At 60.8% G+C, this 40,417-nt stretch carries 41 protein-coding genes; 21 read left to right on the top strand and 20 right to left on the bottom strand.

Annotation, left to right across the window (positions count from 1 at the left end; genetic code table 11):
• Nucleotides 1–103: 103 nt before the first annotated feature.
• From dapC to GIW02_RS19210, 4 genes are all read right to left on the bottom strand, one after another.
• Nucleotides 104–1,303: a succinyldiaminopimelate transaminase gene (dapC, locus tag GIW02_RS19225; protein WP_236421984.1), complete on the bottom strand. Its 1,200-nt coding sequence runs from the start codon at nucleotides 1,301–1,303 to the stop codon at nucleotides 104–106.
• Nucleotides 1,304–1,481: 178 nt separating this feature from the next.
• Complete coding sequence (locus GIW02_RS19220; RefSeq protein ID WP_236419335.1) at nucleotides 1,482–4,178, bottom strand: [protein-PII] uridylyltransferase; 2,697 nt, start codon at nucleotides 4,176–4,178, stop codon at nucleotides 1,482–1,484.
• Nucleotides 4,179–4,246: 68 nt separating this feature from the next.
• On the bottom strand, nucleotides 4,247–5,029 hold the full coding sequence (gene map / locus GIW02_RS19215) for a type I methionyl aminopeptidase (RefSeq protein WP_122773984.1): 783 nt from the start codon (nucleotides 5,027–5,029) through the stop codon (nucleotides 4,247–4,249).
• 1,085 nt (nucleotides 5,030–6,114) lie between these two features.
• Nucleotides 6,115–6,930 (bottom strand): SDR family oxidoreductase, encoded by an 816-nt coding sequence (locus GIW02_RS19210; protein WP_236419377.1) that lies wholly within the window; start codon nucleotides 6,928–6,930, stop codon nucleotides 6,115–6,117.
• A gap of 330 nt (nucleotides 6,931–7,260) precedes the next feature.
• On the opposite strand from GIW02_RS19210, the gene GIW02_RS19205 reads away from it, so the two are divergent.
• Nucleotides 7,261–7,413, top strand: a complete 153-nt coding sequence (locus GIW02_RS19205) for a DUF3309 family protein (RefSeq protein WP_015885095.1) — start codon at nucleotides 7,261–7,263, stop codon at nucleotides 7,411–7,413.
• 54 nt (nucleotides 7,414–7,467) lie between these two features.
• Here GIW02_RS19205 and GIW02_RS19200 read toward each other — a convergent pair whose 3' ends face one another.
• From GIW02_RS19200 to GIW02_RS19180, 5 genes are all read right to left on the bottom strand, one after another.
• Nucleotides 7,468–9,555 carry an LTA synthase family protein gene (locus tag GIW02_RS19200; protein ID WP_236419376.1) on the bottom strand — a complete coding sequence of 696 codons (2,088 nt, stop codon included), beginning with the start codon at nucleotides 9,553–9,555 and terminating at the stop codon, nucleotides 7,468–7,470.
• 400 nt (nucleotides 9,556–9,955) lie between these two features.
• The gene (locus GIW02_RS19195) at nucleotides 9,956–10,147 is read right to left on the bottom strand and encodes a PLDc N-terminal domain-containing protein (RefSeq protein ID WP_003172956.1); all 192 of its coding nucleotides are present in this window, start codon (nucleotides 10,145–10,147) and stop codon (nucleotides 9,956–9,958) included.
• Between the two features lie 67 nt (nucleotides 10,148–10,214).
• Complete coding sequence (locus GIW02_RS19190) at nucleotides 10,215–10,745, bottom strand: hypothetical protein (RefSeq protein WP_236419375.1); 531 nt, start codon at nucleotides 10,743–10,745, stop codon at nucleotides 10,215–10,217.
• Nucleotides 10,746–10,786: 41 nt separating this feature from the next.
• On the bottom strand, nucleotides 10,787–11,302 hold the full coding sequence (locus tag GIW02_RS19185) for an ankyrin repeat domain-containing protein (protein WP_236419374.1): 516 nt from the start codon (nucleotides 11,300–11,302) through the stop codon (nucleotides 10,787–10,789).
• Between the two features lie 95 nt (nucleotides 11,303–11,397).
• A complete protein-coding gene (locus tag GIW02_RS19180) occupies nucleotides 11,398–13,224 on the bottom strand; it encodes a long-chain-acyl-CoA synthetase (protein WP_236421982.1) in 1,827 nt (608 codons plus the stop codon).
• A 395-nt stretch (nucleotides 13,225–13,619) separates the two neighbouring features.
• Here GIW02_RS19180 and GIW02_RS19175 point away from each other — a divergent pair, with 395 nt between their 5' ends.
• Nucleotides 13,620–13,898, top strand: a complete 279-nt coding sequence (locus GIW02_RS19175; protein WP_010208870.1) for a DUF3509 domain-containing protein — start codon at nucleotides 13,620–13,622, stop codon at nucleotides 13,896–13,898.
• A gap of 57 nt (nucleotides 13,899–13,955) precedes the next feature.
• Here the strand turns inward: GIW02_RS19175 and GIW02_RS19170 are convergent, their stop codons facing one another.
• The 4 genes from GIW02_RS19170 to aroC form a co-directional block, all read right to left on the bottom strand.
• On the bottom strand, nucleotides 13,956–14,225 hold the full coding sequence (locus GIW02_RS19170) for a helix-turn-helix domain-containing protein (protein WP_236418276.1): 270 nt from the start codon (nucleotides 14,223–14,225) through the stop codon (nucleotides 13,956–13,958).
• 210 nt (nucleotides 14,226–14,435) lie between these two features.
• Complete coding sequence (locus GIW02_RS19165) at nucleotides 14,436–14,966, bottom strand: acireductone dioxygenase (RefSeq protein ID WP_236418275.1); 531 nt, start codon at nucleotides 14,964–14,966, stop codon at nucleotides 14,436–14,438.
• A complete protein-coding gene (locus GIW02_RS19160; RefSeq protein WP_236418274.1) occupies nucleotides 14,963–16,126 on the bottom strand; it encodes an MFS transporter in 1,164 nt (387 codons plus the stop codon). Before GIW02_RS19160 ends, GIW02_RS19165 begins: the two co-directional genes overlap by 4 nt.
• Before the next feature lie 73 nt (nucleotides 16,127–16,199).
• Nucleotides 16,200–17,291, bottom strand: a complete 1,092-nt coding sequence (gene aroC, locus GIW02_RS19155; RefSeq protein ID WP_236418273.1) for a chorismate synthase — start codon at nucleotides 17,289–17,291, stop codon at nucleotides 16,200–16,202.
• A gap of 143 nt (nucleotides 17,292–17,434) precedes the next feature.
• On the opposite strand from aroC, the gene GIW02_RS19150 reads away from it, so the two are divergent.
• A complete protein-coding gene (locus GIW02_RS19150; RefSeq protein WP_236418271.1) occupies nucleotides 17,435–18,397 on the top strand; it encodes an alpha/beta fold hydrolase in 963 nt (320 codons plus the stop codon).
• Nucleotides 18,398–18,496: 99 nt separating this feature from the next.
• Nucleotides 18,497–19,303: a hypothetical protein gene (locus GIW02_RS19145; protein ID WP_236418270.1), complete on the top strand. Its 807-nt coding sequence runs from the start codon at nucleotides 18,497–18,499 to the stop codon at nucleotides 19,301–19,303.
• A gap of 123 nt (nucleotides 19,304–19,426) precedes the next feature.
• Here the strand turns inward: GIW02_RS19145 and prmB are convergent, their stop codons facing one another.
• Nucleotides 19,427–20,335 carry a 50S ribosomal protein L3 N(5)-glutamine methyltransferase gene (gene prmB / locus GIW02_RS19140; protein WP_236418269.1) on the bottom strand — a complete coding sequence of 303 codons (909 nt, stop codon included), beginning with the start codon at nucleotides 20,333–20,335 and terminating at the stop codon, nucleotides 19,427–19,429.
• A 239-nt stretch (nucleotides 20,336–20,574) separates the two neighbouring features.
• Here prmB and GIW02_RS19135 point away from each other — a divergent pair, with 239 nt between their 5' ends.
• The 5 genes from GIW02_RS19135 (at nucleotide 20,575) to GIW02_RS19115 (ending at nucleotide 23,361) form a co-directional block, all read left to right on the top strand.
• Nucleotides 20,575–21,165: a cysteine hydrolase family protein gene (locus tag GIW02_RS19135; protein WP_236418266.1), complete on the top strand. Its 591-nt coding sequence runs from the start codon at nucleotides 20,575–20,577 to the stop codon at nucleotides 21,163–21,165.
• A gap of 145 nt (nucleotides 21,166–21,310) precedes the next feature.
• Nucleotides 21,311–21,631, top strand: coding sequence for a hypothetical protein (locus tag GIW02_RS19130; RefSeq protein ID WP_236418265.1), 321 nt, complete (start codon nucleotides 21,311–21,313; stop codon nucleotides 21,629–21,631).
• A 75-nt stretch (nucleotides 21,632–21,706) separates the two neighbouring features.
• The gene (locus GIW02_RS19125) at nucleotides 21,707–22,264 is read left to right on the top strand and encodes a Smr/MutS family protein (protein ID WP_236418264.1); all 558 of its coding nucleotides are present in this window, start codon (nucleotides 21,707–21,709) and stop codon (nucleotides 22,262–22,264) included.
• 78 nt (nucleotides 22,265–22,342) lie between these two features.
• Nucleotides 22,343–22,888, top strand: coding sequence for a GTP cyclohydrolase I FolE (gene folE, locus GIW02_RS19120; protein WP_003442011.1), 546 nt, complete (start codon nucleotides 22,343–22,345; stop codon nucleotides 22,886–22,888).
• A 101-nt stretch (nucleotides 22,889–22,989) separates the two neighbouring features.
• Nucleotides 22,990–23,361, top strand: coding sequence for a glutathione S-transferase N-terminal domain-containing protein (locus tag GIW02_RS19115; protein ID WP_027603930.1), 372 nt, complete (start codon nucleotides 22,990–22,992; stop codon nucleotides 23,359–23,361).
• Between the two features lie 115 nt (nucleotides 23,362–23,476).
• Here the strand turns inward: GIW02_RS19115 and GIW02_RS19110 are convergent, their stop codons facing one another.
• The 3 genes from GIW02_RS19110 to GIW02_RS19100 are packed head-to-tail and all read right to left on the bottom strand — an operon-like array spanning nucleotide 23,477 to nucleotide 26,407.
• Nucleotides 23,477–23,791, bottom strand: a complete 315-nt coding sequence (locus GIW02_RS19110) for an AtuA-related protein (RefSeq protein WP_236419235.1) — start codon at nucleotides 23,789–23,791, stop codon at nucleotides 23,477–23,479.
• The gene (locus tag GIW02_RS19105) at nucleotides 23,788–25,113 is read right to left on the bottom strand and encodes an acyclic terpene utilization AtuA family protein (protein WP_236419233.1); all 1,326 of its coding nucleotides are present in this window, start codon (nucleotides 25,111–25,113) and stop codon (nucleotides 23,788–23,790) included. Before GIW02_RS19105 ends, GIW02_RS19110 begins: the two co-directional genes overlap by 4 nt.
• A gap of 1 nt (nucleotide 25,114) precedes the next feature.
• On the bottom strand, nucleotides 25,115–26,407 hold the full coding sequence (locus GIW02_RS19100; protein WP_236419230.1) for a citrate:proton symporter: 1,293 nt from the start codon (nucleotides 26,405–26,407) through the stop codon (nucleotides 25,115–25,117).
• Between the two features lie 130 nt (nucleotides 26,408–26,537).
• Between GIW02_RS19100 and GIW02_RS19095 the strand changes: the two genes are divergently transcribed.
• Nucleotides 26,538–27,434: a LysR family transcriptional regulator gene (locus tag GIW02_RS19095; protein WP_236419229.1), complete on the top strand. Its 897-nt coding sequence runs from the start codon at nucleotides 26,538–26,540 to the stop codon at nucleotides 27,432–27,434.
• Between the two features lie 103 nt (nucleotides 27,435–27,537).
• Here GIW02_RS19095 and GIW02_RS19090 read toward each other — a convergent pair whose 3' ends face one another.
• Both GIW02_RS19090 and GIW02_RS19085 read right to left on the bottom strand, forming a co-directional pair.
• Nucleotides 27,538–28,140 carry a glutathione S-transferase family protein gene (locus GIW02_RS19090; RefSeq protein WP_236419228.1) on the bottom strand — a complete coding sequence of 201 codons (603 nt, stop codon included), beginning with the start codon at nucleotides 28,138–28,140 and terminating at the stop codon, nucleotides 27,538–27,540.
• A gap of 10 nt (nucleotides 28,141–28,150) precedes the next feature.
• Nucleotides 28,151–29,317: an aminotransferase-like domain-containing protein gene (locus tag GIW02_RS19085; protein ID WP_236419226.1), complete on the bottom strand. Its 1,167-nt coding sequence runs from the start codon at nucleotides 29,315–29,317 to the stop codon at nucleotides 28,151–28,153.
• An 81-nt stretch (nucleotides 29,318–29,398) separates the two neighbouring features.
• Between GIW02_RS19085 and GIW02_RS19080 the strand changes: the two genes are divergently transcribed.
• The 3 genes from GIW02_RS19080 (at nucleotide 29,399) to GIW02_RS19070 (ending at nucleotide 32,218) form a co-directional block, all read left to right on the top strand.
• A complete protein-coding gene (locus GIW02_RS19080; RefSeq protein ID WP_236419224.1) occupies nucleotides 29,399–29,833 on the top strand; it encodes a MarR family transcriptional regulator in 435 nt (144 codons plus the stop codon).
• Nucleotides 29,834–30,229: 396 nt separating this feature from the next.
• Entirely contained in the window at nucleotides 30,230–31,576 is a 1,347-nt protein-coding gene (locus tag GIW02_RS19075; protein ID WP_236418464.1) for an NCS2 family permease, read from the top strand.
• A 15-nt stretch (nucleotides 31,577–31,591) separates the two neighbouring features.
• Nucleotides 31,592–32,218: a LysE family translocator gene (locus GIW02_RS19070; protein ID WP_236418463.1), complete on the top strand. Its 627-nt coding sequence runs from the start codon at nucleotides 31,592–31,594 to the stop codon at nucleotides 32,216–32,218.
• A 146-nt stretch (nucleotides 32,219–32,364) separates the two neighbouring features.
• Here GIW02_RS19070 and uraH read toward each other — a convergent pair whose 3' ends face one another.
• Complete coding sequence (gene uraH, locus GIW02_RS19065; protein WP_236418462.1) at nucleotides 32,365–32,718, bottom strand: hydroxyisourate hydrolase; 354 nt, start codon at nucleotides 32,716–32,718, stop codon at nucleotides 32,365–32,367.
• Nucleotides 32,719–33,108: 390 nt separating this feature from the next.
• On the opposite strand from uraH, the gene puuE reads away from it, so the two are divergent.
• The 8 genes from puuE (at nucleotide 33,109) to GIW02_RS19025 (ending at nucleotide 40,394) form a co-directional block, all read left to right on the top strand.
• Nucleotides 33,109–34,035 (top strand): allantoinase PuuE, encoded by a 927-nt coding sequence (gene puuE / locus GIW02_RS19060; RefSeq protein WP_236418460.1) that lies wholly within the window; start codon nucleotides 33,109–33,111, stop codon nucleotides 34,033–34,035.
• Entirely contained in the window at nucleotides 34,032–34,547 is a 516-nt protein-coding gene (gene uraD / locus GIW02_RS19055) for a 2-oxo-4-hydroxy-4-carboxy-5-ureidoimidazoline decarboxylase (RefSeq protein WP_236418459.1), read from the top strand. Before puuE ends, uraD begins: the two co-directional genes overlap by 4 nt.
• Before the next feature lie 81 nt (nucleotides 34,548–34,628).
• Nucleotides 34,629–35,624 (top strand): allantoicase, encoded by a 996-nt coding sequence (gene alc / locus GIW02_RS19050; RefSeq protein WP_236418457.1) that lies wholly within the window; start codon nucleotides 34,629–34,631, stop codon nucleotides 35,622–35,624.
• Nucleotides 35,625–35,772: 148 nt separating this feature from the next.
• Nucleotides 35,773–36,276: an ureidoglycolate lyase gene (locus GIW02_RS19045; RefSeq protein ID WP_236418455.1), complete on the top strand. Its 504-nt coding sequence runs from the start codon at nucleotides 35,773–35,775 to the stop codon at nucleotides 36,274–36,276.
• Between the two features lie 51 nt (nucleotides 36,277–36,327).
• Nucleotides 36,328–37,632 carry a urate hydroxylase PuuD gene (locus tag GIW02_RS19040; protein WP_236418453.1) on the top strand — a complete coding sequence of 435 codons (1,305 nt, stop codon included), beginning with the start codon at nucleotides 36,328–36,330 and terminating at the stop codon, nucleotides 37,630–37,632.
• Nucleotides 37,633–37,827: 195 nt separating this feature from the next.
• Nucleotides 37,828–39,174 (top strand): nucleobase:cation symporter-2 family protein, encoded by a 1,347-nt coding sequence (locus tag GIW02_RS19035; protein ID WP_236418452.1) that lies wholly within the window; start codon nucleotides 37,828–37,830, stop codon nucleotides 39,172–39,174.
• A gap of 42 nt (nucleotides 39,175–39,216) precedes the next feature.
• A complete protein-coding gene (locus GIW02_RS19030) occupies nucleotides 39,217–39,585 on the top strand; it encodes a hypothetical protein (RefSeq protein WP_236418451.1) in 369 nt (122 codons plus the stop codon).
• Between the two features lie 23 nt (nucleotides 39,586–39,608).
• A complete protein-coding gene (locus GIW02_RS19025; protein WP_236418450.1) occupies nucleotides 39,609–40,394 on the top strand; it encodes an outer membrane protein OmpK in 786 nt (261 codons plus the stop codon).
• The last annotated feature ends 23 nt before the right edge of the window (nucleotides 40,395–40,417 follow it).

Below are 40,417 nucleotides of genomic sequence, written 5' to 3'. Positions count from 1 at the left end.
ACTCTGGATAACTGCCAGGTAGTGGCGAGCGCGATAGTGTTGGTTCCGTGTTCAAACCGGCAGGGCGCCCGCACTGCGTTGCGCAGTGCGGGTTTGGAAGGGCTTACTGCCTGCGTTGGATAAAGTCGCGAATCCGCTCGGCCGCTTCCACGCATTCGGCCAACGGCGCAACCAGCGCCAGGCGCACGCGGCCAGCGCCAGGGTTGACCCCGTCGACGTCGCGCGACAGGTATGAACCCGGCACCACGGTTACGTGCTCTTGCACAAACAGGTCGCGGCAGAAGGCGGCGTCGTCGCCATTCACATTTGGCCACAGATAGAAGCCGCCGTCCGGGGCTTGAACATCCAGCACCGGCTTGAGAATGGCCAGTACCGCGTCGAATTTTTCGCGATACAGGTCACGGTTGGCCAGTACGTGCGCCTCGTCCTGCCAGGCAGCAATGCTGGCCAGTTGGGTTTGTACCGGCATGGCGCAACCGTGGTAAGTGCGGTACAGCAGGAAGCCCTTGAGGATGTCGGCATCGCCGGCGACGAAACCGGAACGCAGGCCCGGCAGGTTGGAGCGCTTGGACAGGCTGTGGAACACCACGCAGCGTTTGAAGTCCTGGCGACCCAGTTCGACGCAGGCGCTGAGCAAGCCCGGGGGTGGGGTTTGTTCGTCGAAGTAGAGTTCGCTGTAGCACTCGTCGGCGGCGATCACGAAGTCGTATTCGTCGGCCAGGGCGATCAGTTTTTTCAGGGTGTCGACCGGGATCAGCGCGCCGGTCGGGTTGCCTGGGGAGCACAGGAACAGGATCTGGCAGCGTTTCCAGATATCTGGCGACACGGCGTCGAAATCCGGGTTAAAGCCGTTTTCATCCAGGCACGGCAGGTAATGCGGCGTGGCCCCGGCCAGGAACGCGGCGCCTTCGTAGATCTGGTAGAACGGGTTCGGGCTGACCACCAGTGCGTCGTCACCGCGGTTGACCACGGTCTGGGTGAAGGCGAACAGGGCCTCACGTGTGCCGTTGACCGGCAGGATATTGCGCGCCGGGTCCAGCCAGCCCTTGGGCACGTTGAAGCGGCGTTCGCACCAGGCGCCAATGGCCTCGCGCAGGGCCGGGATGCCCAGCGTGGTCGGGTACACCGCCATCTGGTCGAGGTTATTGCTCAGCGCTTCGGCAACGAACGTCGGTGAGGTGTGCTTGGGCTCGCCGATGGACAGCGCGATCGGGCGTTTGTCCGGGTTGGGCGTAACGCTGCCGAGCAGGGCGCGCAATTTCTCGAACGGGTAGGGCTGCAGCTGGTTCAGGGCGTTGTTCATCTCAAATCTCGTCAAATTCGGTTGAAAGCATGCGGTCTGCCGGGCGAATCCATTCAAATGTGGGAGCGGGCTTGCTCGCGAATGCGGTGTGTCAGTCGGCGAATGTATCGCTGCCAAACCGTATTCGCGAGCAAGCCCGCTCCCACATAAGCCCGTCCCCATGGGAGAGGACGGGTGTTTACAGGGTCAGGCGCGTCAATTCGGGTTCCTGGTTCACGCTCAATTGCTGCACGATGGCTTCCTGCAAGCGGCGGCACAGTTCCGGGTCGGACAGCGGCTGGTTGTCCGCATCGGTAATAAAGAACACGTCTTCCACGCGCTCGCCGAGGGTCGCAATCTTGGCGTTCTGTAGCGACAGGTCGAATTCCAGGAAGATCCCGCCGATGCGTGCCAGCAGGCCTGGCCGGTCCGGCGCGCTGAGTTCCAGCAAGGTGACCGGGCGCTGGGCGTCGTTGGAGATGGTCACCTGCGGCGCAAACGCAAAGTGCTTGAGCTGGCGCGGCACCCGGCGCTGGATGATGGTCGGGTAATCGTCTGGGTTGCGCAGCGCTTCGGTCAGGCCTTCGCGGATTTTTTTCACCCGCACCGGGTTATCGCCGATGGATTCGCCTTCGGTGTCGAGCACGATATAGGTGTCGAGGGTGAACTGGCTGCTGGAGGTGATGACGCGGGCGTCATGGATGTTCAGGTTGAGCTGGTCCATGGCCGCCACGGTCACGGCGAAGAAGTCGTGCTGGTCCGGCGCGTAGATGAAGATCTGCGTGCCGCCCTCGAATTCGCGCTGGGTGGTTTCCTTGATCAGCACCAGCGGCCCGCCATCGGCCGGCTGCTGCAGGATCGCGTCACTGTGCCAGGCCACGTCGCCGGCGGTGTGGCGCAGGAAGTAATCGTCACCCAGTTGCGACCACAATTGCTCGACGTCGTCGGGGTCGTTGCCGCCGCGCACCAGAATATCCAGGGCCGCGCTTTGGGTGCGGCGGATCTGCTCTTCGCGGTCCACCGGGTTTTCCAGGCCGCGGCGCAAGGCGCGCTTGGTTTCGGTGTAGAGCTGGCGCAACAGGCTTGCGCGCCATGAGTTCCAGAGTGTCGGGTTGGTGGCGTTGATGTCCGAGACAGTCAGCACATACAGGTAATCGAGGCGAGTTTCGTCGCCGACGATGCCGGCGAAGTCGTGGATCACCTGCGGGTCGGACAAGTCCTTGCGCTGGGCGGTGGTCGACATCACCAGGTGGTTCTGTACCAGCCAGACGATCAGGCGGCTGTCCCACAACGGCAACTGGTGGCGCTGGCAGAAGGCCTCGGCGTCCACGGCACCGACTTCCGAGTGGTCGCCATGCCGGCCCTTGCCGATGTCGTGGTACAGGCCGGCGAGGTAGATCAGTTCCGGCTTGGGCAGCTTGGCCATCAGCTTACTGGCCAGCGGGAATTTCTCTGACACCTGTGTGTACTGCAACTTACGCAGATGCTTGATCAGATTGAGGGTGTGGGCGTCCACGGTATAGATGTGGAACAGGTCGTGTTGCATCTGCCCGACGATAAAGCCGAACTCCGGCAGGTAGCGCCCGAGAATGCCGTAACGGTTCATGCGCCGCAGGTTGCGGTGGATACCGATCTTGCACTTGAACAGCTCGATAAACAGGCTGGTGTTGCGGATATCGTTGCGAAAATCGTCGTCGATCAGGTGACGGTTTTCCCGCAGCAGGCGAATGGTGTCGGCGCGTACGCCTTTGATTTCTGGCTGCTGGGCCATCAGCACGAAGATTTCCAGCATCGCGAACGGGGTGCGACGGAACACGTTGTCGTTGCGCGCTTCGATATAGCCGTCGTGCAGCTGGAAGCGCGCATTGATCGGCTGCGGCGGTGCTTCGTCTTCGGGGGCCAGGATCACTTCTTCGAAGTGCTGGATGATCAGGTCGCTGAGCTGGGCAATGCTCATGACCACCCGGTAGTACTGCTGCATGAAGCTTTCGATGCTGGTTTTTGCGTCTTCGCCTTCAAACCCCAGCAGGGTGGCGATGGAGCGCTGGTGATCGAACAGCAAGCGGTCTTCGGAACGCCCGGCAAGCATGTGCAGGGCGTAGCGTACCTTCCACAGAAACTCCTGGGACGAGGCCAGCAGGGCGTTTTCGCTCTCCACCAAAAAGCCTTCGCCCGCCAGGGCGCGCAGGTTCAGGGTGCCGTACTGGCGACGCGCTACCCACAAAATCGTCTGGATATCCCGCAGCCCGCCCGGCGAGCCTTTGACGTTGGGTTCCAGGTTGTATTCGGTGTCGTTGTACTTGTGGTGCCGGGCCTTCTGCTCGGCGCGCTTGGCCAGGAAGAAGTCCTTACTCGGCCACATGTGCGCAGTGCTGGTGACCTCGAGCATGCGCTGGCGCAGGCGCTCGGGGCCGGCGATGGTGCGGCTTTCCATCAGGTTGGTGATCACGGTGAGGTCGGCGCGCGCTTCTTGGGCGCACTCGTCCACCGAGCGCACGCTCTGGCCGACTTCCAGGCCGATGTCCCACAACAGCGTCAGAAAACGCTCGATGGAATCGCGAAAAATCTCATGATCGGCGCTGTCCAGCAGGATCAGCAGATCGATGTCGGAGTAGGGGTGCAATTCGCCACGACCGTAGCCGCCGACCGCCACCAGGGCGATATCGGCGTCTTCGCTCCAACTGAACTGTTCCCAGGCCTTTTGCAGAATGTTATCGACGAACCAGGCACGGTCCTCGATCAGCCTGCGGATGTCCCGCCCGCTGCGAAAGCGCGCATCGAGCACCTCGCGGGCCTGGCGGATGGCTTTCTTGAACGCGGCGATGGGGCTCGCCTTCAGGGCCAGTTCGGCCTGGAACTGGCCACGGTCGAAGAGTTCGGGATCCACCTGGGGCATCGATCGGCTTTCCTTTCTATCTATCAGTCAGTCACAACACAGTTTGGGAAAACCAGGGCAACCCTTTATTAGGCCGAAATGCGTGGAATCGTGTCGTCGGCGCGCAGGGTGAAAATCTCGTAGCCGGTGTCGGTGACCAGCAGGGTGTGTTCCCACTGGGCCGAGAGCTTGCGGTCTTTGGTGATTGCGGTCCAGCCGTCGCCCAGCACCTTGGTGTCGGCCTTGCCCTGGTTGATCATCGGCTCGATGGTGAAGGTCATGCCAGCCTTGAGTTCCATGCCGGTGCCGGCGCGGCCATAGTGCAGGATCTGCGGTTCTTCGTGGAAGACCGTGCCGATGCCGTGGCCGCAGAATTCGCGGACCACCGAGAAGCCATTCTTTTCAGCATGCTTCTGGATCACTTCACCGATGTCGCCCAGGCGGCAGCCGGGTTTGACGATCTCGATGGCCTTGTACATGCATTCCTGGGTGACCTGGGAGAGGCGCTCGGCCCAGACCGGCACGGTGCCGACGTGGAACATGCGGCTGGTGTCGCCGAAATAGCGGTCCTTGATCACGGTTACGTCGATGTTCAGCGTATCGCCATCCTTCAACGGCTTGTCGCCTGGGATACCGTGGCAGACCACGTGGTTGACCGAGGTGCAGATCGACTTGGGGAAGCCCTTGTAGTTCAGCGGCGCGGGGATGGCGCCTTGGACGTTGACGATATAGTCGTGGCAGATCTGGTTCAGGGTTTCGGTGGTAACGCCGGGCTTGACGTGTTCGGCGATCATTTCCAGGACGTCGGCAGCCAGTTTGCCGGCGATGCGCATGCCGGCGATGTCTTCGGCGGTTTTCAAACTAACGGTCATACAGGCTCTCTCTAGCGCGACGCGCTGAAATCAATACGGGTTACGGGGCGTGCGATAAAGGTTGCGGGGTCGCACAAGCCACAGAAAAACGCGATTCTAACAGACGATGGGGGCAAGTCATGAGGGTCTGGTGATGGCTTCTATCTATGGGGGGGGTGGTTAGGTGATTGAGTACATATCCGTTGTTGTGGTTGTGGCGGGTATGGGTTCCGCTCTTACAGCGGGTCACTTTTGGAAAAGAGCCCGGAATGCCGGCCCAGCCAAAAGTAACCAAAAGGGCTCTTGCCCCAACACTCGGCACCTCGCTCATGCTCGGTGTGCCCTCACTCCGGCTTGAATCCGTGGGCCGCCGCGATGGGCCATCCATGGCCCAGCGCGGCTAACCCGGCGTCCTGCCGGGTCGCCCACGGATTCAAGCCTGCGTTCGGCCAGCGTGTTTAATGGGGCGCCCTAGATCAAGATCACGATCAAAAGCTTCAGATCAAAAGATCGCTGACTTCGTCAGCGCAAAGGATGTAAGGGCCGGATCAAAAACACAGCCAAGCGAGGCGGCCTGACAGCCGGCCTGATCCTTGAAGCCGTACTCGGTTCAAGTGTGGGAGGGGGCTTGCTCCCGATAGCGGTGGAGCAGTCACAGATGCATTGGCTGACACACCGCTATCGGGAGCAAGCCCCCTCCCACATTTGAATCGCAATCAACAGACGTAACTCCGGTTGGGTCCAAGCCCGCCCACAATCCGCGCTTTTGCTCTACATCACTCAGGCCGGCTGTCAGGCCGCCGTGCTTTTGATCTTGATCTGAGGCGCCCCATTAACCACGCTGGCCGCACGCGGGCTTGAATCCGTGGGTAACCCGGCAGGACGCCGGGTTAGCCGCGCTGGGCCAAGGATGGCCCATCGCGGCGGCCCACGGATTCAAGGCTGCGGGCGGGCACACCGAGCCGGAGGCGAGGTGCCGAGTGGTGGGGCAAGAGCCTTTTGGTTACTTTTGGGCTCTTTCCAAAAGTGACCCGCTGTAAGAGCGGAACCAATAGCCGCCATCACCCCAATAACGGATATTCACCCCCCCACTCCCGGGAAAAAGCTCAGCCCTTCACCGCCTGCGCCTTAGCGCGCATCTTGTCCGACATACTCGTCATCTCGTCATACAGCAACTGCGGATTCTTCTGCTTCAACGCCCAAGCCATCCGCCCCTGTTCATGGGGCAAAATCATGAACTCCCCCGCCTCCACCCGCTGATATATGTAATCAGCAATATCCGCCGCCGAAATCGGCGAACTCTCGAGCAACTTACCCACCTGCGCCTTCATCGCCGGGGTAGGCCCCCGAAAGGAGTCCAACAGGTTGGTCTGGAAGAACGAAGGACACACCACATGCACCCCGATTTCCTGCTGCTTGAGTTCCACCAGCAAACTCTCCGACAGCGCCACCACACCGGCCTTGGCCACGTTGTAGTTACTCATCGCCGGCCCCTGCATCAGGGCCGCCATCGACGCAATGTTGATGATCCGCCCCTTGCTCTGTTCCAGCAGCGGCAAGAACGCCTTGCACCCCTTGACCACCCCCATCAGGTTGATCGCGATCTGCCAGTCCCAATCCTCCAGAGACAGCTCGGCGAAGAACCCACCCGAGGCCACGCCGGCATTGTTGACGATCACATCAATGCCCCCCAGCTTGACCTCGCAGGCCTGGGCAAACGCGGTGAGCTGGCTGTAGTCGCGCACGTCGCAGCGCTGGACGAAGCCATCGCCACCGGCTTCGCGCACCAACCTAAGGGTTTCCTGCAACCCCGGCTCACTGACATCCGACAAGGCCAGCTGCCAACCCTCGCGGGCCCAGCGCAGAGCGATTTCACGACCCAGGCCGGACCCGGCGCCAGTGATCATCATGCGATTTTGCATAGGTAGTAGCCTTGTGGTTCACAGAGGAAGTGATCGGCAGTGTAGCGAAGGTTTTTCCCGCACCCACGCACCATCAGATTGATGAATGCCCCAGGCAAACCACAGGCCGGGTCGGATACCCGGCTGGCGCCTAAGTTCAATCTTTTTCAACTAACAAGGAGGATTTGCGAGCGCATTAAAAGAAATAAGCATGTTTGCAAAATGCTTTAAAAAAACACGGAATTTTCTACCAAGTGCAGCAGTCGGAGTTGTTAAGGCGTCCGGATTAAAACAGACGGGCCTACCGTTAAATAACCGGTCTTTGCAGAAGGCCTATAAGGAAATAAAACCATGAGCCTCATTCTAATCATCATCCTGATTCTCCTGCTGGTGGGCGGTTTGCCAGTCTTCCCTCACTCGCGTAACTGGGGTTATGGCCCGTCGGGTATCCTGGGCGTTGTCCTGGTGGTACTGCTGGTGCTGCTGTTGCTCGGCCGGATATAAAAGCCGGACAAAAAAAAGAGGCCCTTCAAGGGCCTCTTTTTTATTGCCGGTTAGTTAGTCCGGCTTACCGTTTACCACGCCAGCGGTGTTATCCAACAGGCTCTTGGTTGCGGTCTGCAGGAACGACTCGAGTTTCTGCTTGAGTGCAGCCTCGTCCGGCGATTCGGGAATCACTTTACCGGTCGGGTTGGCGCCCAGTTCGTATTGCCACAGTTTGGGTGGCATTTCCTTGGGCAGTACCAGGATGCGGTCGGCGGTGACCAACGCAACGGTCTGGTCGCTGCCCGACGGCTTGATCACGCCAAAGCCTTTGTCACCTTCCGGCAGGTTCAGCAGGTCGCGGCCCCAGCACTGGTGCAGGGTGTCGCCACCGAGGCGGCCCATGATGGTGGGCACGATGTCGATCTGCGTGCCCACGGTGTGGTCACGCTCGCCGAACTTCTCCTGCATGCCCGGTGCAATCATCAGCATCGGCACGTTAAAGCGGCCCAGGTCCATCTCGGTGATCTGCTGCTCGTTGCCGAAGCCGTGGTCGCCCACGATCACGAACAGTGTTTCCTTGAAGTACGGCTCCTTGCGGGCCTTTTCAAAGAACTGGCCCAGGGCCCAGTCGGAGTAACGCATGGCCGTCAAATGCTCGTTGAGGCTGCCACGGTCGGTGACTTTCTCAACCGGCAACGGCGTCGGCAGCGCGTACGGCGTGTGGTTGGACAGGGTTTGCAGCAGTGCGTAGAACGGCTTGCCGCCTTCGCGGGCCTTCAACTCTTCCAGGCCACGGTTGAACATGTCCTGGTCGGACACGCCCCACGTCGGGTCAGAGAACACCGGGTCGACGAAGTCGTTACGGCCGATGAAGTTGGTCATGCCCTGGTTGCTGAAGAAGCCCGACTGGTTATCCCAGGCGAAGTCGCCGTTGTAGACATACACGTCGTTGAAATCACGCGCGCTGAGCAACTGCGGCAAGCCGGACAGTTTGTGGCTGCCTTCCGGGGTCTGCATCAGGTATTCAAAACCTGGCAGGTTCGGGAAGCAGGCCATGGTGGCGAACATACCCTGGTGGGTGTGCGTGCCGTTGGAGAAGAAGCGGTCGAACAGCAGGCCTTCCTTGGACAGTTTGTCAAAGTACGGGGTGATATTCCCCGGGCGACCCAATGCGCCCACCGAGTGACCGGCGAAGCTTTCCATCAGGATCACGACCACGTTCTTGATCGGCAGGGTCTTCTCGGCCGGTGGCGTGTAGTCACGGCGTACGGCGGCGATGTCGCTGTCCACCAGTTTCTCTTGCGGCAACACCAACATGTCCCGCACGGTCTGGGTGGCCAGCGGTTGGTCCAGGGTGGCCTTCCAGACGTTGGAACGGTCTTCACCGAACCGCGCCTTGGCCGCGCCAATCAGCGACAAGGTGCCATTGAGGCCCAGTTGGTTGGCGAAGTTCGAGTCAGTGGTGTACACATCGCCCCAACGCAGCGGCGGGCCCTGACGCAGGGTGCCACGGGCGGCGACGACGGCGATCAGCAGGCAAACCACGAACACCGCGATGCGGCTGTACCACGGCGCCACCTGGCGTGTGCCGATGCTGCCACCGCTGAACGGGCCGCGCGGGCGCGTGGCGCGGTCTGCGCCTTTGAACGCGATACTCAGGATCAGCGTGCCCACGGCCCAGGCCAGCAGGTAGCGCACCACCGGGAAACCGTACCAGAGCATGCTCATCACGGTTTTCGGGTCTTCTTTCACATACTGGAAGACCAGGCCGTTGAGGCGCTGGTGGAACTCACGGTAGAAGTCCATTTCCATCAGGCCGAGGAACAGCGCAATGCTGGACGCAACCGTCAGCCAGAACCGGAAAAACCCACGCGCAGCCATGGCCCGAACGCTGAACAGCGCCAGCAGCAACGGAATGAGCAGGTACACCACCAGGCGGATATCCAGGCGCAGGCCGTTGGCGAAAGCTTCAAGGAAGGTCGAGGCCGGCGTGTCGAGGATCATCTCGCGGTTGTACACCAGCAGCGCCAGGCGCAGCAGGGAGAGCATCACCATCATGACCAGTGCGCAGAGCAGCGTGTACGCCAGATGGGATTTGACGGTCGGTTGCAGCAGGCGATTTGAAGCTCGCTGCTGACTCAGGGCGTCCGGGTTTGCCATGTCGTTTCAGGACCCATTGGAAGTTTAAGTTGCGAAATAATGCGGCGGCGTCCGTCCCTCGCCCAGGCAGACTGGGGTAGGCGGTTAACGCGGTGGCGCAAATGGTGCCCGATCAAGGCCGGCAAGGCTATTAATTACTGAACGTGCACCCCTGCCTCGCCTCTGGATAGAGCCTTGGCAGGCAGATAAAAGCCGGCGGATTGTCTTGGATGGAATGTGAAAATTCTGTGCAGCGAACAGTTTCGATACACAAAATTCCGAGATAGGCAGAAACCCATGTGGGAGGGGGCTTGCCCCGATGGCGGCGTGTCATTACCCATAGGCTGGCTGACATACCGCTATCGGGAGCAAGCCCCCTCCCACACTTCTTACTGTGCCCACTCCAGAAGGAGTGAGGCGCTTAGATCCGCACGTTGCCGCGCGGCCCGGCGATCGCCCAAATGATCAGGCCCAGCACCGGCAGCAGCAGGATCAACAGGATCCACAACACTTTGGCGCCCGTGCTTGCGCCGCTTTTGAACACATTGATGATCGCCCAGATATCCAGCGCGAGAATGATCAGGCCGATCAAGCCATTGAAGGTGGAACCCATGGTGTCGCTCCTAAGTGAGGGCATGCACTTGTAGGATAGTCAGCCCTGACAGGGGTTCCGTTTTATTTCAGACGTGGACCGCCACCTTGAGGGCTTCCAGCGACGGCTCGGCCTTGATACCGACCTCGGCGCACAACGCCAGCACGCGCGGCAAGTCGTTGCCGTAGACCAGCACCGCCTGGATTTCGTCATCCAGCAGTTGGCTGAAGTTGAGCAGCACGTAGCCGCCGTCTTCCGGGCTGAGGGCGCTCATCTGGATCTGGATGCGATTGAGCGCTGTGAGGTCTTCGGTCTTGGCCAATTGTTTGGGCTTGAGGTTGAAGGCCACGCCCGGGCCGAACGATGCGACGATCTGCGCAAACAGGTCGGCATAGGTGTCCGCCTGGAACAGCACCGTGTCCGGCAGGCTGCCTACCACCACCCACTCACCCAGCGGGATCGGGAAGGTGTCGTCGTAATTGATATCCGGGTTGGCCGCCAGGAATGCCGCCGGGTCAGCATAGGCCTGGGCGGCCTCATCGGCGATGCGCGCCACCTCGTCTTCCCCCATGACCCCGGCGCTGATTTTGCTGATAAGTTCGACGAGGGTGGTTTTCATGGGGCGATCCTGTAGCGGGCTGGTTTTCGAGGGCGCAAAGCCTACACCAGTTTTTGCAACTGCGCCGCCGTATCCGCAGCGCCCATGGTGTTCGCTGCCGTCAGCGCGGTGGCGCCTTGGGCATCGGTGGCCTTGGGGTTGGCGCCCTGGCTGAGCAGGTAGTCGACCATTTCAACGCGATTGAACATGGCGGCCAGCATCAGCGCAGTACGGCCATCGGAGGATGCGGCTTCCACCGGCGTGCCGCCTTCGATCAACGCCTTGACCACCGCCAGGTTGCCCTTGAACGCAGCGCCGGCAATCGGCAACTGGTTCTTGTCGTTGGCGATCAGCGGGTCGGCCTTGAACTCCAGCAGCACTTTTACTGCCTCGGGGTGGCCGTGGTAGGCCGCGAGCATCAGCAGGGTGTCGCCATTATGGTTGCGCAAGTTGGCAGGCAAGCCTTTAGCCAGGAGGGCTGCGAGCATCGCAGCGTCGCCTTTGCGGGCCACGTCGAAGACCTGCTCGGCAAACTCGGCGGCTTCGTCGGGGGTCATTTGTTTAGGCTGGTCAGACATGTGGGGCTCCTTTCTGGTGCTGTATATGGCGCCCAGTGTCGCTATGGAGTTCCCCACTGTCATGGCTTTTTTGCCAAAAGCCCTTATAGCCAGAATCAATAGCGGAACTCGCCGCCCTGGATCTGCGCCAGCAATTGCCCGGTGACCGGCACGTAGCAATCGGTACCCGGCAGCCAGGCATATAGCGGGTCGTTGCCAGCCTTGCCGGGGTCGAACGCCTCTTCCTTGAGTTTCACCTTCTGGTATTTGAACGTGCCGGTGGTTTCCATCTTCACCTTGATCCGCAGAAACAGCGGCACTGCGTAATGCGGCAACTGGCCGTGGGCAAATTGCAGCAACTCGCGCATGTCCAGGGCGGCGAGCGACTCGCTCGGGGTGATGGCAACCATGCCAGCACGGCCATTGGTGTTTTCGATCTCGACGCCATAGGCCACCACTTCGGCGATCTGCGGGTGCTGCAACAGGACATTCTCGACCTCGGTGGTGGAGACGTTTTCGCCCTTCCAGCGGTAGGCATCCCCCAGCCGATCAACGAATTGCGCATGACCGAAGCCGATACTGCGCAACAAATCACCGGTATTGAAGTAGCGATCGCCCTTTTCGAACACGTCGGTGAGGATCACCTTGCGGTTCTTTTCCGGGTCGGTGTAGCCGTCGAACGGCGACTTATCATCGATCCGCGCCAGCAACAGGCCCTGCCCGCCGGTCTGTACTTTGCGCATGAAACCCTCGTCGCCCCGCACTGGCTCGCCGCTGCTGTGGTCGTAGTCCACCAGCGCCCAGTGCTGAAGGCAGAACCCGATGGTGTTGTCGAAATTCAGCACGTTGGTAAAGCCGATGTTGCCATCACTGGCCGCGTACAACTCGCAGATATGCTCCACGCCGTAGCGTGCCTTGAATTGCGCCCATACCCCGGGGCGCAGGCCGTTGCCGACCATCTTGGTCACGCGGTTATCCCGGTCGCCGGGGCTGGCGGGCTGATCGAGCAGGTAGCGGCACAGCTCACCGACATAGCCGAGAGTGGTCGCCTTGAACCTGCGCGCATCGTCCCAGAACTGGCTGGCGCTGAACTTGCGGCGGATGGCAAAGCCCGACGCCCCCACAATCGCCGAGCCCCAGCACACGCAGAGGCCGGTGGCATGGTAGAGCGGCAAGGTGCAATACAGGACGTCGTCCGGGCCCATGTCCAGGGCAATGCTGCCGAAACTCACGGCGGTTTTGGTCCAGCGCCCATGTTTCATGATGCCGGCCTTGGGCAGGCCGGTGGTGCCGGACGTGTAGATGTAGAAGCACGGGTCGTTGAAATAGATGTGCGCGCTGCTGGCGGGGTTGTCCGGCGGGCACTCGACGCTGGCGGCCAGCAAGTCGACATAGCCCTCGGGCGGCGCGCAGGCCTGTTGGTCGGCAATAAACCAGGTGCGCTGCGCCGGGATCCGGACCTGATCGCGCACGGCGTCATACGCGGCGACTAACTCCGCGCCCACCACAATGGCCACCGGGCTCACCAGGTTCAGACTGTGTATCAGCGCGTTGTGCGTTTGCGCGGTATTGAGCATCGCGCAGACACCGCCCAGCTTGGCCACCGCCAACACGCTCAGCAACAGCTCGGGGCGGTTTTCGATAAACAGCGCCACCACGTCGCCCTTGCCGATGCCCTGGGCCTGCAGGTGATGGGCCAGGCGGTTGGCGCGCTGGTTGGCTTCGCGGTAGCTGATGACCTGGTCGCCGTAGAGCAACGCGGCGCCATCCGGGTTACGCAGCGTGGCCTGCTCAAAGTGCCAGCCCAACCCGCAGGGTTGCCCGGGGTCAGTCACATTGGCTGCGCGCATGCCGCGCACTACCCGTGGCAAGGCGCGAACAATGGCGGGCACCTTACGCAGCATCATGCTCCAGGTGATCATGTCGTTTTGCGGTGGGCTCATGGCGGAACGTCCTTTTTCTTATTCTTCGTAGAATCCAGCAGCATCGGTACGCCCTTGGCGCGAAGGCAGAATGCATTGCTGGAAAGTACGTCAGCGCTTCTGCGGCTGTACACGCGGGATTTGAAAAGTTTTGTATCCCGATAGGCGACCGCTGAAAAAAGGAATTTAGCCGCGCGAAGGCAGTCTTCAAGAATAAGCGCGAGGCGATTGTGCCGGGGAAAACAGCGCAAAATGCAGGATGCATGATGGCCATTCATGCAAATTGCACGAAACCGAAAATCTCGCCATTTTGTAAACTATTGATTTATAACGATATTTTTAATAGTTACTAGCTGGCACAATCACTGCACCTATCACTCCATGCTTGCCAACTTGAGCCAACGGAGCTGATAGACATGAGCCTGATCCAAGATAAATTCGCTTCAGTATTTTCCAACTACGACGTCACCACCCAGCCACGTCCGGACGGCGGCATCCTGTTGACCCTGCGCAACAGCGAAGGCAAGCAGGTCAAGCGTTCGATTTCGTACCAGCAATTGCACACTGCCGATCAACTGACGTGGGTGATCAGCGCCATTCGCCGTGACCTGGCCGAACAAGCCAGTGACCTGCCGCAGATTTCGATGCTGCAAAGCCAGAACCGCTTTGCCCTGCCGACCTACCATTCGGCCTGAATGATTGGTACAAAAAAGGCCGCGACGCCCATGAGCGTCGCGGCCTTTTTTATGGGCTCAGCACAGTCCCTGGCGTGCCGCTTCGTTCATCGCCTGCACGCGGTTGGTCACGTCCAACTTGCCGTAGATATTGCGCAAGTGGAACTTCACCGTGGCTTCGGACGTGGCCCGTATCTGGCTGATCTCCCAGACCGTCTTGCCTTCCGAGGCCCAGCGCAGTATCTCCAACTCCGTGGGAGTCAGCGGCTTACCGGACAAGCTCAGGCGCCGTCTGACCGTGTTGGGTAAGGAATACAGCGTGGCGTAAGACTCCTTGGGGCCTCTCATTAGTTCTCTCCCTTTTATTGACTGACGCCCTATCACCAATCGGATTCCTCCTATTGACAGGTGACATAAACATCGACAAGCAAGAGAGTTACATAACGACTGCTATTAAGGTGCAGGCCTCAACATAATCAGCGCAGCCCTACAGAAGCTTGAGCCTATTCCCACAACAACTTCCAAATCGTATGACTTGAAGTTTCTAATACGCCGCAATTAGTCGTCCAATCCAGGGAAACGCCGGGCAATATCGTTGCCGGTCAGCTCGGGCACCCCGCCCAGCGCCGTATTAAACAGCCGCAGCGCAATGACGTGAGGGTTCTCGCCCAGATCAAACCAATGCGCCATGCCGGCAGGAATCACCAGCAGGTCGTTTTTCTCACAGCGTACGGCATACACGTAGTCGCCGATGTGCAGGGTGAACAGGCCCTGGCCCGCGATAAAGAAACGCACGTCATCTTCGCTGTAACGGCGCTCATCCAGGAAGCCGGCACGCAGTTCGTCTTTCTGCGGGTGCTCCTGCGTCACGCGCAGCACCTCCACGTTTGCGTAGCCAAGGGCGTCGATCTGCGCCTGGTACGCCGCGATCAACTGCGCGTCGCTGGCGCCCTGCTCAATCGGTGCGGGCGCCCAGCGCTCGAACCGCACGCCGTGGTCGGCGAGGGTTGCGGCGATGTCGTCGAAATGGGTCAGGACCTTGTTCGGGGTATCCGGTGAAGTGACGGGGTAGACGGCGACATAACTCATTGAAGGGTTCCTTGGTTCTGCTCTTGCAATCGAAGACCAATGATAACGGCAGCGGCCAACGCTGCGACGCTGGCCATACTAAAGGTGAAGGTCGGGCCCAACAGGTTCCAGCTGTAACCTGAATACAGGGCGCCCAATGCCCCCCCGGTGCCGGCCAGTGCAGCATAGAGCGCCTGGCCCTGGCCTTGTTGTTTATCGTCAAAACTGCGTTGCACAAAGGCGATGGCGGCCGCGTGGAAGCTGCCGAAGGTGGCGGCGTGCATCACTTGCGCCAGCAACAGCACCCAGAAAAATTCGGCAAACGAACCGAGCAGCAGCCACCGCAGCGCCGCTAACAGGAAACTGGCCAACAGCACCCGGCGCACCGAAAACCGCGCAAGGATGCGACTCATGCCGAGGAACATCAGCACTTCCGCCACCACCCCCAGCGCCCACAACAGGCCGATCACACCACGGCTGTAGCCCAAGTGTTCGAGGTGAAGGGTAAGAAAGGTGTAATACGGGCCGTGGCTCATTTGCATCAACGCCACACACGCATAAAACGCGAGTACGCCGGGGCTGCGCAATTGCTTGAGAAAACCATCGCCCGCCAGGCGGTTGCCATGGCTGACGGGTTGCGCATTCGGCACCCACAGGCTGGCGCCGATGATACCGGCCATGATTACCACGACCACCACCGGGTAAATGTCCAGGCTCAGCCAGTCGAACAGCCGACCCATGATCACCACGGTGAGGATGAAGCCGATGGAGCCCCACAGGCGGATCTGGCTGTAACGCGAGGTTTGTTTTTGCAGGTGCGCCAGGGTGATCACTTCAAACTGCGGCAGTACCGCGTGCCAGAAAAACGCATGCAGCGCCATCACCAGTGCCAACCAGGCGTAGGTGTGGCTGACGAAGATCAGTGAAAAACTCGCCAGGGTGCACACCGCGCCAAAGCGCACGATGGCCAGGCGCCGGCCGGTGTAGTCGCCCAGCCAGCCCCACAGGTTGGGCGCCACGCAGCGCATCAGCATGGGGATGGCCACCAGCTCGCCGATGCGCGCGCTGGAGAACCCCAGGTGGTCGAAGTACAGCGCCAGGAATGGGGCTGTTGCACCGAGCAGGGCGAAGTAGAACAGGTAGAAGCTGGAGAGGCGCCAGTATGGGAGGGTGGGGGTCATGCCGGGGGCTGCTTCGCAGCCCAACGCGGGCAAGCCCGCTCGCCACAGCAAGCCTGCTCGCCACGGCAAGCTGTCACAGCTGGCCCAGGACCGGGGTGCTTACCTGCACGTCAGCGTTTTGCCCGCGATTGCGCAGCAGGTGGTCCATCAGCACGATGGCCATCATTGCCTCGGCAATCGGCGTGGCGCGGATGCCGACGCACGGGTCGTGGCGGCCCTTGGTGATCACGTCCACCGGGTTGCCGTGCACGTCGATCGAACGGCCCGGGGTGGTGATGCTTGAGGTGGCCTTGAGTGCCAGGTGCGCCACAATCGGCTGGCCGGAAGAAATACCGCCGAGGATGCCGCCGGCGTTATTGCTGAGGAAGCCCTCTGGGGTCATTTCATCGCGATGCTCGGTGCCGCGCTGGGACACGCAGGCAAAACCGGCACCGATTTCCACACCCTTCACCGCGTTGATGCTCATCAGCGCGTGGGCCAGTTCGGCGTCCAGGCGGTCGAAGATCGGCTCGCCCAGGCCCGGCTTGACGCCTTCGGCGACCACCGTGATACGCGCGCCGACCGAATCCTGGTCGCGGCGCAACTGGTCCATATAGGCTTCCAGTTCCGGCACTTTATCGGGGTCGGGGCTGAAGAAAGCGTTGTCTTCGACGCTGTCCCAGGTCTTGAACGGGATCTCGATCGGGCCCAGCTGGCTCATGTAGCCGCGGATGACGATGCCCTGGGTGGCCAGGTATTTCTTGGCAATGGCACCGGCGGCGACGCGCATGGCGGTTTCGCGGGCCGAGCTGCGGCCGCCGCCACGGTAGTCGCGTTCGCCGTATTTGTGGTGGTAGGTGTAGTCGGCGTGGGCCGGGCGGAACAGGTCCTTGATCGCCGAGTAGTCCTTGGATTTCTGGTCGGTGTTGCGGATCAGCAGGCCGATGGCGCAACCGGTGGTGCGGCCTTCGAACACGCCGGAGAGTATCTCGACTTCGTCCGGCTCCTGGCGCTGGGTGGTGTGACGGCTGGTGCCGGGCTTGCGACGGTCGAGGTCACGCTGCAGGTCGTCCAGAGACAGCTCGAGGCCAGGCGGGCAGCCGTCGACAATGGCGACCAACGCCGGGCCATGGCTTTCGCCCGCGGTGGTGACAGTAAACAACTTGCCGAAGGTATTGCCGGACATGCAGGGCGCTCCGTGAAATCAGTTGAATCAAGTCAACCGTAATAAACCAAGGCGGCCAGTATACGCAGGCTAATCGACTAGATCATCATCGAAACCTTACCGGTAGACATTGGTCCAACCGGCACCTTCCCAATGATGGCGTGATGATGCTGCGAGTTTTGCTTTTAACCCTCACCCTGTTTTCCAGCCTTGCCTTCGCCGCCTCTCCCGTGGTGCTGCAACGGCCCATCAGCCTGGACACCGGCAGTGGCGAGCTGTTTGGCTCGCTGCTGCTGCCGCAGTCCGACAAACCGGTGCCGGTGGTGCTGATCATCGCCGGCTCCGGCCCCACCGACCGCAACGGCAACAGCGCCGACGGCGCGCGCAACGACAGCCTCAAACGCTTGGCCTGGGTGCTGGCCCGACACAACATCGCCAGCGTGCGCTATGACAAGCGCGGGGTCGCCGCCAGCCTGGCCGCCACGCCCGACGAACGCAACCTGACCCTCGATGCTTACGTGGCCGACGCCGTGGCCTGGGGCAAGCTGCTCAAAGCCGATAAACGCCTGGGCCCGCTGATTGTGCTGGGCCATAGCGAAGGCGCACTGGTCGCCGCCCTGGCCGCACCGCAACTCGACCCGGCCGGGGTGGTGTCGCTGTCTGGCAGCGCCCGTCCGGTTGACCAGGTGATCCGCCAACAACTGGCCGATCACCTGCCCCCTGCCCTGTTGCTGCGCAGCAATGAAATACTTGATCACCTCAAGGCCGGCCAGGTGGATACCGATGTGCCGGGGCCGCTGGAGGGTATTTTCCGACCGAGCGTGCAGCCCTATCTGATCAGCCTGTTTCGCGCCGATCCGTCAGAGGCCTTCGCCAGGCTGAACATGCCGGCACTGATCCTCCAGGGCACCAACGATATCCAAGTGGGGGTGGGCGATGCGCGCGCACTCAAACAGGCCAAGCCCGACGCGCGACTGACGGTGATCGAGGGCATGAACCACGTGATGCGGATCGTGCCCAATGACGTGAAGCAGCAACTGGCCTCCTACAATGACCCGCAATTACCCCTCGCCGCCGAGCTGGGCAGCCGGCTGGTGCGCTTTATCGAAGGACTTCAACCCCGTTAAGCGACAATTTGCCTCCAGTCCTGCAGAAAACGGCCGATAAGCCCAGAGTCGACAGCAAAAAGACTGTCGACTTGCTGGGCTTGGACAGGATCGCGCCGCATGACAACCACTGAAGCAATACCGGAACCTACCGCCGACACCCCGGCTGAAAATACCGAGGCCGTCGACGCGGCGCCTCTGCCGTGGGCGGATGTTCAGGCCGAGCATTTCAAGATGCTGCGCCTGGCCCCCATGGCCACCGACCGCGCCACGGGCGTGCGGCCGTTGCGGTTTGTGCAGTTCGGTTATGCCGAGCGCAATGACAAACACCACAGCCTGCTGCGCATGGTGATCCAGCTGCCAGGCCAGCGCGTACGCCGCGAGCAGAACCACCTGGATATCTGGGTCGATCACGATAAACACCGCGTGCACTTCGGCCCGGGCAACAGCCTGGAAATCGAACCGGTCAACCGTGGCATCGGCCGCTTCCTGGTGGCCCAGGGTGCGGCGTGGGCGAAGAAGAAATGGTCGCACTACCGCGTCGACGGCGTTGACCTGGCCAACAAGGACGCGCTCAACGAATCCACACGCCTGCGCCGCGATCACTTCTTGCGTATCCAGGGGTTTGATGTGGCGTACGCCGATGTGCAGCACCTCAAAGGCAACGTGCAGCCGGGCAAGGTCAGCGATGTGCTGGACAGCTGGAACACCGAAAAAGTGCAGTTCGTCGAGATTCTGGAAGCGGCGCAGATGCTGCAACAGGCCGAGCACAACCTGGCGGAGCAGGAGGTGAAGCTGCGCAAGGAAGAGGAAAAGGTCACCAAGTTCAAGCGCGAGGACAGCGGGTTGCGCTTTACCATCACCTGTTTGGTGGCGTTTACCGTGTTTCAGGCGGGGTTGTTGATCTGGATTGCCACGCACCGCTAGCAGGCTGAAATGCAGTCAAAAATGTGGGAGGGGGCTTGCCCCCGATAAGGGGGTATCAGTCGACACACTCTGTGACTGATACACCGCCATCGGGGGCAAGCCCCCTCCCACATTGATAATGTTTTAAACCCTCGCGGCAAACACCGCCTGATGCTCGCGGCACTGTTCAGCCGTCAACATGAACACCCCGTGCCCACCGCGCTGGAAGTCCAGCCAGGCGAAGTCCACTTCCGGGTACAGTGCCTCGACGTGCACCTGGCTGTTGCCCACTTCGACAATCAATAAACCCTTCTCGGTCAAATGGTCTGCCGCCTCGGCCAGCATCCGCCGTACCAGGTTCAAGCCATCGTCGCCGCAGGCCAGGCCCAACTCCGGCTCGTGCTGGTATTCGTCGGGCATGTCGGCGAAGTCTTCGGCGTCCACATACGGCGGGTTCGAAACGATCAGGTCAAAACGCTGGCCCGGCAGGCCGTCGAAACCGTCGCCCTGCACGGTGTACACGCGTTCATCGACGCCATGGCGCTCGATATTCTGGTTGGCCACTTCTAGGGCTTCGAAGGACAAGTCGCCCAGCACCACGTCGGCGTCCTGGAATTCATAGGCGCACGCAATGCCGATGCAACCGGAGCCGGTGCACAGGTCGAGAATGCGCGCCGGCGGCTGAGCCAGCCAGGGTTCGAAGCGGTTTTCGATCAGCTCGCCAATCGGTGAACGCGGGATCAGCACGCGCTCGTCGACGATAAACGACATGCCGCAGAACCACGCTTCCTTCAACAGGTAGGCGGTGGGCACGCGCTCATGGATACGGCGATGCAGTAAACGCTGCACGTGGGAAATTTCTTCCTCTTCCAGGTTGCAATCCAGGTAGCTGTCATTGATTTCCCACGGCAGGTGCAAGGCACCAAGCACCAACTGCCGGGCTTCGTCCCAGGCATTATCAGTGCCATGGCCAAAAAACAGGTCTTCCCCATGGAAACGGCTGACAGCCCAACGGATGTGGTCGCGCAAGGTGCGCAGGCGGGAAGTGATCACGGGGGCAGACTCCTGGAAAAAACGACTGGCGATTCTAACAGTCTTCGCCTGTACCGACGATGTACGAAACACCTCTGCCATACGTCGGATTTCATCCAATCTGCCATCATTCGGTTAAACGAGCCGCCCACTTGACATGGCTGCACGTCAACAACGGCGTACCTTACGATGGTAGCGATTCACAGAACCGCTCAGCCAGTGGACAATGTCACAAAAGCCCCCCTCACAGGAGCCCCAGAATGTCCGTTCCAAAGACGATGTTTCAACTCAGCGGTCGCGGTTACGCAGCTGCCAATCTTGGCCATGCGACCCTCGTGATCATCGACGCCCAGAAGGAATACCTTAGCGGCCCACTCGCCCTCTCCGGCATGGACGCAGCGGTCGACAACATCAAGCAACTGGTCGCAGCCGCCCGCAACGCCGGTCGCCCGATCGTGCATGTGCGCCACCTGGGCACCGTCGGCGGCCTGTTTGACCCACAGGGCGAACGCGGCGAATTCATCCCTGGCCTGGAACCTGCCGGTGACGAAACCATTATCGGCAAGTTGCTGCCCAGCGCCTTCCACGGCACCGGCCTGGAAAAACACTTGCAGGACCTCGGTTCCCTGGACCTGATCGTTTGCGGTTTCATGAGCCACTCCAGCGTCAGCACCACGGTGCGCGCCGCCAAGAACCTGGGTTTTCGCTGCACCCTGGTGGAAGATGCCTGCGCCACGCGCGACCTGCCTTACAAAGGCGGCATCCTCAGTGCCGAGCATGTGCAGCAGACCGAAATGGCGATCATGGCCGACAACTTCGCCACCCTCGCGCTGACCAAAGACCTGATCTGATCTGACCCTCCGGTGATGAGCGGCGCGGCCCGTTTGCGGCCCCGCTCATCCACAAACCCTTCTCATTTGGCGCATTTACCTCGGGCACAGGAACAACCTGTGTATCTTCCGGTCGAAGGGCCGATACCCTGGAGGAAAGGTCGGAATGAAGATATCCGATGGTTTTGATGCTCGTCGCTTGCGCCCCAAGGGCCCGAGCAACTGGCGTCTGCGCCTGGTGGCCGGCTTTGCCGCGCTGCTGGCCATTGTAGGTCTGTTGTTGGCTGGCGCTGGTGGCGCCGGTTTATTTGGGCATTCGCCCGCGCTGGGTGAACTCAATGCCAGCCCCGGCGGCTCGGCCCTTCTACTGGCGATCGGCTTGCTGGTGCTGTGGCTGGGTGTGTGGTTATGGCGGCGTAGCCGTAGGAAGATGCGTCAGCCGCTGTCGCTGAATATCGCTTCACACCTGATGAAAAAGCACGACTGATGGCGCTTGGATAGCGTTTCCTGCGACCTGGCCGCCGCGATTTAGGTAAACTGCCCGCCCTTCGCGGAGGCTGACATGCAAGACGACGATTTTTCCCTGTTCAAAAACGAGCTGCGCGGCGTCAAGCCGATCAAGCACGACCGCGCCGACACCGGCAAACCCAAGACTGACCGGGCGCAGATCGCCAAACTGCGCCAGGCCGCGACCGTGCGCACCGATGCCACCACCGTGGATGGCCTGTCAGACCAGTTCGTGATTGACGTAGGCCCCGAAGACGAGCTGATGTGGGCCCGCGACGGCGTGCAGGAAAGCCAGATGCGCAAGCTCAAGGTCGGCCAGATCCCGTTCGAAGGCAGCCTCGACCTGCACGGCATGACCGTGGAGAAAGCCCGGGAAACCCTCTGGGCCTTCCTCGCCGAAGCCACCAAATTCGAAATCCGCTGCGTGCGCGTCACCCACGGCAAGGCCGTGCGGTTGGACGGCAAGCGGCCGATGATCAAGAGTCACGTCAATACCTGGCTGCGCCAGCATGCCCAGGTGCTCGGCTTTACCTCGTGTCAGGCGCGCCACGGCGGCGCGGGCGCGGTGTATGTGATGCTCAAGCGCACCATGATGGAAGGGCGCGACGAGTAACAACTGCCATCGTCAGGCTTGCAGCGATGTGTCGGCCACCGTAACCTTGCGCTTTGCGAAAATCCCACAGGTAGTTTCATGTCCCTGGAACAGAATTACACGGCGATCCTCGGCCAACTCGGCGAGGACGTTTCCCGCGAGGGCCTGCTCGACACGCCAAAGCGTGCCGCCAAGGCAATGCAGTACCTTTGCCGCGGCTATGAACAGACACTCGAAGAAGTCACCAACGGTGCCTTGTTCAGCTCCGATAACAGCGAAATGGTGCTGGTCAAGGACATCGAGTTGTACTCGCTGTGCGAACACCACCTGCTGCCATTCATCGGCAAGGCGCATGTTGCCTACATCCCAAGCGGCAAAGTGCTGGGCCTGTCGAAGGTCGCGCGGATTGTCGACATGTATGCTCGCCGCCTGCAGATCCAGGAAAACCTCAGCCGCCAGATCGCCGATGCAGTGATGCAAGTGACTGGCGCTCTGGGCGTGGCCGTGGTGATCGAGGCCAAGCACATGTGCATGATGATGCGCGGTGTGGAGAAACAGAATTCGTCGATGATCACCTCGGTGATGCTGGGTGAGTTCCGCGAAAACGCGGCCACCCGCAGCGAATTCCTCAGCCTGATCAAGTAACGGGCTGCGTCAGAAAAAACCGGCGTTCATCGCCGGTTTTTTTTCGCCTGCAAAAATCAGGTAAGCTGCGGCCCCTTCTTCATGGGCAAGAGGTTTCAGCCATGTTCGTCAAAGCACTTCGAGTGGGCCTTGGCCACGTCATCATCGCGGGCGACTTCCTGACCCGCCCGCGCAAAAAGCAGCGCCCCGCCGAGCAACAGGCGCAGGTGAACGCTGCCGCCAAGGACTTGACCCTGTATCAATTCCACGCGTGCCCGTTCTGCGTGAAGACCCGCCGCACCCTGCACCGCCTGAATGTGCCCGTGGCGCTGAAAGACGCGAAGAACAACGAGCAAGACCGCCAGACCCTGCTGGAACAAGGTGGCAAGATCAAGGTGCCGTGCCTGCGTATTGAGGAGAATGGCCAGACCACTTGGATGTATGACTCCAAGGTGATCATTGATTACCTGGACAAGCGCTTCGCCGCTATCTGACAGACTTGTGCAGATCTAATGTGGGAGGGGGCTTGCTCCCGATTGCTGTCTACCCGTCACAGATGAGTTGACTGATACACCGCTATCGGGAGCAAGCTCCCTCCCACATTTGAATCTATAGTGCCAGGTCCAGATCCAGCAATGCCGAGCCCAGGCACTTGCCATGGGCATCCAGCGCCAGCGAACGCGTCACCCCTCCCCGCAAGATCCCCGGCAACACAAAGTTCAGCGCCTGCACGTTGGGCAATTCATACCGGCGCACCGGCGCCGCGCCCGGTTCCAGCAGGCCGGCGAAGAATTCGGCCACGCGCTCGGCGGTGAGTTGCTCACAGAGCAACGGGTAGTCCTCGGCGCGATAGGCAATGATCGAAATGTTCGACGTGTCGCCCTTGTCCCCGGTGCGGGAATGGGCCAGCGTGTGCAGTTTCATGCTTCGATCCTCGGGTTGACCGCGCTACGCGGCAGCAGCAACGACGCCACCGCCACCACTTGGCGCAGGCTTTTACTCGCGCCGCCACCGCCGGACGGGCCGTTGGTGTAGAGGGTTTCCACTTCATTGCCGACCCGTACCGCGTCGCCGCGCTGTTCACAGCGGGCGGCGACGCGCAGGCGCACTTCCCAAGGCTCGACGCTGCTGCGTGGGCCGTGGAGCGAATCCATGCCGATCAGGTCGGCGCGCACGTCCTGCATCTTCACGCCCATCAACTCAAGACGCTTGAGTACGACATCCCGCGCCAGCTCAGCCCGTGCGACAGCACCCGGGCCACCGTAGGACATCTGCCCCTCGCCGATCCAACCGTCGAGGTAGCCGACGCTGACCTTCAACTGCTCGGGCCGTGCACGGCCATCGGCGCCCTGGGCACGTACGCGATCCACGCCCTCTTCAACAAAACTCACGCCGGAAAAATCGGCGGTGACATCCGGCGTGAGGTAAGCCGCCGGATCATGCACTTCATAGATCAACTGTTCCGTGCAGGTGGCGCGGCTGACCCGACCTCCGGTGCCGGCAACCTTGGTGATCACTGCTTCGCCATCAGCATCGATCTCGGCCAAGGGGAAGCCCAGGCGCGCCAGGTCATCCACATCCTTGAAACCGGGGTCGGCAAAATAGCCGCCGCTGACTTGCCCGGCACATTCGAGCAAATGCCCGACCAATGTGCCGCGCCCCAGCCGCTGCCAATCATCCGCCGCCCAGCCGAACTCAAACATTTGCGGCGCGAGGAACAATGAAGGGTCCGCCACACGCCCGGTAATCACCACATCGGCGTCGGCGCGCAGGGCTTGAAGAATGCCGTCCACGCCCAAGTACGCGTTCGCGGATATCAGCCGCTCACCCAGGGAGCCGACAGTCTGGCCGTTATCCAGCATGTGCTCAGGCGCTAACGCCTCCAGGACATCATCGCCCAGCGCGGCCACGACCTTGAGGCCCAGGCCCAGCTCACTGGCGATGCGGCGCACTTCAATAGCCGCCGCCACCGGGTTGGCCGCGCCCATGTTGGTGATCACCCGTAGGCGACGACGCCCGGCGTGCACGCCCACAAACGGTAATACCCGGCGCATGCGCTCGCTCAACAGCGGGTCATAGCCGCCCTGTGGATCGCTGATACGCGCCTGCTGGGCCAGGGCAATGGTGCGTTCGGCCAGGCACTCGAAGACCAGGTAATCCAGGTCGCCCTGTTCGGCCAGTTCCACGGCGGGTTCGATACGGTCACCGGAGTAGCCGGCGCCGGAACCGATGCGCAAGGTTTTCATTTCAAATCACTCCCAGGAGCAACGCGGTCAGGGTCATCAACACCGACGCGGCAAACAGAAAAGGGATGGTGAAGCGCTGGTGATCGGCCAACTCGATCTTGCACAGGCCCACCAACAGGAAGGTTGCGGGGGTCAGCGGGGTGACCGGGAAACCGGTGGTGTGCACGCCCAGCAACGAGGCTTGGGCCACTTGCAGCGGGTCGACGCCGAGCGCCTTGCCGACTTCGGCAATCACCGGCATCACCCCGAAATAGTAGGAATCGGGGTCAAACAGCATGCTCAGCGGCATCGAAATAAAGCCCACCACCGCCGGGATCAGCTTGCCGTGGCCGGCCGGAATCTGCGCCACCGCCACTTCGGCAATCGCTTTGAGCATGCCGGTGCCTTGCATGATGCCGGTGAACACCCCGGCGGCCAGCAGGATACTGGCCATGGTCAGTGCGGTTTTGGCGTGGGCATCGATGCGCGCGCGCTGGGCGTCCACGTTCGGATAATTGATGCACAGCGCCACCACGGTGCCGAGCATGAACATCACCACCGGGTCGACCCAGCCGGCGATCATCACCACCATCACCAGCACGGTGAGGATCAGGTTGACCCAGAACAGACGCGGGCGACGCAGCTTGATGTCTTCGTCGCTGAGCACGCGTTGGGGCATCGCGTCCACGTTGGAGCCCGCGCCGAGGCCCAGGCGTTTTTCTTCGCGATGGCCGAGCCACCAGGCACAGGCAAAGACAAAAATCAGCCCGACGATCTGCACCGGGATCAGCGGCTGGAACAGATCCGCCACCGGCACATGCAGCGCTGCCGACGAGCGCAGCACCGGACCGGTCCAGGGCAAAAAGTTGACCCCGGCGGCCATGGCGCACACACAGGCGAGGATGCGTTTGTCGATACCCAGCCGTGTATACAGCGGCAGCATGGCCGGCACCGTCACCAGAAAGGTCACCGCCCCGGAGCCGTCGAGGTGCACCAGCAACGCCAGGGTCGCTGTACCTACGACAATGCGTGTAGGACGCGTCCCAACCGTGCGCAGGATGCGATCAATGATGGGGTCGAGCATGCCGGCGTCGGTCATGATCCCGAAAAACAGGATCGCGAACACGAACATGCCCACCACTGGGGCGACGTTCTTGATACCGGTAATGATGAAGGCACTGGTTTGCAGGCCGAACCCACCGAGCAGCGCGGCGATGATCGGCAAGGCGATCAGGGCCACCAGGGGCGAGAGGCGTTTGCTCATGACGGCAGCGAGCAGGCACAGGATGGTGATGACACCCAGGGTTGCGAGCATGGGTTACTCCAGAGCGGCCTTTGTGGCCGGTTATTGTTTTCCTCCGAGTATTGGAATCGCGTTACCCTTTGTAAATTGGAATGTTCAGCGAGTCATGTTCGCAAAAACAAAACGCTCGAGAAAAACAACAATGAAAAATTCGATTCAGCATATCCAGGCGTTTCTAGCGGTGGCCCGCACCGGCAGCTTCACCAAGGCCGCCAACGAGCTGCATTTGTCGCCTTCAGCGCTGACCGTGCAAGTTCAACAGTTAGAGGACTGGCTCGGCGTCGCCCTGCTCGACCGCAGCCCGCGCCATGTGAGCATCACCGCTGCCGGCCAGGACGCACGCGGCCCGATGGAAAAACTGCTGCTGGACCTGGACAACATCGTCACCGGCTCCCGTGACCTGGCCGCCTTGCGCCGGGGCGTCGTGACCATCGCCGCCCTGCCCTCGGTGTGTGCCGGCACCCTGCCACCCGCCTTGCGCCTGTTTCGCGAGCGCTTTGCCGGCATCGAAGTGCGCCTGCACGACTTGGTGGCGCATCGCATCCATGCCCAGGTGCGCGCCGGCGACGTGGATTTCGGCATTGGCGTACGCGCGCGGCTCAGCCATGGCCTGGACTTTGTGCCGGTACTCAATGATCGACTCTGTGCCTTCGTGCCACTGGACCACGCCCTCGCCCGCCATCACACGCTGACCCTGGCGCAACTGGCGGATGAGCCGATCATCCTCACCGGCCGCGACAGCAGTGTGCGCGAGCAAGTGGATGCACTGTTTGACGAAACACGGCTGCGGATGAACGCGGGCATGGAGGCCAACTACATGTCCACGGTGCTCGCGCTGGTGCGTCAGGGCTTGGGGATCAGTGTATTGCCGGAGTCGGCGGCGGACAGCCTGGAAGGGTTGAAGCGCATCAATATCGACCACCCCGGGGTGAACCGGGAGATCGGGTTGATCCGTCGTAGCGGGATGGGGCTAAGCCCGGCGGCGCAGCGTTGTTTCGAGCTATTGAATGAAGAATTATCAGGCACAGCGCCAAACTAACTGTGGGAGCGGGCTTGCTCGCGAAAGCGGTGTGTCAGGTAATACATCTGTCACTGATACACCGCTTTCGCGAGCAAGCCCGCTCCCACAGTTTGAACTGCGCTTAATCCAGCATCGCCACGTGTTGTGGATGGCTGGCTACGCGCTTGAGCCACGCCTGTACAGCCGGGTAGGGGTCCAAGTCAAAGCCGCCCTCATGGGCCACATGGGTGTAGGCGTACAAAGCCACATCGGCGATGGAGAACTGCTCGCCCACCAGGTACGGCGTCAGTTGCAATTGGCGCTCCATGACCTTGAGGGCCTTGTAACCACCCTTGTGCAACTTCTTGTATTCCTCTTGGCGATCTTCCGGCAGGCCCAGGTAAAACTGGATAAACCGCGCCACCGCAATATACGGTTCGTGGCTGTACTGCTCGAAGAACTGCCATTGCAGGACTTGGGTGCGCAGGCGCGGCTCGGCCGGCAAGAATTCGCTGCCGTCGGCGAGGAAATTGAGGATCGCGTTGGATTCCCACAGGCAGGTGCCGTCTTCGAGCTCCAGCACCGGAATTTTGCCGTTGGGGTTCTTGGCCAGGAATTCAGGGGTTTCGGTGTCGCCCTTGAGGATGTCGATGTCCACCCATTGATACGGAATACCCAACAGGTTGAGCATCAATTTGACCTTGTAGCAGTTGCCCGATTTGTAATCGCCATAAACCTTGTACATGGGGCTCCCCTTATGCCGCTTGCGCGTGCTGTGCTTGACGGACCACCGCGGCCAGGCGCTTGAGACCTTCGTCCAGACGGGACGGGTCGATATGGCTGAAATTCAACCGCAGTGAGCCATGGTGCTGGTCCGGCTCGGAAAAGAACGGTTCACCGGGCATGAACGCGACATTCTGTTCCAATGCTTGCGCCAACAAGGTGCGGGTGTCGAGCGGCTGTTTCAAGGTCAGCCAGAAGAATAATCCGCCTTGGGGCACTTGCCAGTTGGCCAGCTCGCTGAAGTGGCGCTGCAGTGCCGCCTCGAACGCATCGCGGCGTTCACGGTAAAAGCTGCGCAGTTGCACCAGGTGCTGTTGGTATTTTTGCGTGCCGATCCACTGCATCGCCTGCCACTGGCCGACGCGGTTAGTGTGCAGGTCCGCCGACTGCTTGAGCTTGAGCAGGTGCGGGAACAGGTCCGGGCTGGCGATCAGGTAACCCACGCGCAGGCCGGGCAACAAAGTTTTGGAGACCGTGCCGGTGTAGATCCAGCTGGCCGTTTTCAAGCGGCCGACGATGGGTTTGGCGCTGGCGCCGTCGAAGGTCAGCTCGCGGTAGGGCTCGTCTTCGATCAAGGTCACGCCGAACTCATCGAGCAACGCCGCGACGGCCTCACGCTTGGCCTCGCTGTAGCGCACGGCCGAGGGGTTCTGGAACGTCGGGATCAGGTAGATAAACGCCGGGCGATGCCGCTCGAGGTTGGCGCGCAAGCTGGCCAGGTCGGGGCCGTCGGCTTGCAGTTGCACGGTCAGGCAATCGGCGCCGAACAGTTGGAAGATCTGCAACGCGGCCAGGTAGGTCGGGCCTTCCAGCAGGATCTTGGTGCCCTTGTCGATATACAGCTTGGCCGCCAGGTCCAGGGTTTGCTGGGACCCGCTGACCACCAGCACCTGACTGGCCTGGCACGGCACGCCCAGCGCGCGCGCCTCGGCGGCGAGCAACTCACGCAGCTGCGGCTCGCCTTCGCTCATGCCGTACTGGCCGATGTTCAGCGGCATGTCGTCCCAGTTCAACGCCGGCAACATGGCCTCGGCGGGCAGGCCACCGGCGAACGACATCACTTCCGGGCGCTGGGCCGCCGCGAGGATTTCACGGATCAAGGAGCTTTTGAGGCGTGTTACACGTTCAGAGAAGGCCATAAGGTCACCGCTAGCAAAGCCTGTGGGAAATACGTCAAACTGGTTGACCGAAATTACGACAGCTTGAGTGGATACGTCAACATGCTTGACCTTAAAAACCAAAGCAGCCAGCAGCAGGCCATGGAGGCGTTTTTCTTCGGCTACCAGGCATTCACTGCCAAGGCCGACGAAATGCTCGAACGCCGCGGGCTGAGCCGGGTGCACCAGCGCATCGTGTTTTTTATCGCGCGCTACCCCGCCCTGAGCGTGAAGGAACTGTTGGAATTGCTCGGCGTAAGCAAGCAGGCGTTGAACATGCCACTGCGCCAATTGCAGGAAATGCACTGGGTGGACAGCGTTGCGTCCGAGGCCGACAAGCGTAAACGCCTGCTGCAACTGACCGCCGAGGGGCTGCGTTTCGAACAGTCGCTGCGCCGCGAGCAGGTGAAGCTATTGCAACGCGCGTTCAGTGAGGCCGGAGAAGACGCGGTAGCGGGCTGGCTGGCGGTCAATCAGGCGCTCGCCGGCCAGTCCTAGACGGGTCGCGCAAACTGGCTTGTATTGGCAAACAGGCTCGTTGTGGCAAGCGGACTTATTGTGGCAAACAAGCTTGTTGTGGCGAGCGGGCTTGCCCGCGTTGGGTCGCGTAGCGGCCCCAAAAAATGGGCCTGCTTCGCAGTCCAACGCGTGCAAGCCCGCTCGCCACGAACGCGTACCCAGCATAAAAAATTGCTGACATCCGTTAGCCTTTCATCCCCTTCCCCCCACATAATCGAAAACATTATTTGCTTTCTTTGTATACAAAAGCATAATTCGCTTCGTGCGAGTTCCTGACCTATTGGTCAACAAAACCCGCCAGTACCTCAAAGCGCTGTTGCCCACTCATGTGACCGGCGCTGGAAATAACAATAAAACTCTTGAGGAGTACTCGCTGTGGATAGCCGCAAAACCGAAGCCCCTACGCTCGACCTCGCCGCACCGCCAGGCGGCCTGCTGGAACGCCTGTTCAAACTGCGCCTGCATGGCACCACAGTGAAGACCGAGCTGATCGCCGGCCTCACCACCTTTATCACCATGGCCTACATCATCTTCGTCAACCCCAACATCATGGCCGACGCCGGTATCGATCACGGCGCGGCCTTTGTCGCCACCTGCATTGCCGCCGCGTTGGGTTGCCTGCTGATGGGGCTCTACGCCAACTGGCCGGTAGGCCTGGCGCCCGGCATGGGGCTGAACGCGTTTTTTACCTACACCGTGGTCGGCACCATGGGCTACCAATGGGAAACCGCGCTGGGCGCGGTGTTTATTTCCGGGGTGCTGTTCATGGGCCTCACTCTCTCACGGGTGCGGGAATGGCTGCTCAACAGCATTCCGGTGAGCCTGCGCCATGCCATGGGCGCGGGTGTGGGGCTGTTTCTCGGGGTGATCGGCCTGAAAACCGCCGGCATCATCGTCGACAGCCCGGCCACGCTGATCAAGCTCGGCTCGCTGCATGAACCGGCGCCGCTGCTGGCGGCGGTGTGCTTCCTGCTGATCGCGATCCTCAGCTACCACCGGGTGTTCGGCGCCATCCTTATCAGCATCATCGCCGTGACGCTGGCCGGCTGGGGCCTGGGCCTGGTGCACTACAACGGCATCCTCTCCACGCCGCCGAGCCTGGCGCCAACCTGGATGGCGATGGACGTGAAAGGTGTGTTCAATATCAGCATGATCAGCGTGGTATTTGCCTTTCTGTTTGTGCACATGTTCGATACCGCCGGTACACTGATGGGCGTTGCACAACGCGCCGGGCTGGTGAATGCCGATGGCAAGATCGATAACCTGTCCCGCGCCTTGAAGGCCGACAGCGCCTCCAGCGTGTTTGGTGCCATGGTCGGTGTACCGCCCGTGACCAGCTACGTGGAAAGCGCCGCCGGTGTGGCCGCCGGTGGCCGGACGGGGCTGACGGCAGTGACCGTGGGTATCCTGTTTGTGGCGGCCATGTTCTTTGCACCGCTGGCCGGCATGATCCCGGCCTACGCCACCGCCGGCGCGCTGATTTACGTGGCGATGCTGATGATGGCGAGCATGGCTCATATCAACTGGGATGAGGCCACCGACAGCATTCCGGCGATCGTCACGGCGATCATGATGCCGCTGACCTTTTCAGTCGCCGACGGCATCGCGCTGGGTTTTATCACCTACGTGGCGCTCAAGGCTGGCACCGGCAAGTACCGCGAGATTTCCGTGAGCCTGTGGGTGCTGTGCGCGATCTTTATCGCCAAGTTCGTCTTTCTATAAAAAAAGGAGCAAGCAATGAGTCTGGAAACCTGGCTGCTGTTCAGCGGCGCTGCACTGGTGGTGATCCTGATCCCGGGGCCGCTGTCGTTGCTGATGATCAGCAACAGCCTGAACTACGGCCTGCGCCGCTCTTACCCGGCGTTTCTGGGCGGGGTGATCGCCTCGATCTGCCTGCTGAGTGCGTCGGCCCTGGGCCTGGGCGCATTGCTGCTCGCATCGGAGCAACTGTTCAGCGCGCTGAAAATTGTCGGCGCGCTGTACCTGTTCTACCTCGCCTGGCAGAGCTGGCAACAATCGCGGCAACCGGCCCACGGCGCCGACGTGCCGCAGGTGGCCAGCACGCCACGCTTTCGCGCGCTGTTCGGCCGCGCCTTTGTACTGGGCGCCAGCAACCCGAAAGACATCCTGTTTTTCGCCGCTTTCCTGCCGCAGTTTTTAAGTGCCGAACAGGCGTTTTTGCCGCAGTTGCTGAACATGATCGCCACCTGGACCGTGCTCGACCTGCTGTGCAAGCTGGCCTACGGCCTGGGGGCCCACGGCGCGGCGCGCTATTTGCGCAGTGGCAAGGGCCAGAGTTGGTTCAACCGGATCAGCGCCGGGTTGTTCGGTGGCGCGGGGGCGGCGTCCTTGTTGAGTCGTTGATTGGCCTTGCCCGGCAGCCACTGCGCTGCCGGGTTCGCTGAGCATTCCACTGGCTTGAAACACCTGAAGGCCAGGCAAAAAAAAGCCCGCAGTGTGAGCGGGCGAAACCAACGAAGAGCTTTGGGGGTGTGAAGCGAGGTGACGACTCAGCTACCGCGATAGGTGGAGTAGCTGTAAGGCGAAATCAGCAAGGGCACATGGTAATGGTCTTGTTCGGCACTGATGCCGAAACGCAGTACCACCACATCAAGAAAAGCCGGTTCAGGCAGTTGCACGCCGCGGGCGCGGTAGTAGTCGCCGGCGCTGAACTGCAATTGATAGACACCACTGCGGTAGTCTTCACCTTGCAGCAGCGGCGCATCACAACGGCCGTCACTGTTGGTCAAGGTGCTGGCGACCAGTTCCAGCTGCGCGCCTTCGACGCGGTACAGCTCGACCTGGATCGCGCTGCCGGGGCAGCCATGTGCAGCGTCCAATACGTGTGTGGTCAAACGTCCCATAGCGTTTGCGCGCCTCCCTAAATTCATGAAAGAGAAAACCTGCACCTTTTCAGCGCACTGAAAAAGCCGGCGATGGCTGATTAAGACACTTTTCAAAAAAATTGTACACAATAAAAATCACAAACTTCTGATCCCCGTTGCTCAGGTGGGCCGATTGCCTGATTGCCAAGCAACCCTTGCTTTTAAACGACCTTTTGTCCATTAGCTGACCAGTCAGGCAGGTTTCTTGCAGTGCTAAGCTGAGAAGGTCTGACGGAAAAAATGCAGAAATCCGGGCTTACAAAGTACGCATTAAGTTGTATACAATCAGCCATCGCTGTGACGCCACCCAGTCATTTCACTGCCCGGCCGCCACACCCATCGCCAACATGAACAAGAAGGAAGACTGCAGTGAGCGCTGACTACCCACGCGACCTGATCGGTTACGGCAGTAACCCTCCTCACCCTCACTGGCCGGGCAAGGCACGTATCGCCCTGTCATTTGTACTCAACTACGAAGAAGGCGGCGAGCGCAACGTTTTGCACGGCGACAAAGAGTCCGAAGCCTTCCTCTCGGAAATGGTCTCGGCCCAGCCACTGCAAGGTGCGCGCAACATGAGCATGGAGTCGCTGTATGAATACGGCAGCCGTGCCGGCGTGTGGCGCATCCTCAAGCTGTTCAAGGAATTCGACATCCCGCTGACGATCTTCGCCGTGGCCATGGCCGCCCAGCGCCACCCGGACGTGATCCGCGCGATGGTCGAGGCCGGCCACGAGATCTGCAGCCACGGCTACCGCTGGATCGACTACCAGTACATGGACGAGGCCCAGGAGCGCGAGCATATGCTCGAAGCCATCCGCATCCTCACCGAGCTGACCGGCGAACGCCCACTGGGCTGGTACACCGGGCGCACCGGCCCCAACACACGCCGGCTGGTGATGGAGGAAGGCGGCTTCCTCTACGACTGCGACACCTACGACGACGACCTGCCCTACTGGGAACCCAACAACCCCACCGGCAAGCCGCACCTGGTGATCCCCTACACCCTGGACACTAACGACATGCGCTTCACCCAGGTGCAGGGCTTCAACAAGGGCGATGACTTTTTCGAGTACCTCAAGGACGCGTTCGACGTGCTCTACGCCGAAGGCGCTGAAGCCCCCAAGATGCTCTCCATCGGCCTGCATTGCCGCCTGATCGGCCGCCCGGCGCGCCTGGCTGCTTTGAAGCGCTTTATCGAATACGCCAAGGGCCATGAGCAAGTGTGGTTCACCCGCCGAGTCGACATTGCGCGCCACTGGCACGAAACCCACCCGTACCAGGGAGCTGCCAAGTGACTGCTTTCCAGACCTTGAAACCCTCGACCTTGAGCCGTGACGCGTTCGTCGCAGCCTTCGCCGATATCTACGAACATTCGCCATGGGTGGCCGAAAAGGCCTTCGACCTGGGCCAGGACGCGTCGATCGACCAGATCGAAACCCTGCACCAGCGCATGAGCGACATCCTGTTGAGCGCCGATCATGCCAGCCAGCTGGCCTTGATCAACGCCCACCCGGACCTGGCCGGCAAAGCCGCCGTCCAGGGCCAACTTACCCAAGCCAGCACCCATGAACAGGCTGGCGCCGGTATTCACCAATGCACGGCCGAAGAGTTCTCGCGCTTCACCGAGCTGAACGATGCCTACAAGGCCAAGTTCAAGTTTCCCTTCATCATGGCGGTAAAAGGCAGCAACCGGCACCAGATCCTCGCCGCGTTTGAAACGCGCATTCATAACTCGGTGGAAGCCGAGTTCAACTGCGCGTTGGCCGAGATCAATAAAATCGCGTTGTTCCGATTACTGACTCTTTAAGCAGACCTGGCCCGAGCGACTCATGAACGCCCAGGGCCTGGCGAGCATCCCAAGCCACTCTATTTAAGGCAGACAAGAAGAATGAAAGCTTACGCCGTACCTTTCGAGAAGTTCGTCAACCTGGCCGACGCCCGTCTGGGCACCAAGATCCTTTCGGTCACCGATGACTGGTTCGCCGACGCCAACCGCCTGTTCCAGCCGACCCCGGCCGTGTGGAAGGAGGGCGTTTTCGATGACAACGGCAAGTGGATGGACGGCTGGGAGTCGCGCCGCAAGCGCTTCGAAGGCTACGACAGCGCGGTGATCCGCCTGGGCGTACCGGGCTCGATCAAGGGCGTGGACATCGACACTTCATTCTTCACCGGCAACTACCCGCCATCGGCCTCCCTGGAAGCCTGCTTCCTGGCCTCGGGCGACCCTGATGACAACACCCAGTGGGTGGAAGTGCTGTCGGCCGTCGAGCTGCAAGGCAACAGCCACCACTACCACGAGATCAGCAACGACCAGGCGTTCAGCCACCTGCGTTTCAACATCTACCCGGATGGTGGCGTGGCCCGCCTGCGTGTGTACGGCGTGCCGTTCCGCGACTGGTCCTCGGTAGGCGACAACGAGCAAATCGACCTGGCTGCAGCCTTGAACGGCGGTCGCGCCCTGGCCTGCTCCGACGAACACTTCGGCCGCATGAGCAACATCCTCAACCCGGGCCGTGGCATCAACATGGGCGACGGCTGGGAAACCGCGCGTCGTCGTACACCGGGCAATGACTGGGTGATCGTCGCGCTGGGCCATCCGGGTGAGATCGAGAAGATCGTCGTCGACACCCTGCACTTCAAGGGCAATTACCCGGACACCTGCTCAATCCAGGGCGCCTTCGTGAAGGGTGGCACCGACAGCCAGATCGAAACCCAATCGCTGTTCTGGCGCGAACTGCTGCCGGCGCAGAAACTGGAAATGCACGCCGAACACACCTTCGCCGAGCAGATCAAGGCACTCGGGCCGATTACCCATATCCGCCTGAACGTGTTCCCGGATGGCGGTGTAAGCCGCCTGCGGGTGTTGGGCAAAGTCTCGAAGTAAGCGCTGAACCCCTGTGGCGAGCGGGCTTGCCCGCGTTGGGCCGCGAAGCGGCCCCAAAAGATAGGCCTGCTACGCAGCCCAACGGGAGCAAGCTCCCTCGCCACAAACAGCAGAACTAACAACACAGCATTCGGAAAAGAAGACAGCCATGCGCACACTGATGATCGAACCCCTGACCAAAGAAGCCTTCGCCCCGTTCGGAGACGTTATCGAAACCGACGGCAGCGATCACTTCATGATCAACAACGGGTCGACCATGCGCTTTCACAAGCTGGCAACGGTAGAAACCGCACAGCCTGAAGACAACGCGATCATCAGCATCTTCCGCGCCGACGCGCTGCAGATGCCGTTGACCGTGTGCATGCTGGAGAGACACCCGCTGGGCAGCCAGGCTTTCATTCCGCTGCTCGGCAACCCCTTTCTGATCGTGGTCGCGCCACTTGGCGATGCACCTGTATCGGGCTTGGTCCGCGCCTTCGTTACCAACGGCAGGCAGGGCATTAATTACCATCGCGGCGTCTGGCACCACCCGGTGCTGACGATCGAAAAGCGGGATGACTTCCTGGTGGTTGATCGCAGTGGCACAGGCAATAACTGCGATGAGCATTTTTTTGAAGAGGATGAGCGGTTGATCCTCGCCCCCCACCAATAAGAGAAGGCCGGATCACCCGACAACAAGGGTGACAGGCGAGAGGTAAAGACTGTGGAAGCACATTTGATGGAATGGCTGAACCTGAGCGTGCGCTGGGTTCACATGATCACTGGCGTCGCGTGGATCGGCGCTTCCTTCTATTTTGTCTGGCTGGAAAACAACCTTAATCGCGTCAACCCCAAGAGCGGCCTGGCCGGTGACTTGTGGGCGATCCACGGTGGCGGTATCTACCACCTGGAAAAATACAAACTGGCCCCCCCGACCATGCCGGACAACCTGCACTGGTTCAAATGGGAAGCCTATTTCACCTGGATGTCGGGCATTGCGCTGCTGTGCGTCGTGTTTTACTGGAACCCCACGCTGTACCTGCTGGCTCCGGGCAGCAGCCTCAGTGGCCCGGAAGGCGTATTGCTGGGCCTTGGCTCGTTGCTCGCCGGCTGGTTCATCTACTCCTTCCTCTGCGACTCGGCCCTGGGCAAGCGCCCTGCCCTGCTCGGCCTGATCCTGTTCGTGCTGCTGATTGCTGCTGCGTATGGCTTCAGCAAAGTGTTCAGCGGCCGTGGCGCCTACCTGCATGTGGGTGCGGTGATCGGCACCATCATGGTCGGTAACGTGTTCCGCATCATCATGCCGGCCCAGCGTGCGCTGGTGGCAGCGATCGCGGAAAACCGCACCCCCGATCCGGCACTGCCGGCCAAAGGCTTGTTGCGTTCACGTCACAACAACTACTTCACCTTGCCGGTGCTGTTCATCATGATCAGCAACCACTTCCCGAGCACCTACGGCAGCCAATACAACTGGCTGATCCTGGCGGGTATCGCGGTGGCGGCAGTGTTGGTGCGGCATTACTTCAACACCCGCCACAACAGCCAGAAGTATGCGTGGACCTTGCCGGTAGGCGCGTTGGCGATGATTTGCCTGGCGTACGTGACCGGGCCCAAACCTGTTGCAACTGCACCGGAAGTGGCGAAGGCGCCAGCGGCCATCGAATATCAGCCGTTGCCGGAAACTGCGCTGGGCGGTGGCCTGAAACCTGCCGCGCCTGCTGCACCTGCCGAACCGGCTGCCGCCCCCGCCGCGCCCGCACAGGCCACGATTGATTTCGACAAGGTCCATGGGGTGATCCAGGAACGCTGCGCCGTGTGCCATTCGGCCAAGCCGACCAGCCCGCTGTTCAGCACCGCACCGGCCGGGGTGATGTTCGACACCCCGGCGCAGATCCAGCAGCAGGCCGCGCGCATTCAGGCGCAGGCCGTGGCGAGCCAGATCATGCCACTGGGCAACATCACCCAGATGACCCAGCAGGAGCGCGATTTGATTGGCACCTGGATCAACCAGGGGGCGCGTACCAATTAACTGATTCACAGAGATCCAGTGTGGGAGGGGGCTTGCCCCCGATTGCTGTAGTTCAGTCAATGATGTTTTGAATCACACACCGCTATCGGGAGCAAGCCCCCTCCCACATTTGGGCCTGCAGTGTTTTGAAGATCGAGTTACACCCGGCAATTGAATGCCAAACAACACAACAATAAAAAAGATTCGAGGTGTTGCATGACCGAGTTAGTCGAACCGCAGATTCCTGCCGCCCCTGCCATGGAGCGGCTGCCCCTCTTGCAACTGATTCTGGTAGGCCTGCAACACGTCTTGCTGATGTACGGCGGCGCCGTCGCCGTGCCCCTTATCATTGGCCAGGCCGCCGGCCTGAGCCGTGAAGAAATCGCCTTTCTGATCAACGCCGACCTGCTGGTGGCTGGCATCGCTACCATGGTGCAGTCGTTCGGCATCGGCCCGGTAGGCATTCGTATGCCGGTGATGATGGGCGCCAGTTTCGCCGCCGTCGGCAGCATGGTCGCCATGGCGGGCATGCCCGGCATCGGCTTGCAAGGCATCTTCGGTGCGACCATCGCCGCCGGGTTCTTCGGCATGCTGATCGCGCCGTTCATGTCCAAGGTCGTGCGCTTTTTCCCGCCACTGGTGACCGGCACGGTGATCACTGCGATCGGTCTGTCGCTGTTTCCGGTGGCCGTGAACTGGGCCGGTGGCGGCAGCGCCGCGGCGACCTTCGGCTCGCCGATTTACCTGGCGATTGCCGCGCTGGTGCTGGCCACCATTTTGCTGATCAACCGTTTCATGCGCGGCTTCTGGGTGAATATTTCGGTGCTGATCGGCATGGGCCTGGGCTATGCCCTGTGCGGCGCCATCGGCATGGTCGACCTCAGCGGCCTCGCCCAGGCGCCGTGGGTGCAGGTGGTGACGCCGCTGCATTTCGGCATGCCTAAGTTCGAGTTGGCGCCGATCCTGTCCATGTGCCTGGTGGTGGTGATCATCTTCGTCGAGTCCACCGGGATGTTCCTCGCGCTGGGCAAAATCACCGGCCAGGAAGTCTCGCCCAAGATGCTGCGCCGAGGCTTGCTGTGTGATGCCGGCGCCTCGTTCTTCGCCGGCTTCTTCAACACCTTTACCCACTCTTCGTTCGCGCAGAACATCGGCCTGGTGCAGATGACCGGCGTGCGTTGCCGCTCGGTGACGATCATGGCCGGGGCCTTTCTGATCGTGCTCAGCCTGCTGCCAAAGGCCGCGTACCTGGTGGCGTCGATTCCCCCGGCGGTGCTCGGCGGCGCAGCGATTGCCATGTTCGGCATGGTCGCGGCCACGGGCATCAAGATCCTCCAGGAAGCCGACATCGCTGACCGTCGCAACCAACTGCTGGTGGCGGTGAGCATCGGCATGGGCCTGATCCCGGTGGTGCGCCCGGAGTTCTTCGCGCAGTTGCCATTGTGGATGAGCCCGATTACCCATAGCGGGATCGCCATGGCGACCCTCAGCGCGTTGTCGCTGAACATTCTGTTCAACATTCTCGGCGGTGCTGAGCGCCCCGCCGTCGCCCACACGCATTGATTCCTTTGTTAGTAAAACAATAACAAGACAGGGAACACTCGCATGCACACCCTTCATCCGGGGCCGGCCACACGCCGTGCCCCATTCTCGCCCCACGCGCTCTGTAACAGCGCACTTGAGCCAAGGCTTCGGAGCCAGTATTCTCCGCGCCCGCTCGAATCGACTCAAAAAAAAACAGCGAATGTAAAAGCTGACTGCAAGGCCAACTTATCCCGGCCTTATGTCTGCTGCCAAAGTGCGCAAATGTCCTCTGAATTCGACTGCATCCGTTGCAGCCGACGGGGATTTTTTGGCTTTTTAAACACCTTGGCGCAGCTCTTGCTAAAAGCATCAAAGCTGACCGAACAGACGATTTTTGCAGCGAACCAAAAGACGCCACACCAGAGCGTCTGCGTAGAAGAAAAACCATAAAACTTTAACTCGGGAGCAACCGAATGAAACCTATGTTCAAAGGCCTGATGCTGGCGGGATCCCTGCTGGCCGGTGGCCAAGCCGTGGCCGGTGACCTGTTGCAGTGGCAGAACAACAGCCTGACTTACTTGTGGGGCAAGAGCTTTACCGTTAACCCGCAGATCCAGCAAACCGTCACGTTCGAACATGCCGACGCCTGGAAGTACGGCGACAACTTCTTCTTCCTCGACCGTATCTTTTATAACGGCAAGGAAGACGGCAACGTCGGCCCGAATACTTACTACGGCGAGTTCAGCCCGCGCTTGTCGTTTGGCAAGATTCTGGACAAGGATTTGTCACTCGGCCCGATCAAGGATGTGCTGTTGGCCTTCACTTACGAGTTCGGCGAAGGCGATAACGAGTCGTACTTGCTGGGCCCGGCCTTCGATTTGAACATCCCGGGTTTCGATTACTTCCAGCTGAACTTCTACCAGCGCCAGACCGAGGGCAATCGCCCGGGTGACGGTGTGTGGCAGATCACCCCGGTGTGGTCGTACACCATCCCCGTGGGCAGCTCCGACATCCTGATCGACGGTTTCATGGACTGGGTAACCGACAACGACAAGAACGCGCGTGGCACTTACCACGCCAACCTGCACTTCAACCCACAGGTTAAATATGACCTGGGCAAGGCGCTGCACTGGGGCGACAAGCAACTGTATGTGGGCTTTGAGTACGACTACTGGAAGAACAAGTACGGCATCGAAGATACCGGTGCATTCAAGACCACCCAGGACACGGCGAGCTTCCTGGTCAAGTACCACTTCTGATTGATCAGCACATAGTCAATGTG

It is taken from the genome of Pseudomonas syringae, assembly GCF_021606685.1.
Classification (GTDB): domain Bacteria; phylum Pseudomonadota; class Gammaproteobacteria; order Pseudomonadales; family Pseudomonadaceae; genus Aquipseudomonas; species Aquipseudomonas syringae_R.
The sequence above is the reverse complement of the archived record's forward strand: the minus strand, read 5'-3'. Positions and strand labels throughout refer to the sequence as shown.

Coding starts and splice junctions, on each gene's coding strand:
- dapC (WP_236421984.1), bottom strand. CDS start 1,303: ATGAACAACGCCCTGAACCAGCTGCAGCCCTACCCGTTCGAGAAATTG.
- GIW02_RS19220 (WP_236419335.1), bottom strand. CDS start 4,178: ATGCCCCAGGTGGATCCCGAACTCTTCGACCGTGGCCAGTTCCAGGCC.
- map (WP_122773984.1), bottom strand. CDS start 5,029: ATGACCGTTAGTTTGAAAACCGCCGAAGACATCGCCGGCATGCGCATC.
- GIW02_RS19210 (WP_236419377.1), bottom strand. CDS start 6,930: ATGCAAAATCGCATGATGATCACTGGCGCCGGGTCCGGCCTGGGTCGT.
- GIW02_RS19205 (WP_015885095.1), top strand. CDS start 7,261: ATGAGCCTCATTCTAATCATCATCCTGATTCTCCTGCTGGTGGGCGGT.
- GIW02_RS19200 (WP_236419376.1), bottom strand. CDS start 9,555: ATGGCAAACCCGGACGCCCTGAGTCAGCAGCGAGCTTCAAATCGCCTG.
- GIW02_RS19195 (WP_003172956.1), bottom strand. CDS start 10,147: ATGGGTTCCACCTTCAATGGCTTGATCGGCCTGATCATTCTCGCGCTG.
- GIW02_RS19190 (WP_236419375.1), bottom strand. CDS start 10,745: ATGAAAACCACCCTCGTCGAACTTATCAGCAAAATCAGCGCCGGGGTC.
- GIW02_RS19185 (WP_236419374.1), bottom strand. CDS start 11,302: ATGTCTGACCAGCCTAAACAAATGACCCCCGACGAAGCCGCCGAGTTT.
- GIW02_RS19180 (WP_236421982.1), bottom strand. CDS start 13,224: ATGAGCCCACCGCAAAACGACATGATCACCTGGAGCATGATGCTGCGT.
- GIW02_RS19175 (WP_010208870.1), top strand. CDS start 13,620: ATGAGCCTGATCCAAGATAAATTCGCTTCAGTATTTTCCAACTACGAC.
- GIW02_RS19170 (WP_236418276.1), bottom strand. CDS start 14,225: ATGAGAGGCCCCAAGGAGTCTTACGCCACGCTGTATTCCTTACCCAAC.
- GIW02_RS19165 (WP_236418275.1), bottom strand. CDS start 14,966: ATGAGTTATGTCGCCGTCTACCCCGTCACTTCACCGGATACCCCGAAC.
- GIW02_RS19160 (WP_236418274.1), bottom strand. CDS start 16,126: ATGACCCCCACCCTCCCATACTGGCGCCTCTCCAGCTTCTACCTGTTC.
- aroC (WP_236418273.1), bottom strand. CDS start 17,291: ATGTCCGGCAATACCTTCGGCAAGTTGTTTACTGTCACCACCGCGGGC.
- GIW02_RS19150 (WP_236418271.1), top strand. CDS start 17,435: ATGATGCTGCGAGTTTTGCTTTTAACCCTCACCCTGTTTTCCAGCCTT.
- GIW02_RS19145 (WP_236418270.1), top strand. CDS start 18,497: ATGACAACCACTGAAGCAATACCGGAACCTACCGCCGACACCCCGGCT.
- GIW02_RS19135 (WP_236418266.1), top strand. CDS start 20,575: ATGTCCGTTCCAAAGACGATGTTTCAACTCAGCGGTCGCGGTTACGCA.
- GIW02_RS19130 (WP_236418265.1), top strand. CDS start 21,311: ATGAAGATATCCGATGGTTTTGATGCTCGTCGCTTGCGCCCCAAGGGC.
- GIW02_RS19125 (WP_236418264.1), top strand. CDS start 21,707: ATGCAAGACGACGATTTTTCCCTGTTCAAAAACGAGCTGCGCGGCGTC.
- folE (WP_003442011.1), top strand. CDS start 22,343: ATGTCCCTGGAACAGAATTACACGGCGATCCTCGGCCAACTCGGCGAG.
- GIW02_RS19115 (WP_027603930.1), top strand. CDS start 22,990: ATGTTCGTCAAAGCACTTCGAGTGGGCCTTGGCCACGTCATCATCGCG.
- GIW02_RS19110 (WP_236419235.1), bottom strand. CDS start 23,791: ATGAAACTGCACACGCTGGCCCATTCCCGCACCGGGGACAAGGGCGAC.
- GIW02_RS19105 (WP_236419233.1), bottom strand. CDS start 25,113: ATGAAAACCTTGCGCATCGGTTCCGGCGCCGGCTACTCCGGTGACCGT.
- GIW02_RS19100 (WP_236419230.1), bottom strand. CDS start 26,407: ATGCTCGCAACCCTGGGTGTCATCACCATCCTGTGCCTGCTCGCTGCC.
- GIW02_RS19095 (WP_236419229.1), top strand. CDS start 26,538: ATGAAAAATTCGATTCAGCATATCCAGGCGTTTCTAGCGGTGGCCCGC.
- GIW02_RS19090 (WP_236419228.1), bottom strand. CDS start 28,140: ATGTACAAGGTTTATGGCGATTACAAATCGGGCAACTGCTACAAGGTC.
- GIW02_RS19085 (WP_236419226.1), bottom strand. CDS start 29,317: ATGGCCTTCTCTGAACGTGTAACACGCCTCAAAAGCTCCTTGATCCGT.
- GIW02_RS19080 (WP_236419224.1), top strand. CDS start 29,399: ATGCTTGACCTTAAAAACCAAAGCAGCCAGCAGCAGGCCATGGAGGCG.
- GIW02_RS19070 (WP_236418463.1), top strand. CDS start 31,592: ATGAGTCTGGAAACCTGGCTGCTGTTCAGCGGCGCTGCACTGGTGGTG.
- uraH (WP_236418462.1), bottom strand. CDS start 32,718: ATGGGACGTTTGACCACACACGTATTGGACGCTGCACATGGCTGCCCC.
- alc (WP_236418457.1), top strand. CDS start 34,629: ATGAAAGCTTACGCCGTACCTTTCGAGAAGTTCGTCAACCTGGCCGAC.
- GIW02_RS19045 (WP_236418455.1), top strand. CDS start 35,773: ATGCGCACACTGATGATCGAACCCCTGACCAAAGAAGCCTTCGCCCCG.
- GIW02_RS19035 (WP_236418452.1), top strand. CDS start 37,828: ATGACCGAGTTAGTCGAACCGCAGATTCCTGCCGCCCCTGCCATGGAG.
- GIW02_RS19030 (WP_236418451.1), top strand. CDS start 39,217: ATGCACACCCTTCATCCGGGGCCGGCCACACGCCGTGCCCCATTCTCG.
- GIW02_RS19025 (WP_236418450.1), top strand. CDS start 39,609: ATGAAACCTATGTTCAAAGGCCTGATGCTGGCGGGATCCCTGCTGGCC.